Source organism: Nitrosomonas supralitoralis, assembly GCF_003011925.2.
Classification (GTDB): Bacteria; Pseudomonadota; Gammaproteobacteria; order Burkholderiales; family Nitrosomonadaceae; genus Nitrosomonas; species Nitrosomonas supralitoralis.
Map to the genome: position 1 here is coordinate 1 of NZ_PXXU01000011.1, position 57,671 is coordinate 57,671.

Genomic DNA, 57,671 nt, shown 5'->3' on the forward strand with positions numbered 1-57,671 from the left:
GTAACGGTTACTGTGCGTGCATTGGTGGAATCATCTTCCAGTACGTAGGTTTCAATGTCCGTCAATGTGGTGATGTTACCGTCACCGGAGATTGTGATTTGCTCACCATTTACGCCGGTGCCTAGCGCGGTGATGGTTCCGGTAAAGTTCTGGTGTTGTGCTGCAGACATTGTCACATTGTTGGCTCCAACAACACCTGTCGCATCAAAAATTAAATTTGTAAAATTGAGCACTGTTGCAAGTGCTATACTGGAGCCATCTTGCACACTTATAGTATTGATACCTGCGCCACCATTTAATACAACCGCCGTCATTATTAAAGGTGTCCAAGTTGACGCTGTAGAAATTGACAATATGTCATTCGCCGCAGTGCCTGAGAATGCTGTAGCATTTGTCGCTAAATAGAATATATTTGTAGACGGAGCAGGAGATCCTCCCCCGGAAGATGGTAGTAATAGATGTGCATCGGATTTTCCGTCACCATTCACATCACCCACCTTTGAACCCGCTTTTGTGATGGCGTTGGTGAAAAGTGCTCCCGTTGTGCTTCTCACCGTACTTGCGACATTTCCTTTAGCAGCCCCTGATTCCATATCAGCTTCGATGTTCTCAGAAACAATTTGTACTGCAGCAATATTCGCTAGTATTTTTAATTTATTCCCGCTATTTTGTGATGTATTAATAATGCTCAGATTTAAATTAGCGATACTTTGTGAAGCATCAGCTAATAAACCAGCCGATTTGAGTAAGACTGCCTCGTCAACACCTGATAACTGAGCAGCGCCCACAATGACTTTCACAATAATACTTTTGGAGGTTAGAGGAATTCTGTCCGTGCTGTTTCCAACCATTGCAGCCAAAGTATCATAAGCCCAATCAATTGCTGTAGTTTCATCAGGGGCTATACCTGCGCCATGCAATAGGGCAGCGATTTGGCTGACCAATATCTGGATTTGAACTGAAGCGACATGGATCTTAAGTGCATTATTAATTTCAGTCGGATAAATATCCGTGCGAATTGCTTCTTTGATGGGATCAAAATGGAGTAAATCGATACTTGTATTTAAATCGAGTGATGCCAGTACCTTTATAACCGCACTTTGCACTGAAATAGCATTATCTTGCACAATCTTGTCAACTAACGTGGTTAGTGGCGTGATGACGGTTGCACCCGCCGGTGCAGTCATAATCCCCTCAAAAGGCATGCCTGTGGCAATATCAATTCCACCGGATGCGATCAGATCGCCAAATCCGATGATGCTGGGTAAGAAAAAGTTGCCAAATGCATCCGTGATGGAACTTGCTTCTTCGGGATTAAGCAAATGATCGCCATTGAGATCTGCAAATACAAGCGCTTTTTTAACATAGCCATCAATGACTTTGCCCGCATTATTCGAGGCTAGCAATGTTTTGATTGCAGTAACCGTGCTGATGTCATTGGTAACTTTCTCAGTTACTTGCTGCAAAACAGATAGGCTAGTGGCTGATCCGCTTTGGTCAATCGAATAAAAAGCGGCTACTTCGATTTTATGATTGAATTGCTGGGCAGTCGCACCCCAGTGAATGTTGGTAAAATCAATCGACGCAAGTGCTGTTGCCGCCCAGTACAGGACATCCCCTCGGCTTTCGCCTGCATCCAGCATTTTTACTATTTCTGAGGCGGCCCATGCCTTATCCTCTTTGCTGACCAGTAAACCAGCGGTATTGTTTACAAATTGATCGGCAAACTCGGTATTGGATAATGTGTCTGAATAGAGCGATTGTTTAAATACATCGGTCTGTGCAAGAAAACTGGCCAGCTCTTTTACCGAGCTGCCAGTATTGTCAAGAAACAAAACGAATTCGTTTAAATAGCGTGCACCTGGTGCTGCATTGAACATGGCAACTACTGTTTGTAGCACTTCTAGTTGCTTGTCGCTCATGGTTTTCCTCAAGTTTACACAGGCAGCGTTCGTGAGCTGCCTTAAAATAAACTGATTCTACTCAATCAGTTGGTGATTTAATTTCTCAAATAGAGTAAATTAATTGCCTTATTTCAATGTAAAATTAAGGGGCTATTTAAAAAGGCAATTTAATCCCTGGTGGCAAACCTAATCCGCTACTGAGTTCTGCCATTTTCTCCTGAGTTGTTGCTTCCACGCGCCGCACAGCATCATTAAAGGCTGCCGCTACGAGATCTTCGAGCATCTCTTTGTCGTCTCCGACAAGACTGTCATCGATATTGACTCTTTTGACATCATGACGACAAGTCATAATGACTTTAACCATTCCAGCACCCGATTGTCCCTCCACTTCAATGGTGGCGAGTTTTTCCTGCATTTTTTTCATGTTATCCTGCACCATTTGGGCTTGTTTCATCATATTGCCCAGATTACCTTTCATCATTGCTTATCTCCTTTATCTTGATTGGGTTTAATTGAAGAAACGATTAATTTAGCATCAAATTGTTCGATCAGTTCTTGCACAATTGGATCCTTTTCAATTGCCGCAATCGCTTGCGCCTGCTTTTCTTCTTCTGCAATTTGCTGAATTGCTGCCGGTGTTAGTCCCGTAATACTTCCAACGAAAAAATTAAGTACCACGGGTTTATTAAAAAAATTATTCAAAGCAGATTGAATTTTATCCTGATATTTTTTCTCCAGCAGATGCTTATGGACTTCCGGAACACACAGTTCTATCTTGTCTGCTGAAAGACTCTTGGCTTCACTATGTTGTGCCAGCATTTTAGCCATTCCTGTCAGCTTTAATTGCTGAGTCAGTTGCGACCAAGTAAGGTCCGAACCGTCCGCTATTACTTGCTGAATGGTATCTCCAGAGACTGATTGCGGTTTTTGCTCTGCTTTTGCGGATTGTTGAGTGTCTCTGGATGGGATTTGTGGCGGCTGTTGATTGACGGCAAGATCCTCCGGCATGAAGGTGAGCATGCGCAATAGTGTCATGGTAAAGCCGGCATATTCATCAGGTGCCAGACTTAGGTCGCCGCGTCCGTGAAGTACGATCTGATAAAACAGCTGAATATCTTCAGGCGCCAGTATTTTCGCTAGCGCAAATATGCGCGTATATTCAGGGGTATCCTCGCCGATCGCTCGGGGAACCGCTTGTGCCAGGGCAATACGATGAAGGATGACCGCAAGATCCTGCAATGCGGTATCGAATGAAAAACACTGCATCTCCATTTCATCAGCCAATGATAATAGTTTCAGGCCATTCTTTTGTACCAAAGCATCCAATAGATCATACAGATAACCTTGATCTATGATGCCCAACATGTCTCGCACGTTGGTTTCTTCAATTTTGCCTGCTCCAAAAGCAATGGCCTGATCCAGTAAACTCAATGCGTCGCGCATACTGCCTTGTGCTGCGCGGGCGATTAGTTGCAGCGATACTATGTCATATGGGATTCTTTCTTGTGCCAGTATACTTCTTAGATGATCGGTAATTTGTGTTTGCGGAATTTGTTTCAAGTTAAATTGCAAACAACGCGATAAGACTGTAATAGGGATTTTCTGTTGATCAGTTGTTGCTAACACAAATTTGACATGTGTCGGCGGTTCTTCCAGTGTTTTTAACATGGCATTGAACGCTGACTTGGAGAGCATGTGAACTTCGTCTATGATATAAATCTTGTAACGACCGCTGGTAGGGGCATACAACGCATTTTCCAACAGTTCTCGCATGTTATCGACTTGGGTATTTGAAGCTGCATCCAACTCAATCAGGTCAATGAAGCTTCCGGAATCAATCTGCAGGCATGTCGGGCAAGTGCCGCACGGTGTTGCAGATACACCTGCTTCACAGTTAAGAGATTTGGCCAGGATACGGGCGATAGTTGTTTTGCCAACACCACGCGTTCCGGTCAGCAAATAGGCATGGTGCAGTCTGTTTTGTTCAAGCGCATTAGTCAGGGCTCTGACTACATGTTCCTGTCCAGTCAGTTCGGTGAAATTTCTTGGACGCCATTTGCGCGCAAGGACTTGTGTTTGAGACACTTTTTAGATTTGGGAAGCGAATTGCATCCGATTAAACCAGCCAATAATGGGTAAAGACAGATCTCAGTTTGTATTAGGTGGCGAGCCAGACCCCCGGCACTCGCAATAAATAGCTGTGGCTGCTTCCTTCCGGACCTGACCAGATTGACTACATTGCAATGCGGGGAGGCCCGCCATAAAACTTATCAAAAGTGCCGGGATTATACCAGCAGATGATAGTTTACTCCAATTTGATTGCGGAAGAATTCAACAGGCCTACGATAAACTCGAATACGATCTGGCCGTTATCAAATTTTGACTACTTAATCGAATGCTATGGTTCATCATGGTGACCTGTTGCCTGATTTAAATAACCATTATCCATGAGGGATAGAATTGTCAGCATTCACCGCGCTAAATATATTCAGTTAGCAGCACCTGACCAGCAGGAAGGATGTGAAACATTGAAATTGCCATCGGTAGTATCTAGGTAATACTTGTCGGCTAAATCCGCTAAAATAGGTAGTTTGTTCTGGGGCTTTTGAATAGAACCATGACTACCAATAAATCTATCCAAACGCTAATCAAACCGAGCGATGCCAGCGCATGGATTGCATGCCACCGGCGCGCGTGGTTGGATAAACACCAGCCCGCTAGCTATGAGCCTGATGCATTTAATCAGCTGCTCAGTGATCTTGGATTGGAGCACGAAGCAGCCGTACTGGCCCAACTGGAAAATCAATATCCGGTCAGTCATGCAACCTCCTTTGAGCATACCCAAGCTTTGATTCAACAGGGTATTCCGATTATATATCAAGGACGACTTAGGGATGAGTGTCAAGGATTGGTGGGTTATCCTGATTTTTTGATTCGGCATGAAAGTGGTCAATATCAACCTGCAGATGCAAAACTTTCACTCAGTGAAAACAAAAAATCAATTCAGATACAATTAGGCATTTATCGCCGATTGCTGAATAATGGATTGCCAGCAATGGTTTTTCTTGGCGATGGCCGGGTTGCACTGTTAGGTGATGAAGTTGAATCGTTGGTCGACGAATTTATCACTGGCCTAAGAGCTTTGCTGGATCTGCAGCACCAGCCACCGGTGCGTTATAGTCACAGCAAATGCCGTATTTGTCCTTATGAAGCCCATTGTCGTCCGGAATTTGAAGCACGAGAAGATATCTCGTTGCTATATGGAATTCATGGTAAAGCTGCCGACTATTTAACCGAAGCAGGTATTTCGACCATTTCACAGCTTGCCACAAGTACAATCGAAGCGGTGCCCGATGTGCCTTATCTCAAGGGCAATAAAAGAAAGCACCGTGCTATTTTGCAAGCCAAATCCTTTCTGAGCGGTAAAATATATCCACTGAACAAAGCTATATTACCGGAGGGAACCTGGATTCATTTTGATATCGAAGACAACCCGCTAACTCCAACTCGTGAACGTCATGTGTATTTATGGGGATTTTTGTTGCCGGCATATGCCCGGGATGATTTTGATTATGTCTGGACTGATGATGAAACAAGGGACTATGAAGGCTGGTTAGGTTTCCTGCAGAAAATTGAAGTATATCGTGCTTTGTATCCTTCGTTAGTGCTTGCACATTATTCGAATCACGAGAAAGCTACTATCCGAAAATATGCCGAACGCTACGCTATGGAAAATCACGCCACAGTGGCGTGGTTGCTCGGTCAAGACAGTCCTCTGTTTGATATACAAAATCCGATTCTGGATTGTCTGGTTTTGCCGCTGCAAGGTTATGGTTTAAAGGATATTTGTAAGCATCCGGGCTTGGTTAACTTTCAATGGGAAAATCAAGGATCAGGGTCGCAGTGGTCGGTAGTGCAATTCAATCATTTTCGCTCAGAAACCAATCTGCTTGAAAAGCAAAAATTGAAAACTGAAATTCTCGGCTATAACCGTGATGACGTAATTGCTACGAGAAATCTGGAATTATGGTTAAGAAGGTTATTCTGTTGATGAAAGCTAAACATATTAACGATTACTGAATCCTGCTCTTGTTCTTGTGAACTGATTCGACCGTAAGAATCTTCAAATCTTAAGATGTCGTCTTCTCCAAGGTAGGTGCCTGATGGTATTTCAGTTAAATGCAGTGTTTTCCTTGGGATTTTCTAAGCGATGGAGTTGCTTTGGAGCTAGCAGAAGCGTACTTACAAATATAATCTTGGGCTGAATTGGGAAACTTGTCGTCTGATGGATTTGCTGCTGAACTACAACAGCATATCAAATATGATTATTTCTTGTTTAGTTCTCTGAAATATTAGTGCATGTTCGGAAGAAATTCCATGCTTGGGTTAGAATACGCTCTATTTTCTTGATCTGCATTGTTTGTTACCAAATGAATCTTTGTTCCTCATCACTCATAAGCCTCTAAAGAAAGGATCTTTCTATGAAATACCAGACCGATGATTTGCGCATTATCGGCGTTCACGAGCTTACTCCGCCCGTAGAGCTTCATCGCGAATATCCCATGACGGAAATTGCAACCGAAACTGTTTACGCAGCGCGGCAGGCGACTCATCAGATTTTGCATGGTGAGGATGATCGCCTGCTGGTCGTAGTCGGTCCCTGTTCTATTCACGATGTCGATGCAGCGTTGGAATATGCAGCTCGTTTGAAACATTTGCGCGAAGTGCTGAAGCAGCAACTGCATATTGTAATGCGAGTGTATTTCGAGAAACCACGCACAACCATCGGTTGGAAAGGGTTAATCAATGATCCAGATTTGGATAACAGCTTTCATATCAATAAAGGACTAAGAATGGCGCGCCGATTGTTGTTGGATTTAAATACAATTGGCATGCCCTCAGCGACCGAATATCTTGATCTGATAAGCCCGCAATACTTATCAGATTTGATCAGCTGGGGAGCCGTTGGTGCACGCACCACCGAAAGTCAGGGTCATCGTGAATTGGCTTCCGGTGTATCTTGTCCTATAGGTTTTAAAAATGGCACTTATGGCAATTTAAATATTGCGATTGATGCGATCAGAGCAGCTTCTCGCCCACATCATTTTCTTTCGGTTACCAAAGAAGGGCACACAGCTATTTTTGCTACCAAGGGAAATGAAGATTGTCACATTATTTTGCGCGGCGGACGTAAACCGAACTATGATGCCGAAAGCCTTGCTTCTGCAGTTGAAGAATTAGAAAAAGCCAAACTACCGCCGCAATTAATGATTGATTTTAGTCACGCCAACAGTCACAAAGACTTCCGTCGCCAGACAGAAGTGGCTTCTAATGTGGCTGGGCAGATTGCAGCCGGGACCCGCGCCATCTGCGGTGTGATGATCGAAAGTCACTTGGTTGAAGGCTACCAAAAAGCTGATGGCAAGAAACGCGAAGAATTAGTTTATGGGCAAAGTATTACGGATGGCTGCATTGGTTTTGATACTACCGAGCAAGTGTTGCATCAGCTTGCTGCAGCCATTGAAAAGCGAAGAAAATAATTACTTTATAGCGCACAGATACCAGTGACGGGTTATTTATTTTTTAAATGCAATTAATTAACTCGTTGTGTTATTGATTTTCAATTTATCACTTCAAAGCCTGCATCCACTATAGCTTCTTTAATTTGATCAATTTTGATATTGTTCGAATCATACTGGATGATCGCTTGGGCAGGTTCGAGTGTTACATCTGCTTGAATTACTCCCGGAACATTCTTGAGAACTGTTTTGATGCTGTTAACACAACCCATACAGGTCATGCCTTTTATTATGATGGTGGCGGTTTGCATGGTACTTTTTCCTAATGAAAATTATTCGTGATTGGTCTGCCATCGCTTCAATAGCAGAGAATTGCTGATAACCGAAACAGAGCTCATTGCCATGGCGGCACCGGCAATGACCGGGTTGAGCATACCAATGGCTGCCAATGGAATTCCCAATATATTGTAGATAAAGGAAAAAAACAAGTTCTGGCGAATTTTTCTGAGTGTGGCGCGCGACAGAGAAATAGCATCAACGACACTCATCAGATCATTGCGAATCAATGTGATATCGGCAGCTTCAATAGCTACATCCGAACCGGCACCGATGGCAAAGCTTACATCCGCAGCAGCCAGGGCGGGCGCATCATTAATACCATCGCCGACCATGGCAGTGAATCTTCCACTGGCTTTTATCTTTGTAACTTCTGCGGCTTTATCCTGTGGCAATACTTCAGCGCGATACTGCGTAATACCGGTACGCTTGGCAATTGTTTCTACGGTTACAGTATTGTCACCGGTCAACATGATCACCTCGATACCCAAAGATTGTAACGCTTTAATTGCGCCAAAAGAAGTGTCACGAAGCTGATCTGCGATTGCTAAATAGCCAAGTACTTTGCCAGCGTTCTTGGTAATCAAGGCAACAACAATTACGGTTTTTCCTTCTGCCTGCAAGCTGCTGATTTTCTGCTCATCAATGGCAATATTATGTTGTTTCAGGAATTTTGGAGAGCCGAGCAGGTACTTTATACCATGTAAGCGAGCCGTAATGCCACTGCCAGTAATCGCGACAAAATCATCAATAGGCTGAAGCTGTAATTGTAATTTCTTCGCGCTTTCTAACACGGCTCGTGCCAGCGGGTGCTCGGAACCTTGCTCCAGGGAAGCTGCAATTTGCAATAAACCCTGCTCGTTTAGGGATTCCATCGGTACTATATCGGTAACCTCCGGTTTGCCCTCGGTAAGTGTGCCGGTTTTGTCAATTATGACCGTTTGAATTTTTTCAGCATGTTCTAATGCTGCTGCGTTCTTCACTAGGACTCCAATTTGCGCACCGCGCCCTGTGCCGACCATAATGGCGGTTGGTGTCGCTAACCCCAGTGCGCATGGACAAGCGATGACCAGAACGGCAACCGCATTGATTAGAGCAGTAACAAAGCCACCAGTAAGCCACCAAGTAATACATAAAGTCAGGATGCTAATCCCCACGACAATAGGTACAAAAATTCCTGAGATAGTATCTGCCATGCGTTGAATTGGTGCCTTAGATCCCTGTGCTTCTTCAACCAGATGGATGATCGCGGCTAGTTGGGTCTGTGCGCCGACACTGGTTGCGCGACATTTAAGCAGACCCTGCTGATTCACCGTGGCGGCAAAAACCTTTGCGCCTGGCTGTTTGCCAATAGGTAAGCTTTCACCGGTTAGCATGGATTCGTTAACACTGGAAGATCCTTCCATAACCACGCCATCGACCGGCAAGTTCTCACCGGGACGCACAATAAATACATCATTGACTTGCAGTGTGCTTGCGGGTACTTCGGAAATTTTCCCATTGCGCTCAATGCGCGCTGTTTTGGGTTGCAACTTGATTAGTGCTTCAATGGCTTCGGAGGTTTTTCCTTTGGCGCGCGCTTCCATTAATTTGCCCAGCAAAACAAGAGTGATTATGGCTGCGCTGGCTTCAAAATAAACATGTTGATCCAATCCAAAGAGAGTGACCGCGGCACTAAAAAAATAAGCCATGCTTGTACCTAACGCCACCAATACATCCATATTGGCGCCACCACCTCGCAGGGAATGCCAAGCACCCATATAAAAACGGCGCCCTATCCAGAACTGTACTGGAGTGGCCAAGAGCCATTGCAACCAATGTGGAAGCATGTTCATCTCATTGCCGCTAAACATAGCGCCCATTTGAAGTACTAATGGCATTGTGAGGATAGCTGAAATCCAGAATAAGCGTAATTCTGCTTGATAGGCAGCCTGACGTCGTGCCTTTTCTTCGGCATGGCCGGATTCACTGATTTCATTGGCCTCATAACCTGCCTTGACGACTGCATCAATTAAGTTTCCGACAGTTACCAAACCAGGGATGAAATTAACTATAGCGGTTTCGGTTGTGACATTGACAGTGACTGTGACTGCCGGTAATTTTGTTAATGCTTTCTCAATATGTCTGGCACAAGCTGCACAAGTCATTTTGTGTAGTTGTAGTCGTACCGTCCGTGGCGCAATATGAAAACCGGCATGCTCGATGACATTAACAAGCGTGTCTGTGCCTACTTGGTTTTCATCAAAATTTACATGAGCTTTTTCATTAGCAAAATTGACTGAAGCTTGTACACCCGAGAGTTTGTTTAAAGTCTTTTCAATACGTGCGGCGCAAGCAGCGCATGTCATACCTTCGATGGGTAGTTCAATCTGTTTGAAGAGCGATGAATTCAATGGTGTTTTCCGAACAGTAATCTAAGTAACTAAAGCTATTGACGATCCAGTATTAATGTACCATCAATCCATTTTACTCTATCTCCTTGTTGAAGGTTTGTTCCCTCAGGAAGAGCGATAATTGCTTGTCTGCCATCATCCATAGTGATGCCAATCTGATACTGATTTCCAGGGTAAGCGATATTTCCTTCATAATTGCCATGGTTGCCGCCTATGACCTGTGGATGACTTGTGGCGTGTGAGTGAGGGGTTTGACGAATGATCTCCCGAGCGACAGTTCCGGCAATAATTCCACCTGCTATAGCATTCATACCAGGGCCTTGTCCGATTGTATTGATGAAATTGATGATGCCGCAATTGGCACATCCTGATGCAGGCAACTGCCGGCGAATCATTCCGGCATCTGTGCTTTTAATGCTGATACTGTTTCGTGGTGCCCTGATCGCTGTGCCAATGCGATGAATGGTTCTTTGCGGTTTATTTGAGTCAGGTGGAGTTTCTGGTAAAGATTGAGTTATCAGATCTTGAGTTTTTGGTGGCAATGGATAGTTATGCTCGATTTTCGATGTCTGTGAAAAGATAGCATTGGCATAAAATGCACTTAAAAAAAAACTTATTATAATAATTAATGCCTTTAAATTAGCATCATGGCGTTTTCTTGACATCGCCAATCTCCTTCAAGATGAAGATCAAAATCAATTTATAATTTTTAGATTAAACCGGATCGGGATGGTTTCATTTTATTATGCTTTCTGTCAGTTCATTATGCTTGCGGGCATGCGTACTATCAGTTTATCTTTTTGGGTCATCATTTTGTTCTGAAGTGGTTTGCGTAGATTCGGGTGAGGTGTCTGAAAGAATTTTTCGGTTATATTTTTTGAGCATGAAGGCTGCGATCAATATCCCCAGTTCATAGAGAAGACACAGAGGTATCGCTAGCATAAATTGTGAAATGACATCCGGAGGTGTGAAAATAGCAGCAACGATAAATGCACCAACAATCACGTAAGGGCGTATTTCCTTGAGCTTCTCAATGGTGATTACGCCTGCTCTAACCAGTACGATGACAAAGACGGGCACTTCAAAAGTGACCCCGAAAGCCATGAACATAGACAAAACAAAACTTAAGTATTTGCTGATGTCGGTCATTACTGCTACACCTTCAGGTGCAAAATAAGTAATAAACTCAAATACCACCGGCAGTGCAGCAAAATATGCGAATGCCATGCCGGTAAAGAACAGTAAGCTGGTGCCAAATACTAAAGGCAGTGCAAGGCGTTTTTCGTGGGAATAGAGTCCGGGTGCAACAAAAGCCCATATCTGGTATAAGGTGTGCGGTAAAGTAATAACAAATGCCATCATCATGGCAACTTTCATAGGCACAAAAAAAGGTGTCGCTACATCCGTGGCTATCATTTGACCACCTAGCGGGAGCTTCTCCAGTAATGGCTGTGCCAGTATGGTATACAGTTCTCGTGCAAAAAAAGCACAGGGAATAAAACCAAGCAGGAGCATACCCAGTATACGTATCATCCGGGTACGTAATTCCACTAAATGAGATAGGAATGAACCTTCAAGCATGGCTCTATATTAGTAGTTGTAGAGTTGATAATGTGAGAAAGTATCGATAAATTTTCAATAGATACACCGCAAGTTGCTATTTCTTTTTCTGTACATCAACATCGTGCGAGGTTTCATTGTCGTCCAGCTTGGATTGCTGGGATTCTAAATGTGATTGAGGCATTGCCAGGTCTTTGGGTGATTTTTCCGCGGTTTGGGCATCATCCATAATAGTGGTTTTTAGTTGTTCAACATTTTGTTGAACTGAGGTTTCAAGTGAGTCAACTGTTTCTTCTAAAGAAGATTGCATTTTCTTTAGTTCTTCCATGCGCATTTCATTATGAATATCAGTTCTGATGCCATACATGAAATTACGGCAACGCCCATACAAATGCCCTAACGTTCGTGCAACAGCAGGTAATCGTTCAGGTCCGATCACGATCAAGGCAACCATCGAAATGATCAGTAATTCCATGAAACTGATATCAAACATGTTATTGCATCGATTGAGATTGTATGAATAGAAATTCGATCAGACCCTGGTTCAGTAGAAAATTAATAATTTAATTCTCAGATCTTGGTTTGAGTTTTCTCCTTGAATTCTGCATCTTCAGCCTGACCTTTGATACCGGTTGGTTGTGATGCATTTCCTCCAAACTCGGCGGCTGATTTGCTATCTTTGACGGTATTGGGAGTGGCATCTTTATTGGTGGTAACTTCAAGAGCTGATTGATTGGTAGATGCAGCAGGACTCTCTGTTTCTGATTCTTTCATGCCTTCTTTGAAGCCTTTCAAAGCACTTCCCAAATCACTGCCCAGATTACGTAGCTTTTTTGTTCCGAATACCAAAACGACAATAGCCAGTACAATAATCCAATGCCAAATGCTAAATGTACCCATTACTTCCTCCTATTAAATAGAATGGAACTGGTTTAACCTGGGTTAATCATTCCAGGCAAACGGTCCCGGCCACCGATGATATGGAAATGTAGATGAAAAATTTCTTGCCCACCTGCAGGCCCGGTATTAATGATAGTACGGAAACCATTCTCACATCCCTGTTTTTTTGCAAGTTGCGGGGCTAATAATAGCATCTTTCCAAGCAAGCTCTGATGAATGTCTTGAGCATCAGTAAGTGAATCTATGTGCATTTTTGGAATCAATAAAAAATGTATAGGAGCAGCAGGGTTAATGTCATTAAAGGCAAGAATATCTTCATCTTCGTAGATTTCGTTGGAAGGTATTTCTCTTTTTGCAATTTTGCAGAAAATACAATTATCCATAATTTAGTCCGATGTTCTTGAGGCTTTTTCCTGTATTCCTGAAACGCCTTCACGTCTTTCCAATTCTTTTAATACATCTTCGGGTGAGATTTCGTGAAAAGCGAGTAGTACCAAGCAATGAAACCATAAATCTGCAGTTTCATAAATAATTTGATCGGTATTGCCATCCTTAGAAGCCATGATAGTTTCAGCAGATTCTTCAGCAATTTTCTTGAGTATTTTATCCTGTCCGCCATGAAACAGCTTTGCAACATAAGAACTGTTTGCTTCAGCTGATTTGCGAGATTCAATAATTTGAGCCAAGCGGTGAAGAATGGTTACATCAGTCATTTATGGTAAATTTTCTCAGGATCTTTAATAATAGACCCGGTGGAAACCCAAGCATTGTTTTCTAATTTCTGGAAAAAGCAGCTGTGCCTTCCCGTATGACAAGCAATTCCACCGATTTGTTCTACGACAAGAAGTAATACATCTTCGTCACAATCAAGAAAAATATCTCTTATTTTCTGAATGTGACCAGACTCTTCACCCTTGTGCCAGAGTTTTTTGCGTGAACGTGACCAGTAGACTGCTTCACCTTTTTCTACCGTCAGCTTAAGCGCATCTCGATTCATCCATGCAACCATAAGGATGGTGCCGCTATCCGCCTCTTGCGCAATAACTGGTATTAATCCGTCCGCAGACCAGTTGATTCTGCTCAGCCAAATATCAGAAGGCATAAAATGGCAACACTTATAAAGTTAAAATTATCAGCTCGCTATGATTTTAACATTATAACCGTACTTCAATGCCGTGCTGTGCCATATATTGTTTTGCTTGCTGTACGGTAAATTCGCCATAATGAAAAATACTGGCCGCCAAAACGGCATCTGCATGCCCCTGTAGAATGCCATCGACCAAATGATCCAGATTGCCAACGCCACCGCTGGCGATTACCGGTATATTGATAGCATCAGATACTGCACGGGTTAAAGCAAGATCAAAACCGTTACGTGTACCATCATTATTCATACTGGTTAGTAAAATTTCACCGGCACCAAGAGATTGCATTTTCATTGCCCACTCAACAGCATCAATTCCTGTCGCTTTGCGTCCTCCATGGGTAAATACTTCCCAGCGTGGAGGATTGTCTGGCAAATTAACTTGTTTTGCGTCAATTGCTACAACAATACATTGAGAACCATAATGTTTGGTTGCATCAGCTACCAGTTGTGGATTTAGAACCGCGGATGTATTAATGCTTACTTTATCAGCGCCTGCATTGAGTAACCGCCGCACATCTTCAACTTGACGTACGCCACCGCCAACAGTCAAGGGAATAAAAACTTGCGTGGCTACATCTTCAATTATGTGCAGAATTAGATCACGATTATCTGAGCTGGCTGTAATATCTAGAAATGTGAGTTCATCGGCTCCTTGCTCATCATAGCGGCGAGAAATCTCCACTGGATCACCTGCATCACGCAGTTCAACGAAATTAATGCCTTTAACCACACGTCCATTCGTTACATCCAAACAAGGAATAATGCGTTTTGCGAGACTCATCAGTATAGAAAGCAGATTGTAAGTAAGGAAGAAGAATGTGGGGTATTAATTTTCAAAAGAAGAGAAAAGAAGAGATCTTTTATGAAATGCCGTTCTCTTTACTCAGTTTATCGGCCAATGATTGAGCTTCCTTGAAATTCAAAGAACCTTCATAGATGGCACGTCCGGTAATGGCTCCGATAATACCTTCAGATTCGATTTCGCACAGCTTTTGAACATCACTTATATTGGTGATGCCGCCGCTAGCAATGACCGGTATAGTGAGTTCCCTGGCTAACTCGATGGTTGCCTCAATGTTTATGCCATTGAGCATGCCGTCCCTGCCGATATCCGTGTAAATAATTGCTTCTACCCCATAACCTTCGAATTTTTTTGCAAGATCAATGACGTCATGACCGGTAATTTTGGACCATCCATCAACCGCTACCTTGCCGTCTTTTGCGTCCAATCCAGCCATAATCTGTCCCGGGAACGCGTTACAGGCATCTTGCAAAAAACCAGGTATTTTAATGGCTGCAGTACCAATAATAATATAGGAAATACCATTATCGAGATAACGTTCGATTGTATCAAGATCGCGAATGCCACCTCCTAACTGAATAGGTATCTGAGCATCGAGAGATTGAACAATCTCACGTATTGCTACTTCATTTCTTGGTTTGCCGGCGAATGCACCGTTTAAATCGACAAGATGAAGTCTACGTGCGCCTTGGTTTAACCAATGTGCAGCCATTTCTCCGGGTTCTTTGGAAAATACCGTTGCATCTTCCATAACCCCTTGCTTCAGTCGGACACAGTGGCCATCTTTAAGATCTATTGCAGGAATAATGAGCATAGCTTAATCAGAGTTAATAGTTGATTAAAAAAATCAGTTTACTACGATTTGATTTCAGAAATTCGGTGTCCATTTGGTAAAATTGCTTAATAGTGTTAATCCTGCTGATTGACTTTTTTCTGGATGAAACTGTACTGCGAAAATATTATCCTGTGCAATGGCACAGGTAAATGGAAAAGGATAATGGCTTTGAGCGGCGATTGATGCTCCAGCAGGAGTTTCGACATAATAACTGTGTACAAAGTAAAAGCGAGCATCTTCTGCGATGCCTTCCCATAGCGGATGCTTAATGGTCTGATAAACTTGATTCCATCCCATGTGAGGTACTTTTAATTTTTGTCCATTTGGCGTTGTCATGGCTGTGGCAGGGAAGTGTACTACTTTCCCCGGTAGAATGTTTAAGCTCTTGACATTTCCTTCCTCGCTTTCTTCAAACAGCATCTGTAAGCCGAGACAAATACCGAGATAGGGTTTATGACTGGCGGCCTCTATTACGGCCTCCCGTATCCCGCGATCTTCAAGCTCATGAATGCAATTACGCATTGAGCCTTGTCCTGGTACTACGACACGTTTCGCTTTCCGCACGATATCCGGATCACCGGTTACTGCAATCGATAAAGAAGGCGCAACATGCTCTAATGCTTTGTGAACGGAACGCAAGTTTCCCATTCCATAATCTACAATTGCGATATCAATCATATAATGATCTAGTTTAACAAAGTAGCTTACAAAGTGCCTTTGGTGGATGGGATAATTCCGGCTGCTGCAGGATCAAGCTCAATTGCCATACGTAAAGCCCGTCCGAACGCCTTAAATGTTGTTTCAGCCTGGTGATGTGCATTTCTTCCGGATATATTGTCAATATGCAACGTTATCAAGGCATGATTCACAAGTCCCTGGAAAAACTCATGAATTAGATCGACATCAAAATCGCCAATGCGTGCACGGGTAAAATCAATATTGAATACTAAGCCTGGTCGACCGGATAAGTCTATAACAACACGTGTTAATGCCTCATCAAGTGGAACATAGGCATGACCATAGCGGCGCAATCCTTTTTTGTCTCCTACCGCTTTTGTCAATGCCTGGCCAAAAGTAATACCGATATCTTCGACGGTGTGATGTGCATCAATATGTAAATCACCTTTAGCAACCGCTTCCAGGTCGATCATGCCGTGACGAGCTATCTGATCCAGCATGTGATCGAGAAAGGGTACTCCTGTTTCAAGAACAGATTTACCTGCTCCATCCAAGTTCAGATTAATGCTAATCTGAGTTTCTAGTGTGTTACGAATGACTTGTGCCCGACGCATAGGAAGATCTTAGAATAAGATAACGAATTTAAACTTTATTTTAAACTGTTTTACTCAGTATGGTTTGTAATGTTGAACAAAACTGAGAGTTTTCATCAGGTGTACCAATAGTTACACGTAAGCAGTTTTCTAATAAAGGGTGAGTGCCGTCTAAATTTTTGATTAATATTTTGTGTTGTTTCAGCGCTTGAAAAATCTGAGCGGCTGCATGGATTCGAAACAAAATAAAATTGGCCTTCGAAGGATATACTTTAATATTATCTATTGTGGCAAGAAATGTACTCATTTTTGTGCGTTCTGATTTGATGGCGTCCGCTTGTTTTGATAAAACTGAAGTATGGTGCAATACTTTCTCAGCAATTATTTGCGTCATTATGCCAATATTATACGGTAAACGCATCTTTTCCAGTTGTATCAGCCACTCAGATCTTCCAAGTAAAAATCCTAATCTTAATCCAGCCAATCCTGATTTGGATAACGTACGCATTAATAATAGATTGGGAAATTGATCTAACTCGTTGATAAAGCTTGCATCCGCAAAAGCCTGATAGGCCTCATCAATGATAACAATGCCAGAAGTAGCCTGTATTATGCTTAAGATCTCTGCGCGATCAAATAGATTTCCTGTTGGATTATTGGGGTAAGCCAGAAAAATGACAGCAGGTTTGTGTTTAACAATTGCAGCCAACATGACATCCAGATTCAATGAGAAATCCTGTGTTAAAGGTATTCCAACATATTGAATGTTCGCAAACGTGGCGATCATCCGGAACATCACAAATGAAGGTTCCACACCGATTATTACCGCACCGGGTTTTGCGACCGCCATTGCGATAATTTGAATGATTTCATCCGAACCGTTGCCGAGCAGAATATCGATGTCATCGGAAATTGCCAGCGTCTGGCGTAATTTTTCTTTAAGCGCAGCCGCACTGGCATCGGGATATCGATTAATGGGTGCATTTGCTGTCAATTGTGCAATTTCGTCACGCAGCTCCGGTGACAAAGAGTAAGGATTTTCCATGGCATCCAATTTAATCATGCCCGCAGCCGGCGGAACATGATAAGCGGAAAGTGCAAGAATTTCCGGTCGGATAATATGTTCGGGAAGATGTGAATTACTCATGGGTACTTATTTTAACTCAATCTATCAGCCATGACTCAAATTATCGCTGATAATCTGCTTGTACGCGTGAAATGCAGAGAGTGAGATATGCCGATTTTCGAAGAATTCAAAGTTGCATAGTCAGACCGGGTTATCTGTCACCAGCAGAATTTACGCAGTGATACTATATACAAATCTAGCCGCTGCTTAATAGCATGAACTCCATTATTGACAGCACACATTAATTTTTAGAATTTTTTATAATAGGCGGCTCATATCTCCGGTATTAAACCCGATAAGGGGTTCTGTAAATTTTTTTCCGAAAGCGATAACTTTGAATAATTCGCCCATTTCGGCAGGGTTGACCAGTTTCTGTAATTGATTGGATTGTGGCAAGTAGCGAGCAGTATCTGTGGCGGATGTTTGTGCCAGTATTTTGGTAATTCCAGAATTAATCAGAAAAAAGGCTTGGGTCGTATAACCCAGAAGTGTAAGGCCACTATCGCTTGCGGCACGAGTGATTGCACTGAAATCAACGTGACTGGTGATATCTTGTAGACCGGGAAGATAAAATGGATTGTCATGGGCGTGATGGCGATAATGGCACATTAATGTGCCTTGGCTGCGCTGCGGATGATAGTATTCATTACATCCAAATCCATAGTCGATCAATAGAATGACTCCTTGGTGAAGAATGCTTGCCAGGCTTCGAATAAATCCGGTAGCCGAAAGGCTAAATTCGCTGACATATTCAAAGTTTGAATGATTGTCTGGATTAATTTGGGGTGTCATCTGATTGGTAATCTCATAAAGATCAGTGTCTTGTATGCTACGATCCTGCCAGGAAAATTGATTGTTATGCCAGGTCACGCCACGTTCGAAGATGGCGTCATCATGCCATGCGACCAAATGTACTGGCATTGCATCCAACACTTCATTGGCAAGAATAATGCCGCTAAATTGATCGGGTAACTGCTCCAGCCATTCCACACGTTGCATGAGGTGAGGTATTCTGCTAGCAAGAAGCGTCTGTTGTCGTTGGCGCAGCTCGGCGCTTACTTCCAGAATCAAATATTTTTCCGGTAATTCAGCGGTTCTTTCCAGTTCGGTCAATATATCGAGTGCTAGCTTACCTGATCCCGCACCTACCTCAAGAATATCAGTATGTTTAAGATGTTGAGAGATTTGTAATAGCTGCAATGCCAGTGTACGACCAAAGAGTGAAGAAATTTCTGGAGCGGTGACAAAATCCCCGGCGCTGCCAAATTTAGTCGCGCCACTGCTGTAGTAACCAAGCCCAGGTGCATACAGCGCCAGATTCATATATTGTTCAAAGGAAATCCATTCACCTGAAGCAAGGATCTGTTCTCTGATCATCGTCAATACTGAGTGACTGTGAGCCAGTGCGCTTTCACCGGGGGAAGGGAAGGTGGTATATAAAGACATAAGTAACTGTAAGTTTGTTTATGGTAAATTGCAAAAGGAAATAGTGTAGCAGTACTTTGAGGGAGATGAGTGTGCAAGGGAAAGTGATATTGGTTACCGGGGGAGCGAAACGGGTAGGCGCGGCTATCTGTCGCAGGTTACATGCACAGGGAGCAAGGTTGATTGTGCACTATCGGTCTTCATTCGATGAAGCCAAGATATTGCACGATGAATTGAATCAAAAGCGCGCTGATTCGGTAGCTCTGGTGCAGGCCGATTTGTTGGATATTGCATATCTTTCCGAATTGGTGAGAAAAGCAGTCGACCGCTTTGGACAGTTGGATGTATTGATTAACAATGCTTCAAGCTTTTTCCCAACCCTGCTGCCTCAATGCACATTGGAAGATTGGAATGATCTCATAGGCAGTAATCTTCAGGCACCTCTTTTCTTGACTCAGGCAATAGCGCCATATTTGAAAGAGCAGCTGGGCTGTGTCGTGAATATTGTGGATATTCACGCTGAACGACCGTTGAAGAATTATGTGATTTATAACGCTGCCAAAGGTGGATTGTTAGCATTGACCAAATCACTGGCGGTAGAAATGGCACCCGAAGTGCGCGTCAATGGTGTTTCACCGGGACCGATTTTATGGCCACAAGACGGCGAATGGGCGGATGAAGCGGCGCGCCAGCATATAATTGCTGGCACCTTGCTGAAACGCTGTGGGGAACCGGAAGATATTGCCAAAACCGTACAGTTTTTAATTGCCGATGCACCTTATATCACCGGTCAAATTATTGCAGTGGATGGCGGTCGTAGCCTCCACCTATAGTATATGAGATGACATGTAAGTTGAATTGGTCAATCATGGATATTTCTATCGCAGTACTGAAATCTGCTCTCAGATTAGATAACTCAAGCGAGTTATTTCAATTATCGTTTAAATAACAATTAATATGTTGGATGTTAATACTTCAGTTCTTAATGAGTTGATCAGCCTCAAAGGTTTTAATGGGTTATGCCATTATAGCATTGAGACTATTGTATAATCCCGTTCCCACAATTCTTAGAGCAATTTTGCCTGATTTCAGTACATAATTACTCATCATGCAATTATTTTACTTACTTGCCTAGCCATAATGAATAAAGACCATCCACTGGCATGGCATGCTGCACTGATATCTGTTTCTCAACATCACCGGTTCTGGCTGCAGGATCGCGGTTCTTTAACGCGCCGTATCCAGAATTGTTGTGCGAAGTTCTGTGTCAAACGTGTTTTTCAGTCGCTCAGCAGGATTTATGAGGATGAACAGAGAGTAATGGGATTGCGTGCCAGTGAACTGGCACTGGTGCGAGAAGTGTATCTTTACTGTGGTGATACGCCAGTGGTATTTGCACATTCGGTGGTAGCACATAAGGATCTTCGTGGCGCATGGCGAGGGTTGAGTGGTTTGGGTAATAAGTCTTTGGGGACGGTGTTATTTACTAATCCTAAAATCAAGCGCACACCGCTGGAATTTAAGAAAATAAGCCGCGGTCATTTTTTGTATGATCGGGCTTGTGCGCGTTTGTCAGTTAAACCCCATAATCTATGGGCGAGGCGTTCTTTGTTTACGTTGCATGGGCAGTCGATTTTAGTAACTGAGGTTTTTTTGCCGGCTATTTTGGATTTAACATTGTGAATATTGCTGATCGAATTAAAACTTACGCGCAATTGATGCGACTCGACAAGCCAATTGGAATTTTGCTGCTGTTGTGGCCGATGCTTTGGGGGCTATGGTTTGCGGCAAAGGGATTACCCGATTGGCATATTTTGCTTATTTTTGTTTTGGGTACAGTGCTGATGCGCTCGGCAGGTTGTGTTATCAACGATTTTGCTGACCGCGAAATCGACCCGCATGTCGAACGTACCAAGAATCGCCCGATGGCGGCTGGCCGAGTTAGTTCTAAAGAGGCTTTGCTGCTGGCGACGGGTTTGAGTTTGTGCGCATTCTTACTGGTTTTGCCTTTAAATCAATTGACCATTCTGCTATCTGTGCCTGCACTTTTTCTGGCCGGAACATATCCCTTTACGAAACGCTTTTTTTCAATGCCACAGGCTTATTTGGGAATCGCATTCAGTTTTGGTATTCCGATGGCATTTGCGGCGCAAACGGATAGCTTACCTCCAGTGACTGGAATTTTGATGCTGGCTAATCTGTTCTGGGTAATTGCTTATGACACGGCATATGCTATGGTCGATAAGCCGGATGATCTGAAAATCGGCATCAAGACTTCGGCGATTACTTGGGGTCAGTTTGATGTGCTGGGTGTGATGGTATGCCATGTTTGTTTTATCGTGATTATGATTGGGATCGGTCAGTGGCAACAGATGAATCTGGCATATTACGCTGGGTTGCTGGTTGCAGCGGGGCTGATCGCATATCAGTACACATTGATTCGTAACCGCGAGCGAGCATTGTGTTTTAAGGCATTTTTGCACAATAACTGGGTGGGTATGGTGGTGTTTGCCGGGATTGCACTCGATTACTTGATTTTTCAGCATTAAGGATTTTTCATGCAATATAAAGATTTGCGCGATTTTATGACGCAACTGGAAGTGATGGGAGAACTGAAACGTGTGCAAACGGAAATTGATCCCATGTTGGAAATGACGGAAATCTGTGACCGTATCCTGAAAAAGCAAGGACCGGCGGTGCTCTTTGAGCATCCCAAAGGATATAGTATGCCGGTATTGGGCAATTTATTCGGAACACCGAAACGGGTTGCGCTCGGCATGGGGCAGGAATCAGTCGAGGCGTTGCGGGAAGTGGGTAAGTTATTAGCCTACTTAAAAGAACCTGATCCACCTAAAGGATTGAAAGATGCCTGGGATAAATTGCCGGTACTGAAACAAGTGCTGAACATGGCGCCAAAAGAATTAAGCAGCGCGCCATGCCAGGAAGTTGTGTGGGAGGGTAATGATGTCGATCTGAGTCGAATACCGATTCAAACCTGTTGGCCGGGCGATGTCGCGCCGCTGATTACCTGGGGTCTGACGGTGACCCGGGGACCGAACAAGACACGACAAAATTTGGGTATTTACCGTCAGCAGGTCATTGCTCGCAATAAAGTCATTATGCGTTGGTTAACGCATCGAGGAGGGGCACTGGATTTTCGTGAATTCAGCATGCTGTACCCAGATAAACCCTATCCACTGGCAGTTGCCTTAGGCGCTGATCCGGCGACTATTTTAGGTGCGGTAACCCCAGTACCGGATACTTTGAGCGAATACCAGTTTGCTGGCTTATTGCGCGGCGCTAAAACGGAAGTGATCAAATGTATTGGCAATACCCTACAGGTGCCGGCTACTGCAGAAATTGTGCTGGAAGGAGCGATTCATCCCGGTGAAACCGCATTGGAAGGTCCTTACGGCGACCACACGGGTTACTATAACGAGCAGGAAACTTTTCCGGTATTTACTATCGATCGCATCACGATGCGACGCAATCCGATCTATCACTCCACGTATACCGGAAAACCACCCGATGAACCTGCGATACTCGGCGTAGCATTGAATGAGGTATTCGTGCCGCTACTGCAAAAGCAGTTTCCGGAAATTACCGATTTTTACTTGCCTCCCGAGGGATGCTCGTATCGCATGGCGGTAGTCAGTATGAAAAAGCAATATGCAGGACATAGCAAGCGTGTGATGTTCGGCATCTGGAGCTTTCTGCGTCAGTTTATGTATACCAAATTCATTATTGTTACCGACGACGACATCAATGTGCGTGACTGGAAAGAAGTGATATGGGCGATTACCACTCGTGTCGATCCGGTGCGCGATACTTTGCTGGTTGAGAATACTCCGATAGATTATCTGGATTTTGCCAGTCCGATGTCGGGATTGGGAGGCAAGATGGGGCTGGATGCAACGAATAAATTTCCAGGTGAGACGAACCGGGAGTGGGGCACACCCATTATGATGGATGATGCAGTCAAGAAACGAATCGATATGATTTGGCAAGAATTGGGAATTTGAGCATCTATGAGAACGCCATGCTATTTGGCAAGTAATTCATAATTATTCAGAAAATTATTGCATTGACAGGTTTTGTGGCATTTTTGCTACTGTAATTTGAAAGAACCGTTGAAGTTGGATTATTTGCAAGCTCTGCTGTGCATGGTGGGGCGTGGTTTATTTGGTGTTTCGTACACGATAATGGCGATTTGGCTATCTTGCTGAATTATTATTCTGTTTTTTGATGGATTACCGGTTAAAAGAAATAGTACAATGGCCAGTAATTCGAATAACCATTTTCGCTAAATATTAAGATGATTCTGGCGAATCAATCAAGACAAAAGGAAAAACGAGCAATTGAATCAATTCCACCCGAATTTCCTGAACTAGTTGCAGAATGATGATACGAATTGCGCAAAGCATATTTTTTCTAATCTTGCTTAACTTACCGCTGACCAGCTGGAGTAATGAATCATCCGCCCTCAAGTCAAATAGTGAGCAGAATCCGATCATAAAGCCGCAGAAAAAACCGGTACTGATTGAAGCAGATAAAATTACCGGCTATTACAAGCAGGAAATCGAAGCGACTGGAGATGTGGTATTGCATCACGGCGATAAAGTGCTCACCGCTGAACGGATGAAATATTATCAGCAAACCGAAGATGCGGAAGCTGAAGGTAATGTGCGTCTGGAACGACCCAAAGATATTTTGCAAGGCGAACAGCTTGAGATTAATCTGAAAACCGAGATAGGCCATTTAACCGAACCGCGTTACTCGGTGAAAGAAGGGAAGGGGCGCGGGGCAGGTGATATTTTGCTGTTCGAGGGTAAAGATAATTACCGGATAAAAGATACCAATTACACTGCTTGTCCAGAAGGTAATCATGACTGGTATCTGCGCGCCAAGGAAGTGGAAATTGATAATAAAAAAGAGGTGGGTACTGCACGGCATGTCAGTGTGGTGTTTAAAGATGTTCCGATCCTGTATTCGCCCTGGTTAGATTTCTCTTATAGCGGTCAACGTAAAACGGGGTTGCTGACCCCGGTTGCGGGCTATAACGTTAGAACGGGCTTTGATGTAGGTTTGCCGGTTTATTTGAATATTGCGCCGAATATTGATGCCACCATAACACCACGGATTATGACTCAGCGTGGTTTTCTGCTGAGTAATGAATTTAGATATATTGGCAATAACCAAATGAACGGACATTTGTTATTTGACATCTTGCCGCAGGATATCGAAAGAAATCGAACACGCTGGGGCGTTTTATATACGCACACGCAAAATATTGGGAAAGGTTGGCAGGGTTTCTTGAATTATAACGCGGTTTCAGATGATCGTTATTTTCGTGAGCTAACCCCCAATTTAGCACAGACCAGTTTGGTTAACTTGTCACAACAGGGAGGAGTTAACTACAACGGCAGATTGGGAACGGATGGCGTATTGAATTTCACCGGATTTGCGCAACGTTTTCAGACGATTCAGGATCCTTTTGCATTAATTGTGTCGCCTTACGAAAGACTGCCTCATTTTGCTGTGAATGCAGCTAAGTATAATGTCGGTAAATTTGATTTTGAATTGCAGAGTAGCTGGACGAATTTTTTTCATCCGACGCTTGTTGACGGAAATCGTACTATTCTTTACCCCAGTGTCAGTACGCCACTACGAAATGAATATGGGTATATCACGCCCAAATTTGGCTTGCATTACACGAATTACAATCTAACTGCACCAGTGGATGCTAAAGGAGAAAATGTGGATCGCACGGTTCCTATTGTGAGTTTGGATAGTGGAATCGCATTTGATCGTCAATTCAACTGGGGTGACAGGAGTATAGTTCAGACGCTTGAACCACGTTTTTTTTATGTTTATGTACCGTATCGGAATCAAGGTTTTTTGCCGAATTTTGATTCAGCAGTCAATGACTTCAGCTTTGCGCAGATGTTGACCGAGAACAAGTTCAGTGGTGGCGATCGCATTAATGATGCTAACCGTGCTGTGGGCGCACTCACATCACGTTTTGTTGATAAAGAGACAGGAGTCGAGTTTTTGCGATTGGCTGTCGGTCAACTGATGAATTTTACTGATCCCAGAATTCAGTTACTGCCACCACAGGTGACCAGTGGAAATGCGGATTTTATTGCTGCAATATCAGGTCGTTTGACACAGCATATCAGCACGGATTCCAATGTGCAAATGGATCAATCCATAGGGGTGATTGAAAAGGTTCGCAGCGGTGTCAGCTATCAGCCGGAGCCTGGAAAAGTACTGAACTTTGGCTATCGTTTTACGCGTGATGTACTTCAGCAAGTCGATACATCGGTGCAGTGGCCTATTTATGGAAATTTGCGTGGTGTATCACGGGTTAATTACTCATTAAATGACGATAAAATTCTGGCAGGCCTGGCGGGACTTGAATACAACTCTTGCTGCTGGGCTTTAAGGGTTGTACTGCAACGCTTGACGACTGCGACACAAACAACGACTACAGCGTTTTTTCTGCAACTGGAGCTTAAAGGATTGATGGGGATTGGTAACAACCCGCTGCAAGTATTACAGGGAACAATTCCTGGATATACCAGCATTCACTGATCATTGGACTTAAATATCGCATCCATCACGTATCGTCATTCTATGCTTCAAAGAAACAATTTCTGGATTTTTCTGATACTGATCATTCTCATACCAGCTCATATTGCCGCACAAGAATTGGCTTTTGTTCCGGAAGCTAAGCCGATTAATCACATAGTTGCTGTTGTGAATGAAGATGTCATTACCCGACATGAACTTGATGAGGCTGTAAAAACAGCGATCGGTCGAATGCAGCAGCAAGGTATGCAAATACCTGATCAGCATACTTTAGAGGAGCAGGTGTTGGAGGCTGCTATCACCAAACGTATACAAATTCAACATGCACAGGAAGTCGGCTTGTCAGTCGCCGAAAATGAATTGGATGAGACTATTCATCGGATCGCCGAAGATAATAAATTGACCTTGTCTGAATTTCATGCTGTGTTGGAAAGTGACGGTATCAGCTATAACAAGTTTCGAGAAGAAATCCGGGAAGAAATGATAATAGCGCGACTTAAAGAGCGGGAAGTAAAACATCAAGTCAATGTTACAGAAGGAGAAGTTGATAATTTTCTGCAAACTCAGGAAGCCTCGGCGGAGGGCGATGATGAATATCGTCTCGCGCATATTTTAATCCTGGTACCGGAGAATATGACTTCAGATCAGATCCAGCAAAGAGCCGAGCGCGCTGAAATGGCATTGATAAAGCTTAAAGAAGGTGTTGAATTTGCACAAGTAGTTGCAGAATTTTCCGATGCAGCCGATGCAAAGAATGGGGGCATCATTGAGTGGCGCCCCATTTCTCAAATGGGGCCGACCTTTGCTCAAATACTAGAAGCACTGCAACCAAATGATATAACATCAATCGTGCAAAGCCCGAACGGTTTTCATATCTTCAAATTACTGGGCAGACGCACTCAAGAAACTCCGACAGTCATTATAGATCAGACGCATGCACGCCATATATTGATAAAAATTAATGAATTGACTTCTGAAAGCGATGGGAAACTGAGAATTCTTGCACTTAAGGAACGACTGGATAGAGGAGAGAGTTTTGAAGAAGTTGCCAGGCTGTATTCCGAGGATGCCAGTGCATCATCTGGCGGCGATCTCGGTTGGCTATCGCCCGGTGATACCGTGCCTGATTTTGAGCGCGTGATGAATGCTCTGTTACCTGGTGAAATCAGTGATCCGGTAAGATCTCAATTTGGTTGGCACTTAATTCAAGTTATGGAACGTCGTACTCAGGATATCAGTCTTGATCGACGCAGACAGTCTGCGCGTCAAGCGATACGGACTCGCAAGGCCGATGTGGTTATACAAGATTGGTTGCAGCAATTGCGCGATCAAGCCTATGTGGAATATCGTCTGGATCAGGAGTTATGAACCAAAAATTCATACCGGCATTGGTTCTGACACCGGGCGAGCCAGCAGGAATCGGACCTGATGTATGCATACAGATCGCACAGCAGCCATTGTCATGCAAGCTGGTAGTGATTGCGGATGGCGATGTATTACTGGCACGTGCAAGACAACTCAGACTTCCCTTAAATCTAATTGAAGGTCCTGCGATCTCACCAGCTCAGCATACTGCGGGCAGTTTGCAGATTTTACATGTTCCAGTTGCAGAGCCGGTACAGCCGGGAAAACTCAATCCGCTGAATGCACAATATGTTTTAACTACGTTGGATCGAGCCGTTGAAGTTTGTAAATCAGGGCAATTCAACGGTATGGTGACTGCGCCGGTACATAAAGGGGTGATTAGTGATGCCGGATTTTCCTTTACCGGTCATACGGAATATTTGTCGGAATTGATGCATTGTTCTGTTGTTATGATGCTAGCGGGTGGAAATATGCGTGTTACCCTGGCGACTACTCATTTACCGCTCAAGGATGTGGCAGCGGCGATCACAGCAGACACCATCGAAAGCAAATTACGCATTATTCAGCATGATTTAATTACCCGTTTCATGCTAGAAAATCCACGCATTGCAGTTGCGGGACTTAATCCGCATGCAGGCGAATCCGGTCATCTGGGACGTGAAGAAATTGATATCATTATTCCCGTGTTGAATAAACTACGAGCTGAAGGTATGCAATTAGCCGGGCCTGTTCCCGCGGATACGCTGTTCAGTCCTGCGCAACTCAAGCATTATGATTGTATTTTCGCCATGTACCACGATCAAGGTTTACCTGTTCTCAAGCATGCCAGTTTTGGTGGTGGTGTAAATATCACCTTAGGACTGCCGATTATCCGAACCTCAGTTGATCATGGTACAGCTCTGGAACTAGCTGCAACCGGACAGGCAAATGCTGGGAGCCTATTGGCAGCCATTGACATGGCAGCCCAACTCGCTACCAACCAAGTATCTTTTCATCATCATGCGACATAATCCTCGCAAACGTTTTGGTCAGAATTTTCTTGTCGATCAGCATATTATTGCGCAGATTATCACTGAATTTTATCCGCAGAAAGACGACCGCATCATTGAAATAGGACCAGGGTTGGGTGCGCTAACACGGCCTCTGCTGCAAGTAATAGATCATTTGGATGTGGTTGAAATTGATCGTGACATTGTAGATAAACTAAAAAATGAATTTCCATGTGAGAAGCTGACAATTCATACTGCCGATGCAATGAGGTTTGATTTTTCTATGCTGGGCAGTCAGCTACGAATTATCGGCAATCTGCCTTATAACATCTCTACGCCGTTATTGTTTCACCTGAGCCAATTTTCTGAACATATTATGGACATGCACTTTATGTTGCAGAAAGAAGTGGTCGAACGTATGGTGGGAGTACCGGCAACATCCGATTACGGACGTCTTTCCGTGATGTTGCAGTATCGATTCGATATGGAATATGTGTTTGAGGTACCAGCAGAATCCTTCCGTCCTCAACCGAAGGTTGAATCGGCTATTGTGCGCATGATTCCTCGACCTGCATCGTCACTGATGGCTATTGATGAAGCATTATTTTCTCGAATTGTATTAACAGCATTTTCTCAGCGCCGAAAAACCTTGCGCAATACTCTGCAGCAATTCTTGACTGCGGAGGATTTCAGCGCACTGGAAATTGATTCTGGGTTACGTGCTGAAAATTTATCAGTGGATAAGTTTGTTGCAATTGCCAATTTTTTAACCTGATTTATTCCGGCAGCCCAGCTTATTTTGTTATTCTAGCAGCAATAGTTTTTTGCAAAAGAGAATTGGGCAAGTATTTGTTAATGAGTTGACGTTACTAATTTCTGGAGAGAATGAATGATTCGCTATGGATCTCTGTTACTTGCCCTATCCATTCTATTCTTGCTTTCTGCCTGCGCCAGCAAATCCTTGGAACAGAAAACGATCAATGCAGCGGACAAAGTAAGGATTCCGACATCCTTTGAACAATTGACCTTCAAGTCGGAGGGAAGAACGGTTTTTGAGGATGAAGGTAAATTTATTTTGATTGAAGGAAATAAATGCACTCAGCGTGACAGTGGCTCAGAGGCTGCCACCGTGCTGCAATGGATTGAACTACCTAATTACGTGGATAGCGGCACAGTGATATTGAATGGTTGGGATATGCGTTTTCTGCATGGCGATCGCGAAGTCAATACGATGAGCGCAGACATTACACACAGTAAGATAGTTAAAAATGAGGGTTCGACTTTTTTAGTATTTGAAGCGCAAGGTAAGCTAAGCGATCAGAATCGCAAAGATGCCTATGAATTCTGTGTGTTCTATACCGCTTTCGGCTATCGCTCAGTTTTATTTGATGCTGTGATTGAGGGTGATTACAACGGAATTGAAGCTGCAGCGTTGCAGAATAAGAATCAAGGTGCGCTCGCTACGCTGGAAAACACTGCAAGCAGAGGTACGCTAAAAGGAAATGCTGCAATTGCAATTATTCCGCGCGGGTTTGATTTTCAGTTCGATAATGCGTTTGAATGTGAATTGGGATTCCCTCCTTGTAAGTGGGCGGATCGTACGGATTATCGCTTGCTGCAGTTGGCCTACAATCTTTCTCAATCCAGTACAACTCCAAGTTTGGATGGTAGCCTACATTGGGCCACACAGACCGTTTTTAAAGACAACGGCACTCGCACATACCGAATCAGAACGCGTACTGCTATGATTCTAGGCAATAGCGTCAAATTGCGCGCAGATTTTCTGGCATTGAATCCTCGTGCAGGAAAAACAGCCACCTGCAGTAAAAATGTAGATGGCGTTGTTCGCACCCAGACTTTTCGGATCAACGATTTATCTTTTGACTATGCTGTGCCACTGCTGACTGGTTGGGATCTCTCATATGAGTGTGAGCATCAGCAGGTGCAACGAGCTGGCATCTGGTTGCACGATATCCGTTTTGACCCGGATTCAAGCAGCTTAGAATACAAAGTGTCATCCATTTTGCGGGACAGTGATGGTGTACCCAGTTTCAACACTGCACAACGCATCACAGTATTGGGCTTAAATCGGAGAATCGACACCCCAATTCAGCGCAGTGCACCTGTAAATATCAAGATCAGAGAGTAATAATGGGGAATCTTGGTAAGCTTGTTTCTGGAGAACCAGGATTGATGCTATCGCCAAGTTCAATTTTCTAGAAGTTTCTTGTTATTCCGCAATCCGATTTAAATTGACGGATAGAAGTTTTGGTGCGAGTTGTAATTGATTAACTCTGCCCACAAAACAGAAACTAATTAAATCGGCTTTTGTTTTGCTTTTCAGATCTTAACGTGAGTTTAATTGCATTATTTAACTGTCGATTCCTGAATAACTTATGAAAACTCGGTTCGTTTGCTTTTACTAATAGATTGAAAAGCTGATGATTAGTTAAATCACGCCTTAATTGTAATAGCAAGGCAGTTAGGCCGGAAACATGCGCTGTTGCTAAAGAATTGCCCGATACAAAATCATAAGTACCTTTGGGTAAAGTCGTTAAGATTTCCTCACCGGGTGCGTATACGGTCAGCAGGTGATCTTCGTATAACGATTGAATGATACTATTGGTGTTGTTAATGCTGCTAACGCCAATGACACCTGGTTGCTGAGCCGGGAAGCCCGATTCTTCATCATCTTTATCAGCTTTCGAAGCAACAATAATAATGCCATGCTGAACGGCTTTTTCTATCAATCTGGCCAAGAGGGGATCATAGGGGCCAGTTAAACTCAAATTGAGAATATCGGCTTGCATTTCAATGGCTTTGTTGATCGCCAGTGCTAATGTAAAGCTATTGCAAATTGCTTCTAAGCTGCCTGCCTTAACTTCCCAGCAAGCTTTGAGTGCGATTATGTTGCTATCCGGTGCAATGCCGACGATGCCTTCACCATTATTTGCTTTAGCTGCTATAACGCCGGCAACTGCCGTTCCATGAAGTTCGCTGGAGTGTTCCTGTGATTTTTGTGCGACAAAATTCTTACTATGCTGAATTTGACCTTCTAAATCAGGATGCCTAGTATCAACACCGGTATCAATGATTGCGATTGTTACATCCTTGCCTGTAGTTCGTTTGTGTATTTCATTGATATTCATCGATTGAATATTGGTTTGCAGGCGATAATACGGATCAGTGTATCCGTTTGCCATGACTTGAAACGTGCTCATTATTTGAACATCACTAACGCGTTGGTCCTGTATTAATGCATTAATGACATCATCGATTGATTGATCTTCACCAACCGCATATACAACACAGTGTTCGCCAATTTCACTGATGGACCATTGAGTAAGAATTTTTAATTTATATTCATCCCTGATATTGGAGGCTATTCGTTTGCTCCAGGTCGAACTGTTATATTCACCTCTTTGGCGATATGCCAGATTGGCCATGCCAATGGGGATGCTATTGATATTCATGTCAGTGTAAGTCACTAATATGATGCGATTTGATTGATTGCTATCATAAAATTCAGGATCAATAAATATATCCAGACCGGCCTTGCCCGGGAAAGCAATACTCATTGCCATCAACAATAAGGCAATACTCAGAAAAATTTTTATGTGATTACTTAACATCGACGCATGATCCTATTCCGAAACAGATAGTCCTTGAGCCAACTCAGCAAAAATAACGGAGGAATGATCACGCAAACGTAAAATTGCATCATTCACCTGCTGAGAATCTGTTTGATGATTACCAATTTGCACTTCGTAAACGCCATTGGGAGATGGGCCTTTAACAATATGCCCTGAAACACTATTCACTATAACATCAATTTGCTCAGTATCAGGGTGGTCTGCAAAAACAATTCGTACGATATTGCTTGTATTATCGGTACTCTCAGTTGCGGCCGCTAGCGTTCTGTATGAACCTGCCATTTCAGGTTGAACAAACAATGAATGCAGCAAAAATGGAGAAGCTAACAAAAGTAAGCTGGCGGCCAAAGCAGTGTATTTTACAAAACCAAGGAATCGAATTTGGAATGGGAAAAATATAAGATCGCTTTTTGGCGCAGTATATTGTTTCTCAGAGCAAAGTTCAGGTTGCGTTTCAATCCGTTTTTTTAACTGGGCAAATGAAGCTTGTGATACTTGTTGTAAAAGATCGGCCTGTTGTATCTCCTTAAATACTTGCTCTTGCTGATTTAATTCAATTCTGCACGTGATGCAAGTTTTAATATGATTTTTTACAATCGCGTGCTCAACAGGGCCTAAGGATTGATTTATATACCAAGGTAAAAGATCCCATATTTTTTGATGTTCACTTTGATTGGTCATTTTGATCTGTGTAGACAACATCCGTTAACCTCTGTTATTAAGCTCTAGAAAAAATTTAGCTAAAATTTTACGCGCATGAAACATTCTGGTTTTTACTGTATTCTCGGGACATTGCATAATTTCTGAAATTTCACTGTAGTGTAATCCTTGAAAATATGTCATTTCCACAACGGCGCGTTGTTCTGTCGATAATTTTTCGAGCGCAACTTCAAGCCAATTACTATCTTCTAATTGAGAAACCCAATGCGAACCCCGATCAGGGAAGTAATCCAATTCATCATTAAATTCAACTGATTGATCTTCTCTTTTTGTACTTTGTTTGGCACTTTTTAATGATTTTAAATAGGCGATACCTAAAATCCATGTCGACGGCCGGCATGTTTGATCATATGTGCCGGCTTTTTCCCAAACTACATACATCACATCATTGATGATTTCTTCAATACAATCATGATGCCTGTTAATATGGAAAATAAACTGATATAGCCGATTAAAATATAGCTGATACAGTTGTTCAAACGCTTTTCCATTGCCAGCTGCGGCTTCTGCAATCAAATGACGTTCCTTAGCCTGTTGTTCTTGCGAGCTAAAGGATTTCTGAATCATTTTAAGTCAGGCGCTTCTGCATATCGCTGCCTATTAAATTTATCGTACTGGTTCTGCATTATCTAAAATTTGCCTGTATATTTCTTGTATTCAATGAAAGGTTCATTGATATATGTAATTTTAAAAAAAAATTAATACCCTACGGTAAAGGAGAATAATACACGATCATTGACAGCTTGAGGATGAAACTCCCAGTGTGATGCATATCCATAATTTCTGATCGCAGTATGTGTGGCCCCGTAATAACGCACATCGACACCTATGTTGCGGGCGAAATGCCAAGTTAATCCGGCACTCCAGTAAAGATAATTGTACTCCAATATTTGCTTCTGATTATTGTAGCCCAATGAACTCGATATCTGGATCGAATTAGTAATTGGGTAGCGCGCGGTAAACTCATAACCGAATGCCATATGATTTTGTTGATAGCTGTTTTCAGAAATAAAGAAATTGGCGGTCAGCAAGTCTCGGAAATGACTGGAAATATAAAATTCGTTATAGTCAACCTTTTGATCAAATATTTTTCCGCTAAAGATATAGCGCGTCCATTCAGCATTGAATCGCCAATCATCAGATAACTTATAAGCCCAACCTACATAAGGACGGAATTCCAGATTAGAACGATTCTCGAATCCAGTGTCAGCAAAATTGACGGTTGAAGCATAAGCGCCCAGGTATATACCCGATTTAAGTTCATAATCAATATTGGCATGTGCTGCTGGTTTTCCATCGCTCTTTGAATAACCGCGCCAGAAATAATCTGTTGTTCCCGTAATGCTTCCGCTTAATTGCGCATAACAGTCCAGCGAATAAGTAAGGCATGACAGTAACCCATAAATAATGTTGTTTAAACGAATTAAGCGCATTGGTATGTTATTTGACTTGATTCGTCCTTAGCAGGCCGTGGAAAAACGTTTTCGAGGCAGCTGATACAAGGCAAAAACAGGCGAAAAAGTGCAGTTCATGCTTAATAAATGAGCATTTTGAGTCTGTTTTTAACACCGTAGCAGCAACGCAGATAATTTTTCAACGGCCTGTTAGCTAAACACTAAGCACTAAGGATTGATTCGGATGGCTGCTCGGTCCTCAAAAATTATTGGATGAGTCCTTGTATTCTACTAAAGGCGAGTTGTGTTAATTTTTCTATTAGACATCCAGATGTTGTTAGTTTTTTTGCCATCTTATGTTTCAACAGCATATATGATTTTTATGCGGGCTATATCAAAAAGAGCAATATAAATTTAAATTATCTATTTGCCTCAATAAGATAAGTGAATGGCGTTGAGAAATTCTTGCTGCGTTTGAACCTTTTTAATTCAAACAGAATAAACACTGTCGAAAAAGAGGGAATTGGGTTGGTTGTTTAAAGGGGGATTGTTATATCTTCTAGATCCATTTTAAGTGCATATTTATATTGGGAGATTGCAAGAATGATTAAGCTCTACATAATAACAACCTCAGTAACATCATTTTTTCTGATGATGCCCATGACCATATTCGAACGAGGGTTGGGGGGGACAGGTTAAGTAAAGTACGTGGACATCAATAACTAGGACTAGGCAATTTAAGATTAAAGCCTACAAAGTGAATATTTTCTGCGATTTTTACGGCTAATAATTATTGCTATGTTATTTATTATCAATGAATCGCAGTTATTTTTAAGCAATCAAATTTTTACTGAGCACTGTGGTGACAATGTGAATGGCTGTTCGACGTTATACGGGATGGATACTATCGATTGTGCGCAAGATACGTTTTTTAGATTACTGTTTGATTTTGATGCGACTGTTGATATTGTATCGCACAGCCACTCAAAATCAGAAAGGACTCAAAAGACTTAATCTGGCATAATTTTTAGTATTTGAGTGAACATCATGGTTGACCCTGAAGCTCCAAAACGTTAACATGCGCATCTCATCAATTCCCTGATAGCTCAGTTGGTAGAGCGACGGACTGTTAATCCGCAGGTCCCAGGTTCGAGCCCTGGTCGGGGAGCCATTCAGATATAAATCGGGATCTTATATCTCAAGAATTAATTATAGATTCTTATCCGATACATATCCTCTTGAGCGAGCATTGAATTATTGCTCGCTTATATCAGCTTGATTGCCATTAATACGCAGTTCATTCGCAAGTTGCTTTAAATATTCCTTGTAGGGCCGATTGGACCTTATCACTTGAGACATAGCGCTTTTGTGTCGCCGCTGTTGTGCCAGGCGCGTGATCAAGTTGCTTATTTTTTCAGACCTTAACCACACCATGTTTCTGAGTAACGACTTCTTGGAACACTTTTTTCAATGGCTTGCCAGGAGTCTTTCAAGCTCGCAGAGGAAGAGCAAATAAGAAGACCGACCTGTTGGATAGCGCTTTCGTTTTACTTTCTAATAAGATCATGCGGATCTCAAGAAATAAAAATTCGAAGCTCATTCATGAAGTTCTAATCTTTTAACTTTAAAGGAGAATTAATATATGAGTGTCAACACTCAAGCTTTATTGAGAGTCAGTTTCAGAACACCTTTCGCCAACGAGCGAAATAACCGCACCCTTATATCATTGGCCTTACTATGGTTTTGTGTATGGCTGATCCTGGCCCCGCTGGGAGTCGTAGCTGCAACGCCGAACTCCTCTGCAGTCAAATGGCATCCCGGGCACTACTACATAATAAAAGGCTCACGAAAAAACAATACTGCATACTTATCAAAGGTGTACAGTGAACTCGATGCAACACCCGTATTAAATGGAATGATGATCCGGTATTTCTGGGCAGATCTGGAAGATTCAAATGGAGTGTATGATTTTTCATCCATTGATAAACGTCTTGCTGAACTGACCGACAGAGGAAAACGACTGGTTATTCAGGTACAAACAAAATCATTTAATGGCAGGCAAGTAGTGCCGAATTACTTGAAGAAAACTGAATATGAAGGTGGTGAATTTTATATTAGTAATTTTGGGGGTAATGAAATAGCTGGACGTAACATTAAATTATGGAATCCCCAAGTGCGGGATCGTCTGATTGCCTTATTCAAGGCAATGGGTGAGCGTTACAACTCGCATCCAAACTTTGAGGGTATCGGTATGATTGAAACCGCCATGGGGCAACCTATGGAACCACTCACTAATGAACAAGTGACCGCGTTCTACGACAATGTGATCTATGTGCAGAAGCAAATGCGTTTGTTTTTTCCCAACACGATGACGATTCAGGAAGTGAATTATCCGCGCTCAATCCTTGCAACATTCGTGGGTAGCCTCAAAGATGTCGGGACGGCATTGAGCAGTCCGGATACTTTTCTCGAGCAAAAAAGTTTGCTCTATCAATCAACAGAGAACGACCACAATAAGGGAATTTATAATTACTATTCAGATTATGCTGGGATGATTCCTATGGTGCCCACGATAATGTCTAAAAATTATAAAAACACGAAAAGTGATGGATCGGGCTATGTGCCAACTATTTCTCAAATCCTGGCATTTGCACGAGATACTTTAAATGCCAACTATATCTTCTGGACACGGGAGAAGCATTACGCGCAAGTATTGGAAGTTTTAAATATGAGTGCGCAAAAGAATGCTCCTGCTGGCGGATTAAATCCCACCTGCCCAGCCGCTTATTCATCTTGTGTTGATTAGAGGGTTCGTTTGATTTTGAACGACCGTTCATGCAGGGAAATGATTTCCATATGAAACGTGTTTTATGTTTTTAGGAGATTCTATTCTCAATTTAGCATCTGGCAAACTATGCCACCGTTCAGCAGGCAGATGAAAGGCTTTTTAGTTGCCGTTGTTGTTCTAAGTGCAGACTCAGAATGCTCATTTCAGTCATAAACTGTAACTTCCATTCGTTTCTACCTGGTAAGACGCCTTAGGACACTTTTTTCAATAGCTCACTGAGAGTCCGTGTGACTCTCAGAGCATGGGCAAATTCAGATCACAGAACTGTTAGATCGCGCTACTCGTTTTACTTTCTAATAACAATGCAAGGATCTCGAGCAAAAAATTCGCAGCGTATTCTCTCAGTTCCTATCTTTTTACTTTAGAGAGGAATTATTCTATGAATATCAATATTCATATCAGTCATTTAACACCGACCACAAGCAAGCCAAATGACATGGCACATAAACTGCTGATCGCAATATTGTTGTGCATCAGTATGATGTATGTGCCGTCAGGAGCCGTGGCGGCAACGTCAGATCCCACTGCTGTCAAATGGCACCCAGGTCACTATTACATCATAAGAGGTTCGCAAAAGAACAATGCCACCTACTTATCACAGGTATATAGTGAGCTCAAAGCTACACCTGCATTGAAAGGAATGATGATACGGTATTTTTGGAATGATCTGGAAAAATCAAAAGGTGTGTATGATTTTTCATCGATTGATAAACGTCTTGCTGAGCTGTCCTCCAGAGGAAAGCGCCTAGTTATTCAGGTGCAAACTAAATCATTCAATAAAAGACAAGTTGTGCCAAACTATATGAAGACGGCGGAATATGAAGGCGGTGAATTTGATATTAGTGATTATGGAAATAAAGTAGTCACCGGGCGTAATATTAAGTTATGGAATTTGCAAGTGCAGAATCGCCTGACCGCCTTATTCAGGGCAATGGGGAAGCGTTACAACTCGCATCCTTATTTTGAGGGTATCAGCATGATAGAAAGCGCTATGGGAGAGCCTATCAAACCACTTACCAAGACCCAGGTAACTAATTTTTATAACAATAAGATCATTGTGCAGAAGCAAATGCGTTTGTTTTTCCCCAATACAATGACGATTCAGGAAGTAAATTATCCGCGCCCCATCCTCGCATCATTCGTAGGCAGACTCAAAAATATTGGAACTGCATTGAGTAGTCCGGATACTTTTATTGAGGAAAAAGGTTTGCTCTTTGAGGCAACAAAATATGACCCCAACCAGGGAGTTTATAATTACTATTCAGAGTTTGCTGGCACTATTCCCATGGTTCCCACGGTTATGTCAAATAATTATAAAAACACGAAAGGCGATGGTACGGGCTATGTACCAACTATTTCTCAGATCCTGGCATTTGCACGAGATACTTTAAATGCCAACTATATCTTCTGGACACGGGAGAAGCATTACGCGAAAGTATTGGAAGTATTAAACTGGAAAGGGCAAAGAAATGCTCCTGCGGGAGGATTAAATCCTAAATGTCCCAGTGCCTATTCATCTTGTACTAGCTAGGCTATGCTGTATTGGGTAGTAATAAAAAGAGCTTTGCACAGCTGTGCGAATTTTTCTGTGGTATTGTAATGAAGAAAAATTTCCGGATGACACGGGTTATGTGTTTTTTCGGAGATTTTTCTTTCTTGTGCAACATAGAGTCTATGCCGCTGTCTGACCAGAGTTGTGAATATTGTTAACTTATCAAACGATCCCTGCCTTTTTAGTCAAAATTCATTATCGATTCGGTTAAATAATCTTGATATCAATTTTTTAAGGTAGATGCCATTCTTTTTCTGTATGTTCCTGTGCCGTTTTTTTTTTGTTTAAATCGATTTCTCTGTTTTTCTCTCGCACACAGTTAAATTTATCCTACAAAATAGGGCAAATTTCCTATGAAAAATAGGATATTTGCCCTATTTTTTTAAATGTTTAAATGAGATATGCTGGCGCCTGCTTATATTCAGCTAAAAAAGAGTATCAAACTCTATTAAACAGTAAATCTTGTAAAATCCAACGATCAATTGGGCGGAGCATTCGGAATCGTTTTATGAAGAATGCACGGAAAAGTTACTGTGAAGTAAAGAATTAACGACCTATGGTACGACCCTGAGACTTGTATCACTAGCAGACCGTCGAAAAACTATTTGCGTTGCAGCTAAATGATATTTGGAGCTTAGGTTAATTTATAATAAGGAAAAAAATATGAAGAAACTATTTGGAATTTTGGGAATATCATTAATATTATTCAATGCCGGCGCAGTAATGGCCAGCACTACATATACGTTTAACAGTGCCTCAGTATCGGATTTAATTTCTGAAAGCAGTGGAACCTATAACGGCTCCATAAATTACACCCCGAGCTGGAATCCAGGTCAAGTCACATCAGCGACATTGACTTTATATTTGTCTGATGACGCCTCAACCATTTTAAATCCATATAATGCAATAGATTTACCGAGAGAATGGGCTAAGCTGACGGATATCAGGGATGGTGGCTCAAGTATGGGAGCGCAGTCAGCCGTTGAAGTGCAAAATACGGGCCCATTGTTTGACTCCGCAAACTTCTTTCCATTTAATACGACATTTCCTGGCAGTGATGGATTTGAGAATCCCTTAACGACAAATCCCATTACTGCGCTTTCACTAATTCAGGCAGCTGCAGGTGTTGGAATCATACATCCCACTTCAGCCGGATATGATTTTGATGTTACTGCTCTCATGAATGGCAGCGGTTTAAGTGGACATTTAGAGTTTGATCTGATTGCACCGAATATGTACGGTTCAGTAATACTGCCTGCCCAATTTCTGACTGCAGTAGGTTTATTTGGTTTTAATCCAATGGATCCACAATCCACTTACGAAGATTTTTTATTCAATGGAGCACAACTGTCAATTAGTGCAGTTCCAGAACCATCCATGCTTTATCTGCTGGTTCTCGGTCTGTTTGGATTGTTCATGTCCAAAAAATGGCTTCGTCAGAATGGCTGATTCCGCTAAGTAGGATTTGCAGAAATAAAATCCAAAGACATTATTAACTTTAAGTATTACTCAGGGATGGTGCAGCGCTTCTTTAAAAGAAGCGCTGTTTTATGGAGCTAGTCCAGGATTCTTGGAATAAATGCCATTTTTCTCTCTACGTTCGGAATGAAAATATGACTTATTCAGAGCTTCCTGGGAATGAATAAACGTGTTACAGAAATGGCATGAGGAGAATCAGAAAAACTCGCTCTAAAGATGGAAAATTTCGTTTCTCGAGATCGCGATTTATTTCATTAATCATACTGATTTCGGTTTGTGCATTCAGTGCGTGGTTTTTCTATGAGGCGCTATATACCCAGGCAACTGATGATTGGTTTGAAAGCCAGGCGGGCATAAGCGATCGGGTTTCGCTGCCAAAAGATGATGCGCCTCATCAGGCGGCTATGGAATGGTGGTACTACAACGGACATCTAAGTTCAGAGTCTGGTAAGGAATTTAGTTTTCATTATACGGTGTTCCTGATAAATAACGTGATTCATCATATGGTTAGTCATGCTTCTTTGAATGATCATCAAACTGGCAGACACTATAAAGCTCAGCGTAGAACTGCGGGTAATCCATCCTCAAACAAGGAAAATAGCTTTGAATTTATCCAGGGTGACTGGCATATGATGGGAGGAAATGGTAATGATAAATTAAAAATCATTACCGACAAGTTCAGCCTCGATCTCGGCCTGACAAATACTCAACCCCCGGCTCTTCATGGAGGAAATGGCATTATTCCATTGAAGGATGCCGGGGATAGCTATTACTACTCCCGCACGCGCATGAATGCAGCGGGCGTTATAAAAATTGGGGACAAAACTGAAAAGGTGACAGGTATTTCCTGGTTTGATCATCAATGGGGAGAATTTTTAGTTGGTCTGCTAAAGTGGGAATGGTTCAGCCTTCAATTAGACGATGGAGCGGATGTGATGATTTATCAATTGCGTGATAAAGAAACAAACGAACCTATTCTCTATAGTGGCAGCATTAGCAAGCATGGAAAGACTGAAACGTTGCTGGCGAAGGATTTTGAAGTAATTCCTGGTAAAAAATGGATCAGCAATCAATCAAACATCGCTTATCCAACTGAATGGGTAATAAATATACCCTCCAAAAATATAAATCTTTCAGTCAAGAGCATAAATGAGAGCAACGAGTTTGATGCCATGTTAACTACCTACAATATTTATTGGGAAGGCGCGATTAAAGTGCAAGGATCTCATACAGGTCAGGGTTTTATGGAGCTGTATTACATGGATAAAATGCATTAAAACGTAAAAAAATAACTGATCTTGAGTTTTTTTATATATCAATACGATTATTTGGATAATTTGTAACTTGTTGAAAAATATGCTCGTTGTTTGTGTCGGGAATATATGCAGAAGCCCGATGGCTGAAGGATTATTTAAACAAACATTCATTGAAGCTGGTAAGTCGGAGTGCAGAGTGAGTTCTGCGGGTCTTAGTGCGCTGGTGGGGCATGCGCCGGACCCGAACGCATGTCAACTCATGATAAATAAAGGGATAGACATTTCAGCCTATCGTGCTTGCCAGTTAAATCAGGAGATGATTCGCAGATCGGAACTTATTCTGGTCATGGAATTGAGCCAAAAGCAAACTATTGAAGCAAATGAGCCAACTGCAAGAGGAAAGATTTTTCGCTTGGGCGAATGGGGGAATTTTGATATTGCAGATCCATATCAAAAAGAGATGCATTTTTTTGAAAGAACATTTTCCTTAATTGAAGAGGGTGTGTCTCAATGGATGGGGAAGCTATAGTTTGTTCTGTGAGCTGAACAGCTTGAGTAGCAGAGACATATGTAAGTAAATTGAAATATTATTCTTTCTTCTTTCGATTTGCTCCTGAAAAAGAATGTCTTTTCGATCATTAAATTTCCCCTGCTTGCAATAACCATGCAAAACGACAGAATAGATAAGGTATAGATGTATTAATTTTTAAAAATGATTAAAAATTGGAATTTCCGTTCGTTGAAAAGTTTCATTTTGTTGAATTATTGATTTGAAGAGGCAAAGTACATATGTGTGGAATCGTTGGCGCAATAGCAAATGCAAATGTAGTCCCCATTCTAATAGAAGGATTGCAACGCCTCGAATACAGGGGTTACGATTCGGCAGGCCTGGTAATTGCTGACTATGGATTAAAAAGATTACGTACAACAGGCCGTGTGAGCGAACTTGGCAAACTGGTTGAACACCAAGAGGTTCGAGGACTTGCTGGCATAGCGCACACACGATGGGCTACCCACGGCGCGCCTTCAGAGCGTAATGCGCATCCTCATTTCTCAGAAGAATCTCGAATTGCTGTTGTACATAATGGAATCATAGAGAATCACGAAAACATTCGCGCTTATCTGGAAAAACAGGGATGCAGGTTTTTATCAGATACGGATAGCGAGGTAATTGCACATTTAATAGCTATCAAGCTGCGAGAAGTAACTGATTTATTCAAGGCTGTTTGCTTGTCTGTTGCAGAATTGCAAGGATCATATGCCATAGCTGTTATGGAAGAAACGAACCCGGATTGTATTATTGTTGCACGTCATGGAGCGCCTTTAATATTGGGTGTGGGAAAAGATGGTCATTATGTTGCATCAGATGTGTCGGCTTTACTTCAAGTGACTCGCGATATCATATTTCTGGAAGATGGAGACATTGCGGAGCTCAGCAGTCATGGATTCAGGATTGTAAATTGTCTGAATAGCCAGTTTGGCGAACCGGTCAGCCGTAGCGTTCATCAAACGCATTTATCCAATGAAGATATTGGATTGGGAACTTATACGCACTATATGCAGAAGGAGATTTTCGAGCAACCAACTGCTGTAGCCAACACATTGGAAATGTTATCAGGTGCACGCTGCATCACTCCAGGTTTATTTGGGCGTGAAGATGAAAAAGTATTTTCCAATATTAACCGGGTTCTAATCCTGGCCTGTGGAACCAGTTATCATGCTGGCCTGGTGGCCCGATATTGGCTCGAGACTGTGGCGGGGTTGCCGTGTAGCGTTGAAATAGCCAGCGAATATCGTTATCGTGAACCAATTGCGGATCCAGCAACTTTGGTGATCGGAATTTCTCAATCAGGTGAGACGGCAGATACTTTAGCCGCACTGGCCTATGCAAAAAAAATGGGGCATCGTCATAGCCTCGCCATATGCAATGTAGCCGAAAGCGCGTTGGTTCGACAAGCGGAATTAAGCTTTTTGACTCGCGCAGGACCGGAAATCGGGGTTGCTTCGACCAAGGCATTTACTACTCAGTTGGTTTCGCTTCTATTGTTATCGGTGACACTCGCAAAAATACGGAATCGATTAACCCAAGAAGATGAACAGCGAATGATTGGAGCGCTCTGTCATATACCAAGTGCTTTGCAACATACCTTACAGGTCGAGCCACAAGTGAAAGTCTGGGCAAAAAGATTTGCACACAAACATCATGCATTATTTCTTGGGCGCGGCGTGCATTATCCTATCGCGATGGAAGGGGCCCTCAAACTCAAGGAAATTTCATATATTCATGCTGAGGCTTATGCAGCAGGGGAATTGAAACACGGGCCACTCGCTCTGGTGGATAAGGACATGCCGGTGGTTGCAGTTGCTCCAAATGATCAGTTGTTGGGTAAACTTAAGTCAAATTTGCAGGAAGTGCAGGCACGTGGTGGCGAACTTTATGTTTTTGCGGATGCAGATTCACAGATTTCATCGAGTGAAAATCTGCATGTAATCCGCCTGCCCGAACATGCCGGTTTACTGAGCCCAATTCTTCATGTCATACCTCTACAGTTACTGGCTTATCACGTCGCACTGGTTAAAGGCACAGATGTTGATAAACCAAGAAACCTGGCGAAAGCGGTAACAGTTGAGTAAATTAAGTCATAAAAAACGTGCCAAGCAGTCTTTGAGTCGCTGTCATTTCGTATGCAGCGTAAATCCATGCGACTGAACAAGATTTTGAAGGTTCCTCGCTAGGTTTGGAATGGCAAGTGTATTTTTTCAGAATTTAATGAGTGACATGATCCAAAAATTCATTTTTTTAACCAATAGAATAAGAATCTGATCACAGGCAGTGACATCAGTTTTTCATCACCTCGTATAGTTAAATCGAAACAATCGAAAGTGTGGCTGTTAAGCAACAAAGATGGATACATCTTTGTTGATTGTCTTCTTAGTGGCTGTATTTAAATTTATAATATATAAAATATTTAAAGAGAGTCGGATTTTTGCCGTGATCAAGCAATTAGCAGGCCGTTGTAAAATATTTTTGTGGCAATTGATACCAGACAGAAACAAGCGAAAAAGCGCAGTTTATGTCTGGTAAAAGATCATTTGAGCCTGTTGTTAACACCGTAGCAGCAACGCTGATAGTTCTTCAATGACAGTTAGATAAGAGATATGAATGTCTTGTCATAAACTCTGCATCATTCTGAAAAATAGGAAACAGGAACTGTCACTCTATGAAATTGTATAACTCGATAAATATAAGATAAATAATGTTCTCGCGAATAAACTTTTTTCTACTTCTAATTCTATTAAGCCAGCTTGCAGCATGTACCTTGATACCTGGGCAACATATGAGAGCTTTTTCCACTCAATCCAGTACGAAAATGCCAGTTACGGAAGATAACGAAACGGTTTTAAAAAAACTTAACATTCAAAGAATTAATGCTCAACTAATTATTGATATGGAAAGGGATTTAAATAATCGGAGCCTGGGTCCTGACAACGTCGCCAATCATTACTTTAATTATCGTATCGGTTCTAAAGCCATCAAAGGTACTCCTGAAAAAGAGCCTTACGATCAATACCGTGTAGGTCCCAGGGATATTCTCAATATCACTGTCTGGGGTCATCCGGAGTTGACGATTCCCGCGGGTGAATTTCGTAGTGCAGAGACAGCAGGCAATGTGGTCGGAGAAGACGGTACATTTTTTTATCCCTTCGCCGGTGTAATTCGAGCTGCTGGAAGAACGGTAGAGGAAATTCGCGCGGAATTAACCCAAAAACTTTCAAAATATATTGAAAACGTTCAGCTGGATGTGCGCGTAGCTGGATATCGTAGTCAGCGGGTTTATGTCGTCGGTGAAGTTGCGCAGCCAGGAATTCATCTAGTTCAGGATATACCGCTAACCGTGCTGGAGGCGATCAATAGAGCTGGCGGGGTAAAACCCGAGGCTGATCTGCGTAATATTACTTTAACCCGAGAAGACAAAACGTACAGTATTAACTTGCTGAGCCTGTACGAGGGTGGCGATATCAGACAAAACGTACTGCTCAAACACGGCGATGTAGTGAACGTTCCAGATAATGAATTTAATAAAGTTTTCGTATTGGGAGAGACGACCATTGGTCGTGGTTTCAACACGGGCAGGCCACGAAGCGTAGCTATGAATAAAGCGCGTATGACATTGACTGAAGCACTGAGTGAAGGGGGCAGTTTTGATCAGGAAACTGCTGATGCAGCCAGGGTATTTGTATTCAGAAGCGGCCTGGGGGAATCAGCCATATATCATCTGGATGCTAGATCTCCAGATGCCCTCATCCTGGCAGAACGCTTTCCTTTACAACCGCGAGATATAGTTTTTGTGGATCGCGCTGAAGGTATTCGCTGGAACCAGATTATTAATCAAATACAACCAACCGTTCAATTGCTGAATCTATTCGATGGCTCATTAAGAGTGCAACCATTTAGATCATTTCCTTGATATTTTATTATTGCAAACCACACTATGCTTAACTCGCCCGCAGAGAAAACTAAAGATCTGACACAGTACGAATCCAATAACGAGGATGATGTCATCGATCTGGGTGATTTGCTCGGCATATTGATTGATGGCAAATGGCTTGTCATGGTGATTACACTCGCTGTCTTCTCTATGGGTATAGCCAAGGCCTTTCTTGATACGCCGATTTATAAAGTTGATGCCATGCTTCAGGTGAATGAGAAGTCACAAGCCATGATGGGGATGGAACCATTAAGCGATATATTCGGAAACAAGCTCCCGGTGATGGCTGAAATTGAACTGATCAAATCCAGAAAGGTGTTGGGAGCAGTCGTTAAGAATCTGGATTTGGAGATTATTGCCAGGCCGAAGTGGTTTCCCTATGCGGGCAATGCGATTGCAAGAAGATTTGAACAACGTAACCCGGATAATGCGGTTTCCAGTCCGGTATTTGGCTTGGACCAGTATGCCTGGGGTGGTGAAACTATTAAAGTCAGTACCTTGACCGTGCCTGACCAATTGCTGGATGAGGAATTAATCTTGCTGGCCGGACAACATGGTCAGTTTCAGATCATTTATGAAGATGAGTTAGTGCTTGAAGGCGCAGTCGGTACGCTGGAAAGCCAACAAATTGAAGGCATGCAACAGCCTGTTAGCATTTTTGTATCCCACCTAAAAGCACGGCCTGGCACGCAATTTTCCCTGAAGCGACAATCCGGTAATAGTGCAATACGTCAACTGAGAGACAATTTGACAGTGTCCGAGAAAGGCAAGAACACAGGGATACTGGAGTTAACGCTTGAATCGCACCGCGCTGATCAGGCAGTTCGTGTTTTGAATGAAATAGCTAATATTTATGTGCAGCAGAATGTTGAGTATAAATCTGCCGAATCGCAGAAAACATTGGAATTTCTGGATAAGCAGCTACCTATACTCAAAGATCAGATGGAGGCCGCTACACGTGTCCTGAACGAGTATAAGAACAAAAAAGGGTCTATCAACCTGGATATTGAGACAACGAATATTCTGACCGGGGTGGTGGAAATAAAAACCCAAATGACGCTGCTGCAACAAAAACGTGAGGAATTGAGGCAAAAGTTCACCGAATCCCATCCAAACGTTATAGCAATTGACAAGCAGATTGCACGATTGCAGGAGCAGTTGCAATCTCATAGCAAAATGATCAAGGCATTGCCGGAAACACAGCAAGTCATTCTGGGGCTATCCGGGGATGTGCAGGTCAGCACGAGTCTTTATAGCACTTTACTCAATAATGCGCAGACAATACGAGTAGCCAAGGCAGGTACTGTTGGCGACGTAAGAGTGATTGATTATGCTGTATTGCCTGACAAAGCGATTAAACCCAACAAACCTTTGATTGTCGGAGTGGCCTTTGCATTAGGACTACTTTTAGGTGTGGTAGCGGTATTTGTTCGCAAATCGTTATTGCGTGGCATCGAAGATCCGGATTTGATCGAGAAACAATTGCATATTCCCGTGTATGCCACCATTTCACACAGTAAAAATCAGGAGTTGCTTAACAAAGAATTGAGCAAGTCTTCCACCTCGATCAGGAGGAACAGACCTGTCATTCTGTCACTGAGAAACAAGGACGATGCTGCAATTGAGAGCTTGCGCAGTTTGCGCACCACCATACATTTTTCCTTGCTCGAAGCGCAAAATAATATCATCGTGATTACCGGTCCCAGCCCGGGGGTTGGCAAATCATTCGTTGCCACTAACCTGGCTACAGTCATGGCGGATGCCGGAAGGAAAATATTACTGATCGATGCCGACATGCGGAAGGGTGCAATTAATAAATCATTGGGGATAAACAGGGAAAATGGACTGTCTGAAATAATTTTAAACACCGTATCCGTGCAGGATGCTACCCGCAAAATATCACTGGCCGATATCGATTTTATTCCTACGGGAACAATTCCACCGAATCCATCGGAATTATTGCTGCATGATCGTTTCGGTCAGCTCCTTAATGGATTTGCCGCACAATATGATTTAGTTATTATCGACTCGCCGCCCATCCTCGCGGTTACGGATGCTGCCATTATTGGCCGGATGGCGGGGGCCGCCTTCATGGTCATAAAAGCCGGATTACATACCAAACGGGAACTGGAGCAAAGCATAAGAAGATTTTCCCAGTCGGGAGCCGCCATCAAGGGCATCGTGTTTAATGACATGCCCCTGTCTTCATCACGCTATGGCTATGGTTATCAGTATGGCAACAAGTATGTATATCAATATAGCTATCAGAAATCTAAATAAAAATCATGAATATTCTTGTCGTTTTTGTATTTTTGATGAGCCTTCTTTTTTCAATACTGGCTATTCAGATTGCTATTTCATTAATGCGTACCCTTAATTTGACCGACAAGCCTGATGATCATCATAAACTGCATGATATCAATACACCGTTTGTTGGCGGGATAGGGGTGCTGGCGGTTTTGTGTTTTGCAATCACTATATTAATTAACCTTCATTCTGAGCAGTTCCAGAAATGTATTGCCCTGCTTATTTGTTCCATCCTTATCTGGGTTACTGGTTTCGTAGACGATGCAATTAAGCTCGGCTATAGACTGCGTCTTGCAATACAAGCCTTGGTTGCGCTTATTATGATTCTGGGTGGCGGTGTCGTGGTGGATGAACTGGGAGGATTGCTTTTTGGATTCCCTCTGCAACTGGGAGCGTTTGGTATTATTTTTACGCTTATTGCCACGATTGGTGGAATCAATGCACTTAACATGGTGGATGGTGCCGATGGACTTTCAGGATCAATTGCGCTGGTGAGCTTATTGTTAATGGGCACTACGGCATACATTGCACGAGATCAGCACAATCTGATATTGATTTGTGCGCTTGCCGGTGGTGTGTCTGGCTTTCTGTATTTTAACCTGCGTCATCCCTATCAAAAATACGCACGAGTTTTTCTCGGTGATAATGGCAGCATGCTGCTTGGAGTGATGTTTGCCTGGCTGCTGGTGGATATTGCGCAAGATCCCAATCCATCCATAACACCGGTAACAGCGATTTGGTTGTTTTCCGTTCCGCTCATGGATATGTTCGGTGTCATGTTGCGCCGGATATGTGCGGGCCAATCTCCTTTCACTCCGGACCGGCAGCACTTGCATCACTTGTTGATGAGATCCGGTTTCAGGGTCAATGAAATCGTTTTTACGATGGTTCTGTTACATAGTCTGATTGGAATAATCGGACTCGCAGGCATGTATTTAAATGTTCCGGAACTTGCCATGCTACTGGGTTTTCTACTGATCTTAAGCGGGTACTTCTACTTGACTTATCATCCTGAGAATTTTATATCGCTACTTCGGAAATTCGATACACTGCTTAATACTCGATTAGGGTTTGCACCTGTTTCGAATAGCAAAATTCTCATTGGCAGTTATTCGGCTAAAGAAACGGAAGTGCTTGCCAATTCACTCAGTGATGAATTGGGAGCCGAGATGAATTTCTGGATAAGGATCTTCAGGAAATCATCGGAACCCCATCATCCAGGAAAACGTTATGCGATTACATTTAGTATCTGGCTTGATAAAAAGGATGATATCTCGAGAGAAACACTAAGGCAGTGTATGGCGTCGCTACAATGGCGGTTAATAGAGCAACGAGGCATCCATCTACACCAATTTTTTAGTCGTAAAACAGACTCTGATCCGGAAATTATTAATGATGGAAGTGCCTTCGGTGAGTCCAAAGACAAGGGTCGTCGCGAGTTGGGACCACAAGCGCTGTCATTTGAAGTTTTACGTTGAAGTCGAAATGGTATTTGTCATTCCGGACGCAATGAGGAAACTTTGGTAATTAACACACTAGATTTTTCGCTGTGATGGAAATGACAGTTGTTCAGAGTTTCGTTAATTAACTTATATATTCAATAGAGGTGTTTTTTCATGAAAATAGCGATTGTTGGTCTTGGTTATGTTGGGCTGCCACTGGCAGTCGAGTTCGGCAAAAAATATTCCACGACCGGGATCGATCTTTCTGCAGGAAAAATTGCAGCATATCGCAATTTCGTTGACCCGACCGGCGAGGTCTCATCGGAGAATTTGCGTGCGGCAACGCAACTGAGCTATCACACCGATCCACAGGCATTAAACGACGCGGGTTTTATTATTGTGGCCGTTCCCACGCCCGTGGATAAAGCAAACCAGCCCGATTTCACGGCACTCATCAAAAGCTCCGAAGCCGTTGGGAAACACATCAAGCGTGGTGCGATTGTGGTGTATGAATCCACCGTCTATCCCGGTGCGACCGAAGAGGTGTGCATTCCATTGATCGAAAAACATTCCGGCCTGAAATGGAAAAAAGATTTCTTTGTCGGCTACAGTCCGGAGCGCATCAATCCCGGTGATAAAGAGCGAACTGTCACCAAAATCGTGAAAGTTGTTTCCGGCGACACACCGGAAACATTGAAAACTGTCACCGAAATCTACGGGTCAATTATCACCGCAGGCGTTTATCCAGCCAGCAGTATCAAGGTGGCAGAAGCCGCCAAGGTCATTGAAAATACCCAGCGCGATCTGAATATCGCCCTGATGAACGAACTGGCGATTATTTTCGATAAGATCGGCATCGATACGCTGGAAGTGTTGAAAGTGGCGGGTACCAAGTGGAACTTTCTGCCATTTCGCCCTGGTCTGGTTGGCGGACATTGCATCGGCGTTGATCCGTATTACCTGACCCATAAAGCAGATATGGTTGGTTACCACCCGCAAGTTATTCTGGCAGGGCGTCGTATCAATGACGGTATGACAGCCTACGTGGCACAGCAAACTGTGAAGCAAATCATCAAGGCAGGTGGAGCAGTCAAAGGATCCAAGATCATCGTGCTGGGACTCACCTTCAAAGAAAATTGCGCAGATCTGCGCAACAGTAAGGTTGCTGATTTGGTGAGAGAACTACAGGAATTTGGATGTGAAGTCAGTGTACACGATCCATTGGCTGATCCGGAAGAGGCGATTCACGAATACGGCATTACTCTCACCGAGTGGGATGCGCTTCCGAAGCAGGCGGATGCCATAGTAGCGGCCGTGGCTCATACTGAATACACAAACAAACCCTTTGATCTGATGGCGTCCAATTTAAAAGCGGGCGGAGTATTTGTCGACATCAAGTCGGCTTATCCTCAAGAAGCAATCGAAGCGGCTGGATACAAGTTGTGGCGTTTGTAACGATGACTGATTCGTATAGTCAACTCAAGAACCTACTTGCCACCGAGCCACACACATGGCTCATTACTGGCGTAGCGGGTTTCATCGGCAGCAACCTGCTTGAAACCCTGCTCAAGCTTAACCAGTACGTGGTTGGACTGGATAACTTCGCCACCGGCTACCAGCGCAACCTGGATGAAGTGCAAGCATTGGTAACACCAGCACAATGGGGTAATTTTCACTTCATTCAAGGTGACATCCGCAAACTGGATGACTGCCACCGCGCCATGTCATTTCGTCATTCCCGCGAAGGTGGGAATCCAGTAACGAATGCAGACATCCCCGTTGAATATGTGCTTCACCAGGCTGCTCTTGGTTCGGTTCCACGCTCAATCGAAAATCCCATCGCTACTAATGAAACCAACATCAGTGGTTTTCTCAACATGTTGGTTGTCGCTCGTGATGCCAAAATAAAGCGTTTTGTCTATGCAGCGAGCAGCTCTACCTATGGTGACCATCCCGGCTTGCCCAAAGTGGAAGACAAAATCGGCAAGCCGCTATCGCCCTACGCCGTCACAAAATATGTCAACGAGCTTTATGCCGATGTTTTCGCTCGCACGTATGGATTTAATACTATCGGCTTGCGTTATTTCAATGTATTCGGTCCACGCCAGGATCCTAATGGAGCGTATGCAGCTGTTATCCCCAAATGGATTGCCAGCATGATCAAAGGCGAGCCGGTATTTGTCAATGGCGATGGCGAAACCAGTCGCGATTTCTGCTACATTGAAAATACCGTGGAAGCCAACCTGCTTGCTGCCACCACTGAAAATCCTGACGCCACCAATCAAATCTATAATGTCGCCGTTGGTGACCGCACCACGCTCAATCAGCTTTATGAGCAGCTTCATATCAACTTGCTGCACAGCCATTCTCACCTGCAAGGCGTGAAGCCCGTATATCGTGATTTCCGAGCAGGGGACGTGCGCCATTCTCTGGCCGACATCAGCAAAGCTACCACGTTATTGGGTTACCAGCCCATCCATCGAATTGGCGAAGGCCTAAAGATTGCGATGTCGTGGTATGTGCAACATTTAACACAGCAAGGGAAAAATTGAGTATTAATCGAACCGAGCAAAGCGCATTTCTATCCCAAATATGAAGCTTCTCAAGGCAGCTAGGGAACGCATTACCAAAACGCATCCAGATCATCATGCCATTGCGTCTGGAATGGCATGGGTGATTCTATTTGTGTTCCTTGGTAAACTTGCCGGTGCAGCGAAAGAAATGGCGATTGCCTACCGCTATGGGGTGAGCGAAGAGGTAGATGCCTACCTTTTTATTTTTAACTTGGTGAACTGGCCTGTTAATGTATGGTTCAGTGTCCTCACGATTGTGCTTGTACCGCTAGCGGCAAGAATCAGGCAAGGCGCGCCATTGGAGCTTACAAAATTCAGATCAGAACTATTTGGCTTAGCGCTTCTGCTTGGTGTGATAGTGAGCTTAGTGCTGTGGATAGGGTTACCGTATCTTTTGCACAGCCAGAGTACGGGTTTGCCACCAACAACAGTGGCTATCGCTATCAGTATGGTGGCTGGTCTTGCCCTGTTGGCTCCGTTGGGCTTGCTCGTCAGCCTATTTTCTGTCTGGATGATGACAGCAGGTCGACAAGCCAACACACTATTGGAAGGTGTGCCAGCCATAGTGCTATTGGTAGCTGTACTTATATTTCCAAGCGGCGGAGCGGAACCACTGATATGGGGTACTGTGGTCGGCGTTGCTTTTCATCTTGTTAGCCTTGCCTTTCCATTGGCGAGAAGAGGTGAGATCGAACTACCTTGTTTCAAACTCAAATCATCCCAATGGCCTGTTTTTTGGCAAGGCTTCGGCATCATGGTGGCAGGTCAGGCGCTAATGAGCTTCATTGGCATCGTCGATCAATTTTTTGCGGCACATCTGGGCACGGGGGCTATAGCAACGCTAAGTTATACTAACCGCATCCTGGCGTTGCTACTTGGCTTGGGTGCCATGTCAGTGTCGCGTGCAACTCTGCCGGTCTTTTCCCGTGTTCAGGCACAAGGTGGTGACGGGTTACACCTTCGAAGTGTTGCGGTTCATTGGGTGCGTATCATGTTTGTGTTAGGCGTGGCCACCATGATTGTTGGTTGGTGGTTAGCACCTTGGGCGGTAAAATTGCTCTTTGAGCGCGGCGCATTCATCGCCCGTGATACACAAGCTGTAACGGAAGTTTTGCGCTATGGCTTAGTGCAAATACCATTTTACTTTGCTGGGTTGGTGTTGGTTTCGCTGCTGGCAAGCCAGCGGAAACACAAGTTGATTGCGACCAGTGCGATAGTAAACTTGTTCGTCAAAGTCATCGCGAACTTTGTCTTCATCCCATTGATGGGCATCAACGGCATTATCTCAGCCACGGCCGTCATGTACTTGTGCTCATGTGCACTGCTTTATTGGTTCGTTAGTGTTAATGCAAAGCAAATGGATGCATCCTGATGCGGTTACTTATTCTTGTCAACTCCATGGGTGGTGGTGGTGCCGAACGCGTCACTGCAACTCTCGCTAATTACTGGGCAGCGAAGGGATGGGAGATCAGCATCGTCACACTCACACCGCAAAGTGATGACTTCTACGAATTGAGTGCATCCATCAAGCGTGTGGCGTTAGAGTTGGGCGGCGAAAGTAGTAATGTATTTATTGGGTTGCTTCATAACGTGCACCGCGTGCTGGCAGTTCGGCGGGTGCTGTGCGACATCAAACCAGATGTAGCATTAGGGATGATGACAACGGCGAATATCTTGTTGGCGCTTGCTTCGTTGAGGTTAAGAATCCGAACTGTGGGATCAGAGCGCACTCATCCGCCACAGTACCCGCTAGGTGCATTGTGGGAGCGGTTACGAAGCTATGGTTATGGCCTCTTGGTTGCTGTGGTAGCTCAGTCAAACGAGGGGGCTGCATGGATTGACTTCAATACCAATGCAAAAAATGTGGTGGTAATTCCCAATCCGGTCAAATGGCCACTGACAAATCATCAACCGCTGCTCGAAGTCGACGAGGTGTGTCAAAAGGGGAGAAAGTTGCTGCTTGCGGTGGGGCGTTTGTCCGCTGAGAAGCAATTCGATTTATTAATAGATGTTTTCAAATCACTCACTAGTCGACATCCTGATTGGGATCTGGTCATCCTCGGTGAAGGACCTTTGCATTTAGATTTAGAAATACTAGTGCGGCAGCTAGGCTTGCAAAGTCGGGTCTTGTTGCCTGGCAGGGCCGGCAACGTGGGTGATTGGTATGAGCGCGCCGATCTTTTTGTATTAAGCTCACGATTTGAAGGTTTCCCCAACGCGCTTGTTGAGGCAATGGCCTATGGCGTGCCAACTGTGAGTTTTGATTGCGATACTGGCCCGCGCGACATCATTTGTCATGAGGTGGATGGGCTGCTTGTACCACCAGGTAATCAGGTTAGTTTGACCGCAGCGCTGGATCGACTGATGGACGATGCCGCTTTACGCCAACGCTTTGCCAATCGGGCAGTAGAGGTGCGTGAGCGGTTCTCAATCGACTTGGTTGCAGAAAAGTGGGCCAATTTATTTTTAGAGCGCGCAAAATAATCATCCGAATCACATAGGGAATACAGAAGATGAGCCAGATAAATCTTGTAAGCTACACAGCCGAATGAAAGAAATTTAAGGGAGTTTAGGAATTGAGGAGAAATTTGGAATTGCTCTCTTTAAGCGCAATCTTGCTAATAGTAGGAACCGGCTTATATACCCAGTTACCAAGTATTGCTTACATTCCCGTTTTGGCTGCGGTTGTGTTGGTGTTTTCAAATAAGCGATTTATTAGATCACCTCAGAAATATATTGAACCCAACATGTTCAAGGGGATTATCTTATTTAACTCATTTTTATTGATACAAATAGCCTTTGGACGGTTGGACCTGCAGGCATATTACTTCCAGTTTTTTGCAATAAGTCTATTTGTGCTGACTTACGTCTTGATCATACTCATTACTGATGAGAAACGTCCTCCCGATTTGCGAATTTTCAAGTATCTCGGTTGGATTGTGTTGTTTAGCCTGTTGCTGTTGCTTGGGGGGCAGATCGCACAGATCATGGGGTACATCAAACAGGTAAATTTTGAGGGTGCCGATCGTGATGTGCTTGTAACTTTGGCCAGACCAGGGGGGTTTCTCAATCCCAATGTCACCGCGGCGATTGCCATCGTATTTCTATTTACGCTAGACAGACTGAGCAATGTTGTTGGTAAGATGCTTATCGTGGTCGCTCTGCCCCTGGCTATAACAGTGGTGCTGTTAACGCAATCTCGTGCAGCATTAATTGCCCTGTTGGGTTTTTTGCTAATTATTTTGTCAAAGAACTCGTTACGCCACATGGTATTTACCTTACTGATGGCGTCGGTATTCGTATGCTTTATGTTAATCGCTTATCCAGATATAGTGATTAATTTGATTGATAATGTGATGCAACGTTTTGAGGGCGATGCAAGTAGTGAAGAACGGCACTATGTATTGCGCTACAGTTTTGACGCATTCGCCGATTCACCTTTGTTTGGGCACGGCAGCACATATTTGGTTAGTAAGTTAGAGGTGTCGTCGCATAACCAACTTGTTGAGATTCTGGTGAGTTATGGAATGTTGGGTTTGTTGGTTCTGATTCCATCGCTATTGTTATTGTATTTCCCCGTCTCTGCTTTGATGTTCGCATTCTGCATTCTGCCTATGTTTTTGTTTAGCCATAATTTCGTTGATTCTTACGGATTCCAAATTGGATTAGGGTTTGCGCTGGCCGTAGATCGAATAGTTAGATCAACTGTGTACGTCACGCAAACTGGCCGCAGCCATAAATCAAAACCACAATTCACATGAAGAATTTTGGTACTGCCGACCAGCGCGATTATGTACTTTCAGCATTCGTTCGCTCCCAAGAGCGCACTACTTTGGTGGCGTTCCCACTGCTGTGGTACGTTGCTGCATGTCGATATTGAGATAACGTGAAAATTATATTTCTTACTAGTTCGCTAGGTGCAGGCGGTGCAGAACGGGTGGCGACAACACTTTGCAACACATGGGCTGCGCGTGGTGATCGGGTGATTCTGGTGCCAACCTTCTCGGGTGGAGGTAGGCCATTTTATGAGATTTCGAATGATGTTGAGCTTATTTACCTTGCGGATTTGATCGGATCGACTGGCAAATCTCTATTGAACTATATAAAAAGATTGCTGGCGCTTCGTAGATTGATAGATACTGAAAAGCCTGATGTGGTCATTTCTTTTTTGCCCAACGTGAACGTTGCGGCCATTCTGTCGGCATTCCATCTTTCGGTCCCAGTCATTTGTTGTGAGAGAAGAGACCCTTCGAGCCAACCAACTACATCGTTTTGGGAATTGGCGTGCCGGATTACATATCGCTTTGCGGATATGGTGGTTGTTCAGACGGAGGCGGCATGCAACTCTATCGACGGTATTTACCCCGGTATCAAGTGTGTCCGTACGATGGCTAATCCGCTACCGGATGAAATACTGCAGATCGAATGGGGGGCGCAAGACAAGGTGCGGAAATCGCTCTTAAGCATTGGTCGGCTTTCTAGCGGGAAGCAGGTCGACAAAAGCGTGAGTGCATTCTCAAAGGTCGCTTCTGTCTATCCAGACTGGGACCTTCATATCTATGGAGATGGCAAAGTACGTGATGAACTTCAAAGTCAAATTTACCTCCTGGGCTTACAGGATCGCGTATTCCTCCTGGGGCGAACAACTTCACCGTGGTTGATTATGGAGGGAGCAGATGCTTTTGTAATGACTTCAAAATATGAAGGTTTTCCGAATGCCCTGCTCGAAGCGATGGGCGTTGGTCTAGCGTGCGTTGTCTTCGATTGTCCTAGTGGGCCAAGAGATATTACACGGGATGGCCAGGATGCTTTTCTTGTGCCACTCGACGATGAGACCATGCTAGAAGCAACTCTTAGAGAGTTGATGGGCAATGAGGCATTGCGCACTCAGATGGGTAGACAGGCACGAGATTCTGTAATTGCTCGGTACAGTTTGTCGTCTGTGATTGTCAAGTGGGATTCGTTATTCAATGAGCTTGGTGTTTTTCCATGAATGTCATTCACATCATTATCGGCCTTAACGTCGGTGGAGCTGAAATGATGCTTAAACGTTTGGTCGATTCTCATCACGACAATCCCGCTTTTCGGCATGCCGTTGTCTCGCTCACCGATATGGGCAAGCTCGGTGTGCAATTTCAAGCTATGGGGGTGGTGGTTCACTCGCTCGGTTTAGGTTCCTCATTTGGTATTCCTCTTGTACTTTGGCGACTAGTAAATCTGATTCGTGCATTGCGTCCAGACATTATTCAAGCCTGGATGTATCACGCAGATCTGTTGGGCGGTTTGGCAGCGCGCATGGCAGGCAATCGGCATGTGATCTGGGGAATCCGCACGACGGATGTTCAGGCTGGTGGTTCGTTGATGACAGTGTTAGTCCGGTGGCTCTGTGCAAGGTTTTCTCGCTGGGTTCCACAAGTGATTGTCTGTGCAGCCGAAGCATCGCGGCAATCTCACATTGCAGTTGGCTACGATGCGACGAAGATGGTGGTAGTGCCGAATGGCTATGACTTTTCCCAGTTGAGTGCGTCAGCCGATGAGCGGAAAACACTGCGCGAACAAAGCAACATCAACCAAAATGATGTGGTGGTGGGTAGTTTAGGCAGATTTCACGCGGTTAAGGATCAAGAAAATTTCGTGCGCATGGCTGGTTTGCTTGCTTCGCAGTATCCGCAATTGAGATTTTTGATGGTGGGGCGTGGCTTGGATTGGGATAACGCACCGCTTGTGGATTGGATCGATAAAGCGGGTTGCAAGGAGCGTTTCGTATTGTTGGGTGAGCGCAAGGATGTACCGC

Annotated in this window: 48 protein-coding genes, 1 tRNA gene, 1 other RNA gene and 1 pseudogene (1 of these 51 running past the window's edge); 28 read left to right on the forward strand and 23 right to left on the reverse strand. The window is 43.5% G+C overall.

All coding sequences use genetic code 11. From position 1 onward, the window contains the following. The 4 genes from C7H79_RS05225 to ffs form a co-directional block, all read right to left on the reverse strand. Positions 1-1,922 (reverse strand): autotransporter outer membrane beta-barrel domain-containing protein (locus C7H79_RS05225; protein WP_508278632.1); only part of this gene is annotated, 1,922 nt, incomplete at its 3' end. 136 nt (positions 1,923-2,058) lie between these two features. After that, entirely contained in the window at positions 2,059-2,382 is a 324-nt protein-coding gene (locus tag C7H79_RS05230) for a YbaB/EbfC family nucleoid-associated protein (protein ID WP_172592365.1), read from the reverse strand. Beyond that, positions 2,382-3,989: a DNA polymerase III subunit gamma/tau gene (gene dnaX / locus C7H79_RS05235; protein ID WP_106706240.1), complete on the reverse strand. Its 1,608-nt coding sequence runs from the start codon at positions 3,987-3,989 to the stop codon at positions 2,382-2,384. Before dnaX ends, C7H79_RS05230 begins: the two co-directional genes overlap by 1 nt. 76 nt (positions 3,990-4,065) lie before the next feature. Then, positions 4,066-4,164: signal recognition particle sRNA small type (gene ffs, locus C7H79_RS05240), an RNA gene on the reverse strand. A gap of 357 nt (positions 4,165-4,521) precedes the next feature. Here ffs and C7H79_RS05245 point away from each other — a divergent pair. Beyond that, positions 4,522-5,955, forward strand: a complete 1,434-nt coding sequence (locus C7H79_RS05245; protein ID WP_172592360.1) for a TM0106 family RecB-like putative nuclease — start codon at positions 4,522-4,524, stop codon at positions 5,953-5,955. Between the two features lie 430 nt (positions 5,956-6,385). Beyond that, positions 6,386-7,444 (forward strand): 3-deoxy-7-phosphoheptulonate synthase AroG, encoded by a 1,059-nt coding sequence (gene aroG, locus C7H79_RS05250; protein ID WP_106706242.1) that lies wholly within the window; start codon positions 6,386-6,388, stop codon positions 7,442-7,444. A gap of 80 nt (positions 7,445-7,524) precedes the next feature. On the opposite strand, the gene C7H79_RS05255 is transcribed toward aroG, so the two are convergent. The 15 genes and pseudogenes from C7H79_RS05255 to C7H79_RS05325 form a co-directional block, all read right to left on the reverse strand. After that, positions 7,525-7,734: a heavy-metal-associated domain-containing protein gene (locus tag C7H79_RS05255; protein WP_106706243.1), complete on the reverse strand. Its 210-nt coding sequence runs from the start codon at positions 7,732-7,734 to the stop codon at positions 7,525-7,527. Positions 7,735-7,755: 21 nt separating this feature from the next. Next, positions 7,756-10,152, reverse strand: a complete 2,397-nt coding sequence (locus tag C7H79_RS05260; RefSeq protein WP_106706244.1) for a heavy metal translocating P-type ATPase — start codon at positions 10,150-10,152, stop codon at positions 7,756-7,758. A 35-nt stretch (positions 10,153-10,187) separates the two neighbouring features. Then, the gene (locus C7H79_RS05265) at positions 10,188-10,817 is read right to left on the reverse strand and encodes a UreE family protein (RefSeq protein WP_106706245.1); all 630 of its coding nucleotides are present in this window, start codon (positions 10,815-10,817) and stop codon (positions 10,188-10,190) included. A gap of 127 nt (positions 10,818-10,944) precedes the next feature. Further along, the gene (gene tatC / locus C7H79_RS05270) at positions 10,945-11,733 is read right to left on the reverse strand and encodes a twin-arginine translocase subunit TatC (RefSeq protein WP_106706246.1); all 789 of its coding nucleotides are present in this window, start codon (positions 11,731-11,733) and stop codon (positions 10,945-10,947) included. Between the two features lie 76 nt (positions 11,734-11,809). Continuing rightward, on the reverse strand, positions 11,810-12,205 hold the full coding sequence (gene tatB / locus C7H79_RS05275) for a Sec-independent protein translocase protein TatB (RefSeq protein WP_106706247.1): 396 nt from the start codon (positions 12,203-12,205) through the stop codon (positions 11,810-11,812). Between the two features lie 248 nt (positions 12,206-12,453). Next, positions 12,454-12,612, reverse strand: a pseudogene (gene tatA / locus C7H79_RS19415) (Sec-independent protein translocase subunit TatA); the annotation flags it as partial. A 32-nt stretch (positions 12,613-12,644) separates the two neighbouring features. Beyond that, on the reverse strand, positions 12,645-12,995 hold the full coding sequence (locus C7H79_RS05285; protein WP_106706249.1) for a histidine triad nucleotide-binding protein: 351 nt from the start codon (positions 12,993-12,995) through the stop codon (positions 12,645-12,647). 3 nt (positions 12,996-12,998) lie between these two features. Continuing rightward, entirely contained in the window at positions 12,999-13,325 is a 327-nt protein-coding gene (locus tag C7H79_RS05290) for a phosphoribosyl-ATP diphosphatase (RefSeq protein ID WP_106706250.1), read from the reverse strand. Continuing rightward, complete coding sequence (hisI, locus tag C7H79_RS05295; RefSeq protein WP_106706251.1) at positions 13,322-13,714, reverse strand: phosphoribosyl-AMP cyclohydrolase; 393 nt, start codon at positions 13,712-13,714, stop codon at positions 13,322-13,324. Before hisI ends, C7H79_RS05290 begins: the two co-directional genes overlap by 4 nt. A 52-nt stretch (positions 13,715-13,766) precedes the next feature. After that, positions 13,767-14,540, reverse strand: a complete 774-nt coding sequence (gene hisF, locus C7H79_RS05300) for an imidazole glycerol phosphate synthase subunit HisF (RefSeq protein ID WP_106706252.1) — start codon at positions 14,538-14,540, stop codon at positions 13,767-13,769. A 79-nt stretch (positions 14,541-14,619) separates the two neighbouring features. Next, the gene (gene hisA / locus C7H79_RS05305; RefSeq protein ID WP_106706253.1) at positions 14,620-15,375 is read right to left on the reverse strand and encodes a 1-(5-phosphoribosyl)-5-[(5-phosphoribosylamino)methylideneamino]imidazole-4-carboxamide isomerase; all 756 of its coding nucleotides are present in this window, start codon (positions 15,373-15,375) and stop codon (positions 14,620-14,622) included. A gap of 54 nt (positions 15,376-15,429) precedes the next feature. Continuing rightward, a complete protein-coding gene (gene hisH, locus C7H79_RS05310; protein ID WP_106706254.1) occupies positions 15,430-16,074 on the reverse strand; it encodes an imidazole glycerol phosphate synthase subunit HisH in 645 nt (214 codons plus the stop codon). A 26-nt stretch (positions 16,075-16,100) separates the two neighbouring features. Next, on the reverse strand, positions 16,101-16,688 hold the full coding sequence (gene hisB, locus C7H79_RS05315; RefSeq protein ID WP_106706255.1) for an imidazoleglycerol-phosphate dehydratase HisB: 588 nt from the start codon (positions 16,686-16,688) through the stop codon (positions 16,101-16,103). Between the two features lie 40 nt (positions 16,689-16,728). Further along, positions 16,729-17,814, reverse strand: coding sequence for a histidinol-phosphate transaminase (gene hisC, locus C7H79_RS05320; RefSeq protein WP_106706256.1), 1,086 nt, complete (start codon positions 17,812-17,814; stop codon positions 16,729-16,731). A gap of 237 nt (positions 17,815-18,051) precedes the next feature. Continuing rightward, complete coding sequence (locus C7H79_RS05325) at positions 18,052-19,239, reverse strand: class I SAM-dependent methyltransferase (RefSeq protein WP_106706257.1); 1,188 nt, start codon at positions 19,237-19,239, stop codon at positions 18,052-18,054. A 71-nt stretch (positions 19,240-19,310) separates the two neighbouring features. Between C7H79_RS05325 and C7H79_RS05330 the strand changes: the two genes are divergently transcribed. From C7H79_RS05330 to C7H79_RS05370, 9 genes are all read left to right on the forward strand, one after another. Then, a complete protein-coding gene (locus tag C7H79_RS05330) occupies positions 19,311-20,051 on the forward strand; it encodes a pteridine reductase (RefSeq protein WP_106706304.1) in 741 nt (246 codons plus the stop codon). A gap of 307 nt (positions 20,052-20,358) precedes the next feature. Further along, on the forward strand, positions 20,359-20,901 hold the full coding sequence (locus C7H79_RS05335) for a chorismate--pyruvate lyase family protein (protein WP_106706258.1): 543 nt from the start codon (positions 20,359-20,361) through the stop codon (positions 20,899-20,901). Beyond that, a complete protein-coding gene (gene ubiA, locus C7H79_RS05340; protein WP_106706259.1) occupies positions 20,898-21,767 on the forward strand; it encodes a 4-hydroxybenzoate octaprenyltransferase in 870 nt (289 codons plus the stop codon). The genes C7H79_RS05335 and ubiA overlap by 4 nt, the downstream gene beginning before the upstream one ends. 9 nt (positions 21,768-21,776) lie before the next feature. Continuing rightward, positions 21,777-23,240: a 4-hydroxy-3-polyprenylbenzoate decarboxylase gene (gene ubiD, locus C7H79_RS05345; RefSeq protein WP_106706260.1), complete on the forward strand. Its 1,464-nt coding sequence runs from the start codon at positions 21,777-21,779 to the stop codon at positions 23,238-23,240. A 376-nt stretch (positions 23,241-23,616) separates the two neighbouring features. Further along, complete coding sequence (locus C7H79_RS05350; protein WP_242447156.1) at positions 23,617-25,812, forward strand: LPS-assembly protein LptD; 2,196 nt, start codon at positions 23,617-23,619, stop codon at positions 25,810-25,812. Positions 25,813-25,854: 42 nt separating this feature from the next. After that, the gene (locus tag C7H79_RS05355) at positions 25,855-27,177 is read left to right on the forward strand and encodes a peptidylprolyl isomerase (RefSeq protein ID WP_106706262.1); all 1,323 of its coding nucleotides are present in this window, start codon (positions 25,855-25,857) and stop codon (positions 27,175-27,177) included. Further along, positions 27,174-28,184, forward strand: a complete 1,011-nt coding sequence (pdxA, locus tag C7H79_RS05360) for a 4-hydroxythreonine-4-phosphate dehydrogenase PdxA (protein WP_106706263.1) — start codon at positions 27,174-27,176, stop codon at positions 28,182-28,184. Before C7H79_RS05355 ends, pdxA begins: the two co-directional genes overlap by 4 nt. After that, positions 28,174-28,938, forward strand: coding sequence for a 16S rRNA (adenine(1518)-N(6)/adenine(1519)-N(6))-dimethyltransferase RsmA (gene rsmA, locus C7H79_RS05365; RefSeq protein WP_172592361.1), 765 nt, complete (start codon positions 28,174-28,176; stop codon positions 28,936-28,938). The genes pdxA and rsmA overlap by 11 nt, the downstream gene beginning before the upstream one ends. 114 nt (positions 28,939-29,052) lie before the next feature. After that, positions 29,053-30,312: a hypothetical protein gene (locus C7H79_RS05370; protein WP_106706264.1), complete on the forward strand. Its 1,260-nt coding sequence runs from the start codon at positions 29,053-29,055 to the stop codon at positions 30,310-30,312. A gap of 163 nt (positions 30,313-30,475) precedes the next feature. Here C7H79_RS05370 and C7H79_RS05375 read toward each other — a convergent pair whose 3' ends face one another. From C7H79_RS05375 to C7H79_RS05390, 4 genes are all read right to left on the reverse strand, one after another. Next, on the reverse strand, positions 30,476-31,795 hold the full coding sequence (locus C7H79_RS05375) for a S8 family peptidase (protein WP_106706265.1): 1,320 nt from the start codon (positions 31,793-31,795) through the stop codon (positions 30,476-30,478). A gap of 12 nt (positions 31,796-31,807) precedes the next feature. After that, positions 31,808-32,497, reverse strand: coding sequence for a zf-HC2 domain-containing protein (locus C7H79_RS05380; RefSeq protein WP_242447157.1), 690 nt, complete (start codon positions 32,495-32,497; stop codon positions 31,808-31,810). Between the two features lie 24 nt (positions 32,498-32,521). Continuing rightward, positions 32,522-33,103: an RNA polymerase sigma factor gene (locus tag C7H79_RS05385; protein ID WP_106706267.1), complete on the reverse strand. Its 582-nt coding sequence runs from the start codon at positions 33,101-33,103 to the stop codon at positions 32,522-32,524. Positions 33,104-33,234: 131 nt separating this feature from the next. Beyond that, complete coding sequence (locus C7H79_RS05390; RefSeq protein ID WP_106706268.1) at positions 33,235-33,969, reverse strand: TorF family putative porin; 735 nt, start codon at positions 33,967-33,969, stop codon at positions 33,235-33,237. Between the two features lie 1,056 nt (positions 33,970-35,025). Here C7H79_RS05390 and C7H79_RS05400 point away from each other — a divergent pair. The 17 genes from C7H79_RS05400 to C7H79_RS05490 form a co-directional block, all read left to right on the forward strand. Next, a tRNA-Asn gene (locus C7H79_RS05400) sits at positions 35,026-35,101 on the forward strand. A gap of 471 nt (positions 35,102-35,572) precedes the next feature. Further along, on the forward strand, positions 35,573-36,736 hold the full coding sequence (locus C7H79_RS05405) for a glycoside hydrolase (protein ID WP_106706270.1): 1,164 nt from the start codon (positions 35,573-35,575) through the stop codon (positions 36,734-36,736). Positions 36,737-37,157: 421 nt separating this feature from the next. Next, entirely contained in the window at positions 37,158-38,309 is a 1,152-nt protein-coding gene (locus tag C7H79_RS05410) for a glycoside hydrolase (RefSeq protein WP_106706271.1), read from the forward strand. A gap of 684 nt (positions 38,310-38,993) precedes the next feature. Beyond that, on the forward strand, positions 38,994-39,779 hold the full coding sequence (locus C7H79_RS05415) for a PEP-CTERM sorting domain-containing protein (RefSeq protein ID WP_106706272.1): 786 nt from the start codon (positions 38,994-38,996) through the stop codon (positions 39,777-39,779). Positions 39,780-39,994: 215 nt separating this feature from the next. After that, positions 39,995-41,086, forward strand: a complete 1,092-nt coding sequence (locus C7H79_RS05420; RefSeq protein ID WP_106706273.1) for a lipocalin-like domain-containing protein — start codon at positions 39,995-39,997, stop codon at positions 41,084-41,086. A 79-nt stretch (positions 41,087-41,165) separates the two neighbouring features. Further along, positions 41,166-41,594: a low molecular weight protein-tyrosine-phosphatase gene (locus tag C7H79_RS05425; protein ID WP_106706274.1), complete on the forward strand. Its 429-nt coding sequence runs from the start codon at positions 41,166-41,168 to the stop codon at positions 41,592-41,594. A 260-nt stretch (positions 41,595-41,854) separates the two neighbouring features. Then, positions 41,855-43,699 (forward strand): glutamine--fructose-6-phosphate transaminase (isomerizing), encoded by a 1,845-nt coding sequence (glmS, locus tag C7H79_RS05435; RefSeq protein WP_106706275.1) that lies wholly within the window; start codon positions 41,855-41,857, stop codon positions 43,697-43,699. Positions 43,700-44,322: 623 nt separating this feature from the next. Continuing rightward, positions 44,323-45,534 carry a polysaccharide export protein gene (locus C7H79_RS05445; RefSeq protein ID WP_106706277.1) on the forward strand — a complete coding sequence of 404 codons (1,212 nt, stop codon included), beginning with the start codon at positions 44,323-44,325 and terminating at the stop codon, positions 45,532-45,534. Positions 45,535-45,558: 24 nt separating this feature from the next. Then, positions 45,559-47,835: a polysaccharide biosynthesis tyrosine autokinase gene (locus C7H79_RS05450; protein ID WP_106706278.1), complete on the forward strand. Its 2,277-nt coding sequence runs from the start codon at positions 45,559-45,561 to the stop codon at positions 47,833-47,835. Between the two features lie 35 nt (positions 47,836-47,870). After that, complete coding sequence (locus C7H79_RS05455) at positions 47,871-49,340, forward strand: MraY family glycosyltransferase (protein ID WP_172592363.1); 1,470 nt, start codon at positions 47,871-47,873, stop codon at positions 49,338-49,340. Positions 49,341-49,478: 138 nt separating this feature from the next. Continuing rightward, the gene (locus C7H79_RS05460) at positions 49,479-50,759 is read left to right on the forward strand and encodes a nucleotide sugar dehydrogenase (RefSeq protein ID WP_106706280.1); all 1,281 of its coding nucleotides are present in this window, start codon (positions 49,479-49,481) and stop codon (positions 50,757-50,759) included. Positions 50,760-50,761: 2 nt separating this feature from the next. Continuing rightward, complete coding sequence (locus C7H79_RS05465; RefSeq protein ID WP_106706281.1) at positions 50,762-51,856, forward strand: NAD-dependent epimerase/dehydratase family protein; 1,095 nt, start codon at positions 50,762-50,764, stop codon at positions 51,854-51,856. A gap of 40 nt (positions 51,857-51,896) precedes the next feature. Further along, complete coding sequence (gene murJ, locus C7H79_RS05470; RefSeq protein ID WP_106706282.1) at positions 51,897-53,249, forward strand: murein biosynthesis integral membrane protein MurJ; 1,353 nt, start codon at positions 51,897-51,899, stop codon at positions 53,247-53,249. After that, positions 53,249-54,361 (forward strand): glycosyltransferase family 4 protein, encoded by a 1,113-nt coding sequence (locus C7H79_RS05475; protein ID WP_197714595.1) that lies wholly within the window; start codon positions 53,249-53,251, stop codon positions 54,359-54,361. The genes murJ and C7H79_RS05475 overlap by 1 nt, the downstream gene beginning before the upstream one ends. A 104-nt stretch (positions 54,362-54,465) precedes the next feature. Continuing rightward, entirely contained in the window at positions 54,466-55,638 is a 1,173-nt protein-coding gene (locus C7H79_RS05480; protein ID WP_106706284.1) for an O-antigen ligase family protein, read from the forward strand. Positions 55,639-55,763: 125 nt separating this feature from the next. Further along, a complete protein-coding gene (locus C7H79_RS05485) occupies positions 55,764-56,870 on the forward strand; it encodes a glycosyltransferase family 4 protein (protein WP_106706285.1) in 1,107 nt (368 codons plus the stop codon). Then, a protein-coding gene (locus C7H79_RS05490; RefSeq protein ID WP_106706286.1) for a glycosyltransferase family 4 protein crosses the window boundary here: on the forward strand, positions 56,867-57,671 show its 5' portion. It continues 335 nt past the right edge of the window; the window shows 805 of its 1,140 coding nt (coding positions 1-805); the start codon lies at positions 56,867-56,869; the stop codon falls past the right edge of the window. The genes C7H79_RS05485 and C7H79_RS05490 overlap by 4 nt, the downstream gene beginning before the upstream one ends.

Coding starts and splice junctions, on each gene's coding strand:
- C7H79_RS05230 (WP_172592365.1), bottom strand. CDS start 2,382: ATGAAAGGTAATCTGGGCAATATGATGAAACAAGCCCAAATGGTGCAG.
- C7H79_RS05245 (WP_172592360.1), top strand. CDS start 4,522: ATGACTACCAATAAATCTATCCAAACGCTAATCAAACCGAGCGATGCC.
- aroG (WP_106706242.1), top strand. CDS start 6,386: ATGAAATACCAGACCGATGATTTGCGCATTATCGGCGTTCACGAGCTT.
- C7H79_RS05255 (WP_106706243.1), bottom strand. CDS start 7,734: ATGCAAACCGCCACCATCATAATAAAAGGCATGACCTGTATGGGTTGT.
- C7H79_RS05265 (WP_106706245.1), bottom strand. CDS start 10,817: ATGTCAAGAAAACGCCATGATGCTAATTTAAAGGCATTAATTATTATA.
- tatC (WP_106706246.1), bottom strand. CDS start 11,733: ATGCTTGAAGGTTCATTCCTATCTCATTTAGTGGAATTACGTACCCGG.
- tatB (WP_106706247.1), bottom strand. CDS start 12,205: ATGTTTGATATCAGTTTCATGGAATTACTGATCATTTCGATGGTTGCC.
- C7H79_RS05285 (WP_106706249.1), bottom strand. CDS start 12,995: ATGGATAATTGTATTTTCTGCAAAATTGCAAAAAGAGAAATACCTTCC.
- C7H79_RS05290 (WP_106706250.1), bottom strand. CDS start 13,325: ATGACTGATGTAACCATTCTTCACCGCTTGGCTCAAATTATTGAATCT.
- hisI (WP_106706251.1), bottom strand. CDS start 13,714: ATGCCTTCTGATATTTGGCTGAGCAGAATCAACTGGTCTGCGGACGGA.
- hisF (WP_106706252.1), bottom strand. CDS start 14,540: ATGAGTCTCGCAAAACGCATTATTCCTTGTTTGGATGTAACGAATGGA.
- hisA (WP_106706253.1), bottom strand. CDS start 15,375: ATGCTCATTATTCCTGCAATAGATCTTAAAGATGGCCACTGTGTCCGA.
- hisH (WP_106706254.1), bottom strand. CDS start 16,074: ATGATTGATATCGCAATTGTAGATTATGGAATGGGAAACTTGCGTTCC.
- hisB (WP_106706255.1), bottom strand. CDS start 16,688: ATGCGTCGGGCACAAGTCATTCGTAACACACTAGAAACTCAGATTAGC.
- hisC (WP_106706256.1), bottom strand. CDS start 17,814: ATGAGTAATTCACATCTTCCCGAACATATTATCCGACCGGAAATTCTT.
- C7H79_RS05325 (WP_106706257.1), bottom strand. CDS start 19,239: ATGTCTTTATATACCACCTTCCCTTCCCCCGGTGAAAGCGCACTGGCT.
- C7H79_RS05335 (WP_106706258.1), top strand. CDS start 20,359: ATGAATAAAGACCATCCACTGGCATGGCATGCTGCACTGATATCTGTT.
- ubiD (WP_106706260.1), top strand. CDS start 21,777: ATGCAATATAAAGATTTGCGCGATTTTATGACGCAACTGGAAGTGATG.
- C7H79_RS05350 (WP_242447156.1), top strand. CDS start 23,617: ATGATGATACGAATTGCGCAAAGCATATTTTTTCTAATCTTGCTTAAC.
- C7H79_RS05355 (WP_106706262.1), top strand. CDS start 25,855: ATGCTTCAAAGAAACAATTTCTGGATTTTTCTGATACTGATCATTCTC.
- pdxA (WP_106706263.1), top strand. CDS start 27,174: ATGAACCAAAAATTCATACCGGCATTGGTTCTGACACCGGGCGAGCCA.
- rsmA (WP_172592361.1), top strand. CDS start 28,174: ATGCGACATAATCCTCGCAAACGTTTTGGTCAGAATTTTCTTGTCGAT.
- C7H79_RS05370 (WP_106706264.1), top strand. CDS start 29,053: ATGATTCGCTATGGATCTCTGTTACTTGCCCTATCCATTCTATTCTTG.
- C7H79_RS05375 (WP_106706265.1), bottom strand. CDS start 31,795: ATGTTAAGTAATCACATAAAAATTTTTCTGAGTATTGCCTTATTGTTG.
- C7H79_RS05380 (WP_242447157.1), bottom strand. CDS start 32,497: ATGACCAATCAAAGTGAACATCAAAAAATATGGGATCTTTTACCTTGG.
- C7H79_RS05385 (WP_106706267.1), bottom strand. CDS start 33,103: ATGATTCAGAAATCCTTTAGCTCGCAAGAACAACAGGCTAAGGAACGT.
- C7H79_RS05390 (WP_106706268.1), bottom strand. CDS start 33,969: ATGCGCTTAATTCGTTTAAACAACATTATTTATGGGTTACTGTCATGC.
- C7H79_RS05405 (WP_106706270.1), top strand. CDS start 35,573: ATGAGTGTCAACACTCAAGCTTTATTGAGAGTCAGTTTCAGAACACCT.
- C7H79_RS05410 (WP_106706271.1), top strand. CDS start 37,158: ATGAATATCAATATTCATATCAGTCATTTAACACCGACCACAAGCAAG.
- C7H79_RS05415 (WP_106706272.1), top strand. CDS start 38,994: ATGAAGAAACTATTTGGAATTTTGGGAATATCATTAATATTATTCAAT.
- C7H79_RS05420 (WP_106706273.1), top strand. CDS start 39,995: ATGAGGAGAATCAGAAAAACTCGCTCTAAAGATGGAAAATTTCGTTTC.
- C7H79_RS05425 (WP_106706274.1), top strand. CDS start 41,166: ATGCTCGTTGTTTGTGTCGGGAATATATGCAGAAGCCCGATGGCTGAA.
- glmS (WP_106706275.1), top strand. CDS start 41,855: ATGTGTGGAATCGTTGGCGCAATAGCAAATGCAAATGTAGTCCCCATT.
- C7H79_RS05445 (WP_106706277.1), top strand. CDS start 44,323: ATGTTCTCGCGAATAAACTTTTTTCTACTTCTAATTCTATTAAGCCAG.
- C7H79_RS05450 (WP_106706278.1), top strand. CDS start 45,559: ATGCTTAACTCGCCCGCAGAGAAAACTAAAGATCTGACACAGTACGAA.
- C7H79_RS05455 (WP_172592363.1), top strand. CDS start 47,871: ATGAGCCTTCTTTTTTCAATACTGGCTATTCAGATTGCTATTTCATTA.
- C7H79_RS05460 (WP_106706280.1), top strand. CDS start 49,479: ATGAAAATAGCGATTGTTGGTCTTGGTTATGTTGGGCTGCCACTGGCA.
- C7H79_RS05465 (WP_106706281.1), top strand. CDS start 50,762: ATGACTGATTCGTATAGTCAACTCAAGAACCTACTTGCCACCGAGCCA.
- murJ (WP_106706282.1), top strand. CDS start 51,897: ATGAAGCTTCTCAAGGCAGCTAGGGAACGCATTACCAAAACGCATCCA.
- C7H79_RS05475 (WP_197714595.1), top strand. CDS start 53,249: ATGCGGTTACTTATTCTTGTCAACTCCATGGGTGGTGGTGGTGCCGAA.